This window comes from Actinoplanes sp. NPDC051343, from assembly GCF_044455125.1.
In the GTDB taxonomy this organism is placed as follows: Bacteria; Actinomycetota; Actinomycetes; order Mycobacteriales; family Micromonosporaceae; genus Actinoplanes.
On sequence record NZ_JBITEL010000003.1, the window covers coordinates 660,682 to 715,109 of the forward strand.

General features: G+C 71.0%; 58 protein-coding genes, 2 pseudogenes and 1 riboswitch (1 of these 61 running past the window's edge). Of the genes and pseudogenes, 32 read left to right on the top strand and 28 right to left on the bottom strand.

All coding sequences use genetic code 11. The annotated features are described in order from the left end of the window. The 4 genes from ACIA5C_RS13665 to ACIA5C_RS13680 form a co-directional block, all read right to left on the bottom strand. The coding region (locus ACIA5C_RS13665; RefSeq protein ID WP_396054154.1) for a sigma factor at positions 1-334 on the bottom strand (334 nt) is incomplete at its 3' end. Beyond that, entirely contained in the window at positions 331-660 is a 330-nt protein-coding gene (locus ACIA5C_RS13670; RefSeq protein ID WP_396054157.1) for a YciI family protein, read from the bottom strand. The genes ACIA5C_RS13670 and ACIA5C_RS13665, both read right to left, overlap by 4 nt. Beyond that, positions 657-1,220 carry a dihydrofolate reductase family protein gene (locus tag ACIA5C_RS13675; RefSeq protein ID WP_396054159.1) on the bottom strand — a complete coding sequence of 188 codons (564 nt, stop codon included), beginning with the start codon at positions 1,218-1,220 and terminating at the stop codon, positions 657-659. The genes ACIA5C_RS13670 and ACIA5C_RS13675 overlap by 4 nt, the downstream gene beginning before the upstream one ends. 55 nt (positions 1,221-1,275) lie before the next feature. Next, positions 1,276-1,662, bottom strand: coding sequence for a nuclear transport factor 2 family protein (locus ACIA5C_RS13680; RefSeq protein WP_396054161.1), 387 nt, complete (start codon positions 1,660-1,662; stop codon positions 1,276-1,278). Positions 1,663-1,740: 78 nt separating this feature from the next. Between ACIA5C_RS13680 and ACIA5C_RS13685 the strand changes: the two genes are divergently transcribed. Further along, entirely contained in the window at positions 1,741-2,295 is a 555-nt protein-coding gene (locus ACIA5C_RS13685; RefSeq protein ID WP_396054163.1) for a TetR/AcrR family transcriptional regulator, read from the top strand. A 51-nt stretch (positions 2,296-2,346) separates the two neighbouring features. Here the strand turns inward: ACIA5C_RS13685 and ACIA5C_RS13690 are convergent, their stop codons facing one another. Next, positions 2,347-3,123 carry an SAM-dependent methyltransferase gene (locus ACIA5C_RS13690; protein WP_396054165.1) on the bottom strand — a complete coding sequence of 259 codons (777 nt, stop codon included), beginning with the start codon at positions 3,121-3,123 and terminating at the stop codon, positions 2,347-2,349. 326 nt (positions 3,124-3,449) lie between these two features. On the opposite strand from ACIA5C_RS13690, the gene ACIA5C_RS13695 reads away from it, so the two are divergent. Then, positions 3,450-3,683: a hypothetical protein gene (locus ACIA5C_RS13695; RefSeq protein ID WP_396054167.1), complete on the top strand. Its 234-nt coding sequence runs from the start codon at positions 3,450-3,452 to the stop codon at positions 3,681-3,683. A 79-nt stretch (positions 3,684-3,762) separates the two neighbouring features. On the opposite strand, the gene sigJ is transcribed toward ACIA5C_RS13695, so the two are convergent. After that, complete coding sequence (gene sigJ, locus ACIA5C_RS13700; protein ID WP_396054169.1) at positions 3,763-4,692, bottom strand: RNA polymerase sigma factor SigJ; 930 nt, start codon at positions 4,690-4,692, stop codon at positions 3,763-3,765. Between the two features lie 167 nt (positions 4,693-4,859). Here sigJ and ACIA5C_RS13705 point away from each other — a divergent pair, with 167 nt between their 5' ends. From ACIA5C_RS13705 to ACIA5C_RS13715, 3 genes are all read left to right on the top strand, one after another. Then, positions 4,860-5,345, top strand: coding sequence for a carboxymuconolactone decarboxylase family protein (locus tag ACIA5C_RS13705; RefSeq protein WP_396054171.1), 486 nt, complete (start codon positions 4,860-4,862; stop codon positions 5,343-5,345). A 509-nt stretch (positions 5,346-5,854) separates the two neighbouring features. Further along, positions 5,855-6,286, top strand: a complete 432-nt coding sequence (locus ACIA5C_RS13710; RefSeq protein WP_396054173.1) for a MarR family winged helix-turn-helix transcriptional regulator — start codon at positions 5,855-5,857, stop codon at positions 6,284-6,286. Then, entirely contained in the window at positions 6,283-6,624 is a 342-nt protein-coding gene (locus tag ACIA5C_RS13715; RefSeq protein WP_396054175.1) for an ester cyclase, read from the top strand. The genes ACIA5C_RS13710 and ACIA5C_RS13715 overlap by 4 nt, the downstream gene beginning before the upstream one ends. Before the next feature lie 4 nt (positions 6,625-6,628). Here ACIA5C_RS13715 and ACIA5C_RS13720 read toward each other — a convergent pair whose 3' ends face one another. Beyond that, on the bottom strand, positions 6,629-7,408 hold the full coding sequence (locus ACIA5C_RS13720; RefSeq protein WP_396054177.1) for a methyltransferase: 780 nt from the start codon (positions 7,406-7,408) through the stop codon (positions 6,629-6,631). Between the two features lie 67 nt (positions 7,409-7,475). On the opposite strand from ACIA5C_RS13720, the gene pip reads away from it, so the two are divergent. After that, the gene (pip, locus tag ACIA5C_RS13725; RefSeq protein ID WP_396054179.1) at positions 7,476-8,462 is read left to right on the top strand and encodes a prolyl aminopeptidase; all 987 of its coding nucleotides are present in this window, start codon (positions 7,476-7,478) and stop codon (positions 8,460-8,462) included. Between the two features lie 391 nt (positions 8,463-8,853). Here the strand turns inward: pip and ACIA5C_RS13730 are convergent. Both ACIA5C_RS13730 and ACIA5C_RS13735 read right to left on the bottom strand, forming a co-directional pair. Next, positions 8,854-8,973 (bottom strand): annotated as a pseudogene (locus ACIA5C_RS13730) (hypothetical protein); the annotation flags it as partial. Next, on the bottom strand, positions 8,970-9,560 hold the full coding sequence (locus ACIA5C_RS13735; RefSeq protein ID WP_396054181.1) for a TetR/AcrR family transcriptional regulator: 591 nt from the start codon (positions 9,558-9,560) through the stop codon (positions 8,970-8,972). The gene ACIA5C_RS13735 and the pseudogene ACIA5C_RS13730, both read right to left, overlap by 4 nt. A gap of 22 nt (positions 9,561-9,582) precedes the next feature. Between ACIA5C_RS13735 and ACIA5C_RS13740 the strand changes: the two genes are divergently transcribed. From ACIA5C_RS13740 to ACIA5C_RS13755, 4 genes and pseudogenes are all read left to right on the top strand, one after another. Continuing rightward, the gene (locus ACIA5C_RS13740; RefSeq protein ID WP_396054183.1) at positions 9,583-10,098 is read left to right on the top strand and encodes a DUF2306 domain-containing protein; all 516 of its coding nucleotides are present in this window, start codon (positions 9,583-9,585) and stop codon (positions 10,096-10,098) included. Then, positions 10,022-10,210 (top strand): annotated as a pseudogene (locus tag ACIA5C_RS13745) (serine hydrolase); the annotation flags it as partial. The gene ACIA5C_RS13740 and the pseudogene ACIA5C_RS13745, both read left to right, overlap by 77 nt. A 77-nt stretch (positions 10,211-10,287) precedes the next feature. Next, positions 10,288-10,545: a hypothetical protein gene (locus ACIA5C_RS13750; RefSeq protein WP_396054367.1), complete on the top strand. Its 258-nt coding sequence runs from the start codon at positions 10,288-10,290 to the stop codon at positions 10,543-10,545. 54 nt (positions 10,546-10,599) lie between these two features. Continuing rightward, on the top strand, positions 10,600-11,169 hold the full coding sequence (locus ACIA5C_RS13755) for a GNAT family N-acetyltransferase (protein WP_396054353.1): 570 nt from the start codon (positions 10,600-10,602) through the stop codon (positions 11,167-11,169). Here the strand turns inward: ACIA5C_RS13755 and ACIA5C_RS13760 are convergent. Genes ACIA5C_RS13760 through ACIA5C_RS13770 form a run of 3 tightly spaced genes read right to left on the bottom strand, consistent with a single transcriptional unit; the run spans position 11,153 to position 12,181 of the window. Continuing rightward, entirely contained in the window at positions 11,153-11,401 is a 249-nt protein-coding gene (locus ACIA5C_RS13760; RefSeq protein WP_396054185.1) for a hypothetical protein, read from the bottom strand. The two genes, ACIA5C_RS13755 and ACIA5C_RS13760, sit on opposite strands and share 17 nt — an antisense overlap. Before the next feature lie 34 nt (positions 11,402-11,435). Next, entirely contained in the window at positions 11,436-11,723 is a 288-nt protein-coding gene (locus ACIA5C_RS13765; RefSeq protein WP_396054187.1) for an AAA family ATPase, read from the bottom strand. Continuing rightward, entirely contained in the window at positions 11,708-12,181 is a 474-nt protein-coding gene (locus ACIA5C_RS13770) for an HAD domain-containing protein (protein WP_396054189.1), read from the bottom strand. The genes ACIA5C_RS13765 and ACIA5C_RS13770 overlap by 16 nt, the downstream gene beginning before the upstream one ends. 164 nt (positions 12,182-12,345) lie before the next feature. Between ACIA5C_RS13770 and ACIA5C_RS13775 the strand changes: the two genes are divergently transcribed. After that, positions 12,346-12,531: a hypothetical protein gene (locus tag ACIA5C_RS13775; protein ID WP_396054191.1), complete on the top strand. Its 186-nt coding sequence runs from the start codon at positions 12,346-12,348 to the stop codon at positions 12,529-12,531. Positions 12,532-12,536: 5 nt separating this feature from the next. Here the strand turns inward: ACIA5C_RS13775 and ACIA5C_RS13780 are convergent, their stop codons facing one another. Further along, on the bottom strand, positions 12,537-13,343 hold the full coding sequence (locus ACIA5C_RS13780; RefSeq protein WP_396054193.1) for a hypothetical protein: 807 nt from the start codon (positions 13,341-13,343) through the stop codon (positions 12,537-12,539). A 140-nt stretch (positions 13,344-13,483) separates the two neighbouring features. Between ACIA5C_RS13780 and ACIA5C_RS13785 the strand changes: the two genes are divergently transcribed. Beyond that, on the top strand, positions 13,484-14,263 hold the full coding sequence (locus ACIA5C_RS13785; protein ID WP_396054195.1) for an inositol monophosphatase family protein: 780 nt from the start codon (positions 13,484-13,486) through the stop codon (positions 14,261-14,263). Here the strand turns inward: ACIA5C_RS13785 and cydC are convergent. The 3 genes from cydC to ACIA5C_RS13800 are packed head-to-tail and all read right to left on the bottom strand — an operon-like array spanning position 14,250 to position 20,202. Then, the gene (gene cydC, locus ACIA5C_RS13790) at positions 14,250-17,852 is read right to left on the bottom strand and encodes a thiol reductant ABC exporter subunit CydC (RefSeq protein ID WP_396054197.1); all 3,603 of its coding nucleotides are present in this window, start codon (positions 17,850-17,852) and stop codon (positions 14,250-14,252) included. The two genes, ACIA5C_RS13785 and cydC, sit on opposite strands and share 14 nt — an antisense overlap. Next, positions 17,849-18,829, bottom strand: a complete 981-nt coding sequence (gene cydB, locus ACIA5C_RS13795) for a cytochrome d ubiquinol oxidase subunit II (protein ID WP_396054199.1) — start codon at positions 18,827-18,829, stop codon at positions 17,849-17,851. The genes cydC and cydB overlap by 4 nt, the downstream gene beginning before the upstream one ends. 11 nt (positions 18,830-18,840) lie before the next feature. Further along, complete coding sequence (locus tag ACIA5C_RS13800) at positions 18,841-20,202, bottom strand: cytochrome ubiquinol oxidase subunit I (protein WP_396054201.1); 1,362 nt, start codon at positions 20,200-20,202, stop codon at positions 18,841-18,843. A gap of 76 nt (positions 20,203-20,278) precedes the next feature. On the opposite strand from ACIA5C_RS13800, the gene ACIA5C_RS13805 reads away from it, so the two are divergent. From ACIA5C_RS13805 to ACIA5C_RS13815, 3 genes are all read left to right on the top strand, one after another. Continuing rightward, on the top strand, positions 20,279-20,626 hold the full coding sequence (locus ACIA5C_RS13805) for a BlaI/MecI/CopY family transcriptional regulator (protein WP_396054203.1): 348 nt from the start codon (positions 20,279-20,281) through the stop codon (positions 20,624-20,626). Between the two features lie 46 nt (positions 20,627-20,672). Next, the gene (locus ACIA5C_RS13810; RefSeq protein ID WP_396054355.1) at positions 20,673-21,581 is read left to right on the top strand and encodes a M56 family metallopeptidase; all 909 of its coding nucleotides are present in this window, start codon (positions 20,673-20,675) and stop codon (positions 21,579-21,581) included. Positions 21,582-21,703: 122 nt separating this feature from the next. After that, positions 21,704-21,840: riboswitch (cyclic di-AMP (ydaO/yuaA leader) on the top strand. Positions 21,841-21,855: 15 nt separating this feature from the next. Beyond that, entirely contained in the window at positions 21,856-22,854 is a 999-nt protein-coding gene (locus tag ACIA5C_RS13815; protein ID WP_396054205.1) for an NlpC/P60 family protein, read from the top strand. A gap of 55 nt (positions 22,855-22,909) precedes the next feature. Here the strand turns inward: ACIA5C_RS13815 and ACIA5C_RS13820 are convergent, their stop codons facing one another. Beyond that, the gene (locus ACIA5C_RS13820; protein ID WP_396054207.1) at positions 22,910-24,253 is read right to left on the bottom strand and encodes a M1 family metallopeptidase; all 1,344 of its coding nucleotides are present in this window, start codon (positions 24,251-24,253) and stop codon (positions 22,910-22,912) included. Between the two features lie 18 nt (positions 24,254-24,271). Next, positions 24,272-24,715, bottom strand: coding sequence for a MarR family winged helix-turn-helix transcriptional regulator (locus ACIA5C_RS13825; protein ID WP_396054209.1), 444 nt, complete (start codon positions 24,713-24,715; stop codon positions 24,272-24,274). Between the two features lie 53 nt (positions 24,716-24,768). On the opposite strand from ACIA5C_RS13825, the gene ACIA5C_RS13830 reads away from it, so the two are divergent. The 6 genes from ACIA5C_RS13830 (at position 24,769) to ACIA5C_RS13855 (ending at position 30,862) form a co-directional block, all read left to right on the top strand. Then, positions 24,769-25,845: an epoxide hydrolase family protein gene (locus ACIA5C_RS13830; RefSeq protein WP_396054211.1), complete on the top strand. Its 1,077-nt coding sequence runs from the start codon at positions 24,769-24,771 to the stop codon at positions 25,843-25,845. 128 nt (positions 25,846-25,973) lie between these two features. Further along, entirely contained in the window at positions 25,974-26,453 is a 480-nt protein-coding gene (locus tag ACIA5C_RS13835) for a hypothetical protein (protein ID WP_396054213.1), read from the top strand. A gap of 81 nt (positions 26,454-26,534) precedes the next feature. Beyond that, positions 26,535-27,878 carry a helix-turn-helix transcriptional regulator gene (locus tag ACIA5C_RS13840; RefSeq protein WP_396054215.1) on the top strand — a complete coding sequence of 448 codons (1,344 nt, stop codon included), beginning with the start codon at positions 26,535-26,537 and terminating at the stop codon, positions 27,876-27,878. A gap of 94 nt (positions 27,879-27,972) precedes the next feature. Further along, positions 27,973-29,256: an AAA family ATPase gene (locus ACIA5C_RS13845; RefSeq protein ID WP_396054217.1), complete on the top strand. Its 1,284-nt coding sequence runs from the start codon at positions 27,973-27,975 to the stop codon at positions 29,254-29,256. 32 nt (positions 29,257-29,288) lie between these two features. Next, complete coding sequence (locus ACIA5C_RS13850) at positions 29,289-30,362, top strand: hypothetical protein (RefSeq protein ID WP_396054219.1); 1,074 nt, start codon at positions 29,289-29,291, stop codon at positions 30,360-30,362. 62 nt (positions 30,363-30,424) lie between these two features. Then, positions 30,425-30,862: an RDD family protein gene (locus ACIA5C_RS13855; RefSeq protein ID WP_396054221.1), complete on the top strand. Its 438-nt coding sequence runs from the start codon at positions 30,425-30,427 to the stop codon at positions 30,860-30,862. A gap of 45 nt (positions 30,863-30,907) precedes the next feature. Here ACIA5C_RS13855 and ACIA5C_RS13860 read toward each other — a convergent pair whose 3' ends face one another. Beyond that, on the bottom strand, positions 30,908-31,633 hold the full coding sequence (locus tag ACIA5C_RS13860; RefSeq protein ID WP_396054223.1) for a class I SAM-dependent DNA methyltransferase: 726 nt from the start codon (positions 31,631-31,633) through the stop codon (positions 30,908-30,910). A 152-nt stretch (positions 31,634-31,785) separates the two neighbouring features. Here ACIA5C_RS13860 and ACIA5C_RS13865 point away from each other — a divergent pair, with 152 nt between their 5' ends. From ACIA5C_RS13865 to ACIA5C_RS13875, 3 genes are all read left to right on the top strand, one after another. Next, positions 31,786-32,484, top strand: a complete 699-nt coding sequence (locus ACIA5C_RS13865; protein ID WP_396054225.1) for an ABC transporter ATP-binding protein — start codon at positions 31,786-31,788, stop codon at positions 32,482-32,484. Then, positions 32,481-33,959 carry a hypothetical protein gene (locus ACIA5C_RS13870; RefSeq protein WP_396054227.1) on the top strand — a complete coding sequence of 493 codons (1,479 nt, stop codon included), beginning with the start codon at positions 32,481-32,483 and terminating at the stop codon, positions 33,957-33,959. Before ACIA5C_RS13865 ends, ACIA5C_RS13870 begins: the two co-directional genes overlap by 4 nt. Before the next feature lie 210 nt (positions 33,960-34,169). Continuing rightward, positions 34,170-34,817: a tyrosine-protein phosphatase gene (locus ACIA5C_RS13875; protein WP_396054229.1), complete on the top strand. Its 648-nt coding sequence runs from the start codon at positions 34,170-34,172 to the stop codon at positions 34,815-34,817. Here the strand turns inward: ACIA5C_RS13875 and ACIA5C_RS13880 are convergent. The 5 genes from ACIA5C_RS13880 to ACIA5C_RS13900 all read right to left on the bottom strand — a co-directional run bounded on the left by ACIA5C_RS13880 (position 34,708) and on the right by ACIA5C_RS13900 (position 40,591). Next, entirely contained in the window at positions 34,708-35,823 is a 1,116-nt protein-coding gene (locus tag ACIA5C_RS13880; RefSeq protein ID WP_396054231.1) for a HoxN/HupN/NixA family nickel/cobalt transporter, read from the bottom strand. The genes ACIA5C_RS13875 and ACIA5C_RS13880 overlap by 110 nt on opposite strands. A 390-nt stretch (positions 35,824-36,213) precedes the next feature. Beyond that, positions 36,214-37,494, bottom strand: a complete 1,281-nt coding sequence (locus tag ACIA5C_RS13885) for a GntR family transcriptional regulator (protein ID WP_396054357.1) — start codon at positions 37,492-37,494, stop codon at positions 36,214-36,216. Continuing rightward, complete coding sequence (gene trpA / locus ACIA5C_RS13890; RefSeq protein WP_396054233.1) at positions 37,460-38,239, bottom strand: tryptophan synthase subunit alpha; 780 nt, start codon at positions 38,237-38,239, stop codon at positions 37,460-37,462. Before trpA ends, ACIA5C_RS13885 begins: the two co-directional genes overlap by 35 nt. Continuing rightward, complete coding sequence (trpB, locus tag ACIA5C_RS13895) at positions 38,239-39,390, bottom strand: tryptophan synthase subunit beta (RefSeq protein WP_396054235.1); 1,152 nt, start codon at positions 39,388-39,390, stop codon at positions 38,239-38,241. The genes trpA and trpB overlap by 1 nt, the downstream gene beginning before the upstream one ends. A gap of 79 nt (positions 39,391-39,469) precedes the next feature. After that, entirely contained in the window at positions 39,470-40,591 is a 1,122-nt protein-coding gene (locus ACIA5C_RS13900; RefSeq protein WP_396054237.1) for an outer membrane lipoprotein carrier protein LolA, read from the bottom strand. Between the two features lie 105 nt (positions 40,592-40,696). Here ACIA5C_RS13900 and ACIA5C_RS13905 point away from each other — a divergent pair, with 105 nt between their 5' ends. The 4 genes from ACIA5C_RS13905 (at position 40,697) to ACIA5C_RS13920 (ending at position 44,257) form a co-directional block, all read left to right on the top strand. Beyond that, positions 40,697-41,362, top strand: coding sequence for a response regulator transcription factor (locus tag ACIA5C_RS13905; protein WP_396054239.1), 666 nt, complete (start codon positions 40,697-40,699; stop codon positions 41,360-41,362). Further along, the gene (locus ACIA5C_RS13910; RefSeq protein ID WP_396054241.1) at positions 41,362-42,717 is read left to right on the top strand and encodes a sensor histidine kinase; all 1,356 of its coding nucleotides are present in this window, start codon (positions 41,362-41,364) and stop codon (positions 42,715-42,717) included. The genes ACIA5C_RS13905 and ACIA5C_RS13910 overlap by 1 nt, the downstream gene beginning before the upstream one ends. 43 nt (positions 42,718-42,760) lie before the next feature. Continuing rightward, positions 42,761-43,504, top strand: coding sequence for a YcnI family protein (locus ACIA5C_RS13915; protein ID WP_396054243.1), 744 nt, complete (start codon positions 42,761-42,763; stop codon positions 43,502-43,504). 249 nt (positions 43,505-43,753) lie between these two features. Continuing rightward, complete coding sequence (locus tag ACIA5C_RS13920) at positions 43,754-44,257, top strand: hemerythrin domain-containing protein (protein WP_396054245.1); 504 nt, start codon at positions 43,754-43,756, stop codon at positions 44,255-44,257. A gap of 10 nt (positions 44,258-44,267) precedes the next feature. On the opposite strand, the gene ACIA5C_RS13925 is transcribed toward ACIA5C_RS13920, so the two are convergent. Further along, complete coding sequence (locus tag ACIA5C_RS13925) at positions 44,268-44,537, bottom strand: DUF2277 domain-containing protein (protein WP_396054247.1); 270 nt, start codon at positions 44,535-44,537, stop codon at positions 44,268-44,270. A 57-nt stretch (positions 44,538-44,594) separates the two neighbouring features. On the opposite strand from ACIA5C_RS13925, the gene ACIA5C_RS13930 reads away from it, so the two are divergent. Next, positions 44,595-44,978 (top strand): DUF1992 domain-containing protein, encoded by a 384-nt coding sequence (locus tag ACIA5C_RS13930; RefSeq protein ID WP_396054249.1) that lies wholly within the window; start codon positions 44,595-44,597, stop codon positions 44,976-44,978. Position 44,979: 1 nt separating this feature from the next. Here ACIA5C_RS13930 and ACIA5C_RS13935 read toward each other — a convergent pair whose 3' ends face one another. Both ACIA5C_RS13935 and ACIA5C_RS13940 read right to left on the bottom strand, forming a co-directional pair. After that, positions 44,980-46,641, bottom strand: a complete 1,662-nt coding sequence (locus tag ACIA5C_RS13935) for a DUF6114 domain-containing protein (RefSeq protein ID WP_396054251.1) — start codon at positions 46,639-46,641, stop codon at positions 44,980-44,982. Between the two features lie 106 nt (positions 46,642-46,747). Continuing rightward, the gene (locus ACIA5C_RS13940; RefSeq protein ID WP_396054253.1) at positions 46,748-47,407 is read right to left on the bottom strand and encodes a DUF6230 family protein; all 660 of its coding nucleotides are present in this window, start codon (positions 47,405-47,407) and stop codon (positions 46,748-46,750) included. Between the two features lie 392 nt (positions 47,408-47,799). Between ACIA5C_RS13940 and ACIA5C_RS13945 the strand changes: the two genes are divergently transcribed. The 3 genes from ACIA5C_RS13945 to ACIA5C_RS13955 all read left to right on the top strand — a co-directional run bounded on the left by ACIA5C_RS13945 (position 47,800) and on the right by ACIA5C_RS13955 (position 52,719). Beyond that, positions 47,800-49,896 (top strand): transglycosylase domain-containing protein, encoded by a 2,097-nt coding sequence (locus ACIA5C_RS13945; RefSeq protein ID WP_396054255.1) that lies wholly within the window; start codon positions 47,800-47,802, stop codon positions 49,894-49,896. Positions 49,897-50,041: 145 nt separating this feature from the next. Beyond that, positions 50,042-51,946 carry an ATP-binding protein gene (locus ACIA5C_RS13950; RefSeq protein WP_396054257.1) on the top strand — a complete coding sequence of 635 codons (1,905 nt, stop codon included), beginning with the start codon at positions 50,042-50,044 and terminating at the stop codon, positions 51,944-51,946. Positions 51,947-51,984: 38 nt separating this feature from the next. Beyond that, positions 51,985-52,719 (top strand): SGNH/GDSL hydrolase family protein, encoded by a 735-nt coding sequence (locus ACIA5C_RS13955; RefSeq protein ID WP_396054259.1) that lies wholly within the window; start codon positions 51,985-51,987, stop codon positions 52,717-52,719. A gap of 3 nt (positions 52,720-52,722) precedes the next feature. On the opposite strand, the gene ACIA5C_RS13960 is transcribed toward ACIA5C_RS13955, so the two are convergent. Then, positions 52,723-54,428, bottom strand: partial view of a molybdopterin-dependent oxidoreductase gene (locus ACIA5C_RS13960; RefSeq protein ID WP_396054261.1) — the 3' portion only. Its footprint extends 916 nt past the window's final position; 1,706 of the gene's 2,622 nt are visible here — the last part of the coding sequence; its start codon lies beyond the right edge, outside the window; the stop codon is at positions 52,723-52,725.

Genomic DNA, 54,428 nt, shown 5'->3' on the forward strand with positions numbered 1-54,428 from the left:
CCTCGCCCGCTGGGCCGCTGTCGTGCTCCTCGCCCGCCGGGCCGTCATCGTGTTCCTCGGCCGCCGGGTCGACCGGCGCGCTGAGCCGGGCCGCCTCGGCCTCGCGGGCCGCCCGGGTCGACTCGCGGCGGACCACGTCGGTGGCCTTGTTGCGGGCGGTCGTGATGATCCAGCCGGCCGGGCTCGCGGGGACGCCACGTTCCGGCCAGAGCTTCACCGCGGCCGCGAACGCCTCCTGGACCGCCTCCTCGGCGAGGTCGATGTCGCCGAAGTGGCGGACCAGGACGGCTACCGCCCGGCCGTACTCGGTGCGGAAGATACCTTCGACGCTCACACGACCGGCCGGACCTCGATCGCCAGCGGCGCGAGGATCGCCGACATGCGTGAGGCCCAGCCCAGTGCCGCGTCGAGGTCGGGCGCGTTGATCAGCGTGAAGCCGCCCAGATGTTCCTTGCCCTCGGCGAACGGCCCGTCGGTCAGCACCCCGTCGCGGACCACCGTGGCCGTGCGCGGCGGATGCAGCCCCGCCGCGAAGACCCAGGCGCCCTCCCGCTTCATCTCCTCGTTGAGCTCGCCCAGCTTCTCCATAATCGGGCCGAGCACCTCGGGCGGCGGCGGTTCGGTGTCGGGCTGATAGACGCTGAGCAGGTACTGCCTCATGCCGCGCTCCTCCGACGGTAGAAAGCGATGATCACGCCCTTGCCGGTCACCACGGTCTCCTCGAGGGTGAGGGTGACCTCCAGGTCGCCGAAGAGCGTCATTCCCTGCCCGAGCGTAAGCGGGTGCAGGACCAGGACGTACTGGTCGACCAGCCCGGCCACGGCGAGTGACCGCACGAGCTCACCGCTGCCGAGTACGACGAGGTCCTCCTCGATGCGGCTCAGCTCGGCGAGATCGCTGACCGGGGTCGAGTTGACCCAGGACGGCTTGTCGAGCGAGCGCGAGACCACGTACTTCTGCTTGCGCTCCAGCACGGCGGTGAACGGGTTGTCATCGGTGCGTCCGCCCCACGAGCGTTCCATGATCTCGTACGTCCGGCGGCCGAACAGCATCCCGTTGTCCGCCGCCACCCCCTTGCCCATCGTCTCGGCCAGCGCCGGGTCGGCGTACGGCGTCGCCCAGCCGCCGCGGGTGAACCCGCCCCGGGTGTCGTCCTCGGTGCCCGGCGACTGCATCACTCCGTCGAGCGTGAGGTTCTCCACCACCACGATCTTGCCCATGTGTGTCTCCTCTGTTTTCCTCCTACACGAACGGGCTTCCGCGGATTCGACATCGTCAGGAAAGAACTTCGGCCAGCGCCGCGTGGTTGTGGTAGTCGCGAGTCTCCACGATCAGGCCGTCCCGCACCCGGAGCACCTGAATGTTGGACACGCGGAAGGTCCGGCCGGAGGCCGCGCGCCCGTCGTAGTCGAACTCGGCGATCACCACCTCGGGGTCGGCGGTCTCGTGCACGCGGACCGCGTCGGCCCGCAGCGAGATGCCGGCCTGCCCGTTCATGGCGAAGTGCCGGCGTACCTCCTCGCGACCGCGGAGCCGGACCGGCGACGGCAGCGCGAACGGCATCTCCACCACCGCGTCGGCCGCGTAGAGCTCGTGAAGCCGGCTCCAATCGCCGCTGCTGATGCCGGCCGACAGGTTCTCGAAGACCTCGTGCGGGGTCACGACACACCTCCGTGCAAAAATGGGAGTCAACGCTCCGATTATACGGAGCACGCGCTCCGCTTCGCCAGAGAGGGCACCGTGGAATCACCACCGCTGCGCGCCGATGCCCGCCGCAACCGCGCAAAACTGCTGGAAGCGGCCGAGCAGGTGCTGGCGGAAAAGGGCCCGGGCGCCTCGACCGACGAGATCGCGAAGGCGGCCGGGGTGGGCATCGGCACGCTGTTCCGGCACTTCCCGACCAAGGAGGCGCTGATCGAAGGTGTCTTCACGGCCCGCATGCGCCGCATGACCGACGAGGCCACCCGCCTGGCCGCGACCGACGGCGGCCTGGAGGTCTTCCTGCGGCACGCGGTCGAGCAGGCCGAGGTCAAGAACGCCCTCGCCGGCCTGCTCACCTCGGCCGGCGTCGACCTGGCGGCCACGATCGACGAGGTGCGCGACGACCTGATGACGGCGCTGGGCGCCCTGCTGAGCAACGCGCAGCGGTCCGGCGCGGTGCGCCGAGACCTCCAGGTGCCCGACCTGATCGGCTTGCTCGCGGGCGCGTCGCGGGCCATCGAGTACGCCGGGGCCGACGCGTCCGCCCGCGAACGCATCATCGCCGTGATCGTGGACGGCCTGCGCCCCCGCTAGACGACGAGCCCGCGGTCCGGAGCTATGCCGGCGGCTGCTCCTCGGGGCGCATCAAGGCTTGCGGCCCACCGCGCAGTACACGTCGAGGGGCTCCGGTTCGGTTCCCGGCTGCGGCCGCCACAGCGAGGTCGACACCACGCCCGGCTCGAGCAGCTCCAGGCCTTCGAAATAGCCGCCGATCTCGTCGGGGGTGCGCAGGTTGTACGGGTGGCCGCCCTGCTTGGCGACCCGCTGGCTTTCCACGCTCTGCGCACTGGTGCTCGTGCCGTCGCTCACCGCCAGGTAGCTGCCCGACGGCACGGCGGCGAGCAGCCGCTCGACGATCGACCGGGCCTCGGCGTAGTCGGCGACGTTGCCCAGGATGCCGATCATGGTCAGGGCCACGGGCTTGCTGAAGTCGAGCGTCCGGGCGGCCCCGCGGAGGATCCGCTCCGGATCCTCCACGTTGGAGTCGATGTACGCGGTCTGCCCCTCGGCCGAACTCGTCAGCAGCGCGCGGGCGTGCGCCAGCACGAGCGGATCGTTGTCGACGTAGACGATCCGCGACTCGGGCGCCACTTGCTGCGCGACCTCGTGGGTGTTGTTCGCCGTCGGCAGACCGGTACCGATGTCGAGGAACTGCCGGATGCCCACCTCGCCGGCGAGGTGCGTGACCGCCTGGACGAGAAACTTCCGCTGGGCCTGGGCGACCGCCACGATCCCTGGATTGGCCGAGCGGAGCGCCTCGCCCAACTCCCGGTCGACGGCGAAGTTGTCCTTGCCGTCCAGGAGGTAGTTCCACACCCGCGCGCTACTCGGCCGGCTTACGTCGATGTTGGGATCGGTCATCAGAAATCCCCTTCGATCAGGCTGCCGTCAGACAGTGATCCTAAGCAATGGTCCTGGCCCCTTCGCGTGGCCGGCCGTAGCGCGGCGAATTCGGGGCTGAAGTGCGCGTACCGGCTCTCATTTCGATGATCGGCGGAATATGCTCGGTCTCTGGGCCGAACGGCCTGCTATCTGCCTGGTGCTGGTTCGCCGCGTGACTGGATCGGCAACCGAGCAGTGGGGCCCAAGCTCGGATCGGTCTGCGCGCTACCGTCTGCATATCGCGGAGGCCGCGCTTCAAGATCCGCAGCGAGCAGTCCGGTTCTGAACAGCACGAGGAGACACTGATGACCGACGCCACCAGCGACGCCGATCCCGCCGCCGCCGACCCTGCCGACGCCGCCGATCCTGCCGCTGTCGAAGCGGAATCCGAGGAGGTGCAGCCCTTCGAGAACCGGGCGGCACGCCGGTCCAAGGGCAAGACGGCCGCGAACCACACCGGGAACACCACCGGCCGCGTCCCGGGCCGTTCCGGCACCGTGCAGAGCCCTCGCCAGTACGGCAACCGCCGCAGCGGCTGATCTTCGGAATTCCTGACAGCGGCCGTGCCGACTCGGCTCGGTCGCTATCAGGCGTCCGGTTTGAGCTCACGTCACGGCGTTAGCGCCGCAGCGTAATTTCCCGTTCCATGTGGGACAGCTTTTCGGGGTTGCGGACGGCGTAGAGGCCGGTCACGAGGCCATCGTCAATACGCAGGGCGAAGACGGTGTCGATCTCGCCGTCGAAGCGCAGGACCAGGGCCGGCGAGCCGTTGACCTGCGCCGGATGCAGCGATGCCGCGGTGATGCGGCTCATCCCGGCGGCCAGCACGCGGGCCACGGCGGCGGCTCCCACGACGGGGCGCAGGGCGGCCTGCTTGATCCCCCCGCCGTCGCCCAGGAAGACGACGTCCGGTGCGAGGATGTCGAGCAGGCGTTGCAGGTCACCGGTCTCGGCGGCGTGCTGGAAGGCCTCGAGAGCGTCGCGGTTGCCGACCGCCGAGACGGCCCCGCGGTTGCCGGCGGAGGAGACGGCCCCGCGGTTGCCGACCGCTGAGACGGGCCCGCGCGGCCGGCGGGCGGCGACGTGCGCACGGGCCCGGTGGGCGATCTGGCGGACCGCGGCCGACGTCTTGTCGACGGCCTCCGCGATCTCGTCGTAGTCGAGGTCGAACACCTCGCGCAGCACGAACACTGCCCGCTCCGTCGGCGTGAGCGTCTCCAGCACCAGCATCATCGCTATCGAGACGCTCTCGGCCAACTCGACGTCGTCCGCCACGTCGGGCGCGGTGAGGAGCGGCTCGGGAAGCCAGGAACCGATATAGGACTCCTTGCGGCGGTTCAGCGTGCGCACCCGGTTGAGTGCCTGGCGGGCCGCGATGCGGACCAGGTAGGCGCGCTGGTTGTGGACGGCGTCGAGGTCGACGCCCGCCCACCGCAGCCAGGTCTCCTGCACGACGTCCTCCGCGTCGGCGGCCGAGCCGAGCATTTCGTAGGCGACGGTGAACAGCAGGCTGCGGTGGGCGAGGAACGTCTCGGTGGCGGAATCCATCGGTGGCGCCTCCTCACGGTTCGGTGTACCCCCACTGGACACCGGGGCCCGGCCGTTCTGTGACACCGGCCGGGGGTGGCGCGCGTCACACAGCCGCGCTGTCACATCGATCGGGTGGCCGGCATCTCGTGTTCGTCCCGTCAAGCCAACCCCGTGAGGACGAAGTCATGGAACCCCGTTTCGACCTGTTCGCCAACGAGATCGCCGCGAAGTTCACCAAGCGGTTCGCCAACACCAGCATGGTGATCAGCCAGTCGCCGCTGCCGAAGTCGACGCAGGAACTGGTCAGCCTACGGGCCAGCCAGATCAACGGCTGCGGCTGGTGCATCGACATGCACACCAAGGACGCGGCGGCCGCCGGTGAGACCGCGGTCCGGCTCAACCTGGTCGCCGCCTGGCGCGAGTCCACCGTGTTCACCGAGGCCGAGCAGGCCGCGCTGGCGCTCGCCGAAGAGGGCACCCGGCTCGCCGACGCCCACCGGGGCGTGTCCGACGAGACCTGGGCCGAGGTACGCAAGCACTACGACGACGACGAGATCGCAGCGCTGGTCTGCCTGGTCGCCCTGATCAACGCGGCCAACCGGCTCGCGGTGATCGTGCACCAGAAGGGCGGATCGTACGAGGCCGGCATGTTCGACGCCATGATGAGCTGACCGACGGCCAGGGATGGCGGTCACCAGGGTGGCCGCCTCCTGGATCATCGCAGCTGCGATCTCGACCTGGAGGTAATTGCAGTACTTCCACAGTTCCTTCGCCGCCTGCGAGTACTGGAACAGAATTCGATCGACGTCGAAGGCATCAAGCTCGCCGGCCCGGTAGCGATCGACAGCCTCACCAACGCGGGCGACAAGGTCTCCCAGCTCGGCTCGGTGGTACTCCGCGACCACCGAATGCGCTGCTCGTCGCTTCGACTTGTCTGGCACCGGCACGAGACTGCTCAGAGGCCCGGAAACGGTTGCTCCACCGGATGGGTCACCCGGATCGCCGCAGACTGAGTTCATGGCCGAGAACCTCGGGATGACCCGCGCGTCGCTCTCTACTGGGCGTCCGATGACGAAAAGCCCCGAACTTGACCGTCCGCACCGCGCGGTCGCGGCCAGATGCGGATGCCCATGCCGGCAACATGCTTGACCTTATCAACTATTGAGAATATAAAGAGTCGGTGGATGACGAGACGGCGGAAGACGCGTTCTTCCGCCTGTTCGGAGAAGCCGCCACGCAGCTGAGGCAGGGATTTGCGCGCTCGATCGGAATGGGTGCGCAGCGAGTGCAGATCCTTGTCCGCCTGCACCGCAACGGCGAGACCAGCCACAGTGAACTGCGTCAAGGGCTGGGCGTCGACGGAGCGAGCATCACGCGGTTGGTCAAGGAACTCGAACACGAAGCGCTGGTCCGTCGCCGCGTCGACCCGACCGACAACCGCTACACGCTGGCCTCGCTCACCCCAGCCGGCGCGCGGCTCGCCGCGGAATTGCGGCGGCGGCACCAGGCGTATCAGGAGCGCTTGCTCGAGGGAGTCAGCACGCAAGACCAGGACCGGGTGTTGCAGACGCTTCGGCGGCTGCGCGACAACGTCATCGAGGGAGACACGTGACAGATCAGGCACGCGCAGCGGCGCTGCGCATGTACACGGCTTTCAATGACCACGACCACGCCGCCGCATTGGAGATCCTTACGGACGACTTCTACAGTCATCCGTTAGGAACCACCGGACCACAAAGTATTGTCGAGTCCTGGCAGCGACTCCATGACGCGTTTCCCGAAGCACGCGTGGAAGTTGAGGGCATCGTCGTCGAGGGCGACAACGTCGCGACGCGGCTGAGCGTGCACGGAATCCCGGACCAGGCGCCGATGATGCTGGAGATGTACCGAGTCCGCGATGGCCGGATCGCGGAACTGTGGGCGTTGACCTCAATGCGACGCGACGCCTGAACGGTCAGTTCGGCGCGCGTCCGCTGGTCTGGCCGAACAGGAAACCGTTGAGCAGAACCCGTGGATCGGCCAGTGCGGCTGCCGTCGCTGACATGTCGTCATCGGTGAATCCTTGGGCCGACAGGGCGGCGCGCAACTGCGGCATTCCCGCCCGGAGCAGCCGGCATCCGGGGCCGCCTCCGCGCCAGCTCGTTCCGTACGACCGGAACCGGACCTCGGTGAGGCCGGCCGCCTCGAAGGCCGCCGGTGCCCGGTGCGGCCAGTCGTTGTCATAGCCGTGCGCGGTGAGCGAGCGCACGTGGGCCGTGAAATAGCGAGACAGCACGTCGACCGTCTTCTCGTCCGGCGCGGACATGACGAACGCCCCGGGCGCCACCGCGAAGTCGCCGGTGAGCAGCACTCCGCGCGGAGCCAAGGCGCCGGCCATCTGTCGCAGCGCTGCCGTGCGCCCCGGCAGATGGCCGAGCAGCAAGCGGGCGTGAACCAGGTCGAACCGGCCCAGCGGATCGCCGGTGACGATGTCGTGCTGCCGCACCGTCAGCCGGGGCCGGTCCGGGATGCGCTGCGGCGCGATATCGGTGGCGACCACCTCGCCGGCCCGCTCGGCGAGCCACACCGCGACGCTGCCGGCGCCCGCCCCGACCTCCAGGCAACGCCGGCCGGGCAGATCAACCACCTCGGCGATCGACTCGTGCGTCTGGGCGTCGAGCAACTCGGCCAGAGCATCGTGGTGAGCGGTCGACTGATCGCTGGCGTTGCTGAAGGCGTACCCCGGTCTGGTCATCGCGGTCACAGTGCCATGATCGAGCAAGCCGGGCGGATGAGGAGAGCGCACTGCCTATAGTCGCTGAATGATGGATTGGTATCCGCCCATCGAGCCGTACGACTCCGGGATGCTCGGCGTCGGCCACGGCAACGAAATCTACTGGGAAGTGTGCGGAGATCCGGGCGGCAAACCGGCAGTGTTTCTGCACGGCGGCCCCGGCGGTGGCCTTCTGCCCGACAACCGGCGGTACTTCGACCCGTCCGGCTACCGGGTCGTGCTGTTCGACCAGCGTAACTGCGGTCGCAGCCGGCCCTTCGCGGGCGACCCCGCGGTGTCGCTCGAACACAACACCACCCCGCACCTGGTGGCGGACATCGAGCGTCTGCGCGAGCACTTGGGGATCGAGCGTTGGCTCGTCTTCGGCGGCAGTTGGGGCAGCACGCTCGGCCTGGCCTACGCGCAGGCCCATCCCGAGCGGGTCACCGAACTCGTGCTCCGTGGCGTGTGGCTGGTCCGCCGGGCGGACGAGGAATGGGCGCTGACCCCGGCGGGCGCGGCCCACCTGTTCCCCGCCGAGTGGGCGGCATTCCGTGCCGCGATCCCCGCCGCGGAACAGGACGACCTCGTCGGTGCCTACGGCCGACGCATCAACGACCCCGACCCCGCGGTCCACGGCCCCGCGGCCCGCGCCTGGATGGGCTGGGAGCTCTCGGCCAACTCGCTGCTGCCGATGACGCCGCCCGCCATCGACGACACCAGCCTGCTGGCGTTCGCCCGCATCACCCACCACTACATCAGCAACGGCGGCTTCCTCCCGCCGGACGGCCTCCTGGCGGGCGTCGACCGCATCCGGCACATCCCGGCGGTCATCGTGAACGGCCGCTACGACATCAAGACACCGCCGAAGCAGGCGTGGGACCTGCACCGGGCCTGGCCTGAGGCGACGTTCCACATCGTGGAGGGCGCGGGCCACAGCGGCTCCGAACCCGGCACCCGCAGCCTGCTGATCGAAGCCACCAACCGGTTCCTGACGGCTGATCGCCCGGCGGGGGCTGCCTCGTCCCGGCCGTGAGCCAGCCGGTCAGGGCGATCGCCTCGTCGGCGATCTCGGTGACGGTGCGGCCGTCCGTCGACAGGCGGTGGATCCAGGGTGGTGTCAGGTCGTTCAGTTCTTGTGCGCGCTGCCTGCTGCGCTCCACGTGCCGGTACAGGGCACTGCCGATCTCGCGCTGCGTGAGCCGGCCGCGGGCCGTCTCGTCGGAGGCCGTCAGCAGTACGCCGGTCACGTGCGGTTCGTCGCCCATTGCCGCGGTCAAGGCCTCGGTGAAGCGGACGCTGACCGTGTTGGTGTAGACCATTCTGCGGTAGCCCAGCGAGCGGTAGTTGGCCCACATCGCCGCCAGGTTGCGTTCGGCCAGGTGGTGTTCCCACGGCGGCGGGTAGGCCAGGTCGAGGTTGTCGCCCTCGATCACGCAGTGCTTTACCTTCCGGGCGGTCAGCCGGGCATGGATCTCGGCCGCCACGCTGCTCTTGCCGACGCCGGACCGGCCGCCCAGGAACAGCACCGAGCTGCGGTCGGTCACGGCGCCACGCCCAGGAACGGGGCGCCCGCATAGCCGAGCGCCTCGAGGAACAGCTCTTCCGGGGTGCCCAGGGGCGGCAGCTGCCCGTTGAGTTCCAGGTTGACCATGCCGTGCGCCACCGCCCACAGGTGCAGGGCGATGCGCCCGGGGCCGGCGCCGGTGAAGATGCCGGCCTCGACGCAGCGTGTCACCCCGTCGACCAGGGGCTGGTAGGCCGCCTGCTCGGCCGCCAAACCCTCCGCCGACGGCGCGTAGAACGGCATCATTCGCCCGAACAGCAGCCCGTACAGGTGGGGGCCGGCCAGCGCCGCCTCGCGGTAGGCCACGCCCAGAGCAATCACGTCGGCCAGCGCGTCGCCGCTACGGGGGGCGCGCGCCAGGGCGGACCCGAGACGCCGGAAGCCTTCGCGGTGCATCGCCGCCAGCAGGCCGTGCTTGTCGCCGAACAGCGTGTAGACCGGCATTGTCGACACCCCCGCCGCGGCGGCCAGTTTGCGCAACGAGAGGCCGGCCGGGCCCTGCTCGGTCAGGATTCGCGCTGCCTCGTCGACCAGGCGGGTCGTGAGTTCCTCGTTGACGGATGCCATCGGCAGCGACTATAACAGCGTTATGGCAAATAACATCGTTATCGGGCTGCACGCCGGTGGAGCGACCGTCGCGCTGGTGCTCGGTGCGTACAACCTGGTCCGGCGCCCGAAGGGCGACCGCCGGCACCGGTGGGTGGGCCGGGTCTGGGTGGTCGCCATGTACTGGACCGTGCTCAGCTCGTTCGTCATCAAGGAGCTCAAGCCGGGCCGCTTCAGCTGGATCCACGGGCTCTCGCTCTTCACCTTCGGCACCCTCTCGATCGGGTTGTGGGGCGCCTTCACCCATCGCATCCAGGTGCACCGCAACTTCATGACCGGCTCCTACTTCGGGCTGGTCGGCGCCCTGATCGGGGCCGTCGTCGTGCCGCAGCGGCGCATCCCGCAGTGGTTCCTGCACGACCCGGTCGGCCTGGCGGCCGGTGCGCTGATCTCGTTGGCCGTGGCCGGAGCGATAATCAAATATGGACCCGGCGCGCGTGACGGCGCTGATCGAGAGGCCCGGAGTGGCCGCCCAGCTGTGCGTCCTGCGCGACGGTGAAACCGTCCTCGAGCATTCGGTCCGAGCCGCGCCCGACCAGCCCTTCCTGCTGTTCTCGGCCGGCAAGCCGCGCACCACGATGCTCGTGCACCGGCTCGCCGCGCAGGACGCGCTCGGCCTCGACGACCCGGTCGCCCGGCACTGGCCGGAATTCGGCAGAACGGCAAAGAGACGATCACGATTCGCCAGGTGCCGCAGCACCGGTCCGGGCTTCCGTACGGGCGGAGCCTGCCGCTCGACGCCGTCCTCGCCCCGCACTGGGACCGTTCGGTGCGCGCGCTGGCCGAGGCCCGCCCCCCGCTCACGTTCGGCCACAATGGCTCGAACGCCTGCGTGGGCTGGGCCGACCCGGCCCGGCGGCTGGTCGTCGCCTACCTGACCAACCGCCGGTTCGGCTCACCGGGCGGAGGTCAGCGATGCCGTCCGGGCTTGAAGCGGTCCCGGTGAAAATGACCGGCGCCGGGCCGCGCGGACCGGCACCATGGTCGGGTGCAGAGCCTCATGGAGTTGCGTCCCGCCTACCCCGTCGCCACCGAACGCCTCCTGCTGCGCCCCCTGACCGTGGCCGACGCGGACGCCCTGCTGGCCTACCGCGGCCGTCCGGACGTCTGCCGCTACGTCCCGTTCGAGCCGATGGAACGGCCGCTGATCATGGATCGGCTGGCCGGCCGGTGGTCTCGCACCGTGCTCACCGGAGAAGGCCAGGCCCTGACCCTGGGCGTAGCGCTGGCCGAGACCGGTCAGCTGGTCGGCGACGCGACCTTGTTCTGGCTCAGCAGCGAGCACCGGGCCGGCGAGATCGGTTACGTCTTCAACCCCGACTTCGCCGGCCGCGGCTACGCCACCGAGGCGGCGCAGGCCATGCTGCGCCTCGGCTTCGAGGACCTGGGCCTCCACCGCATGGTGGCCCGCCTGGACGAACGCAACGAGGCTTCGGCCAAGGTCGCTCGTCGCCTCGGCATGCGCGAGGAAGCCCGCCTGGTCGACAACGAAATCTTCAAGGGCGAGTGGTCGACCGAACTGCAGTTCGCCCTGCTGGACCGCGAATGGGCGGCTATTCGACCGCGGTAGTCTCCGGCTCCGCCATCTCCGCCTCGAGCACCGGCGAAGCCGTGAGCAGCTCGATCTCCCAGTGCTCGGCCAGCCCGTCGCCCTCCTCGTCGGCCTCCAGATAACTCCGCACCCGAACTCCCAGCCCGAGCTGGTTGGCGGCCCGCAGATGCTCGGTAACCTCGTCGACGCTGGTCAGGTAGTGGGTGGCGATCAGGTCAGGCTGCACGGTGGTCTCGTCGAGATCAGTCACCGCACCAGGCTAGAAGGCGAGCGTCGGCCAACGGTCACCGGCCCACTCCGCCCACCCCGCCCACCCGTCCGGCGATGCCGGGACGGCATCGCCCGAAGTCGAGCACCACGTTGGTCCCGAGCCGCAGGGCGTCCACGGCGACGACGATGAGCCGCCCTTCGAGGACGTCACGCTTCCCGTCCGCCTCACCGTCGCCGAACAGCGGGGCCATCCACTCGTCCGGGGTCAGCCGCAAGGCCCGCCGGGTGGCCGCGAGTTCCCTCGCCCGGGTGGTCTTGCCGGAGCCGGGGAGCCCGACCATCAGCATCAGGTGAGCGGACATCGGGCCAGCCAGTCGCGGACCGCGTCGAAGTCGGCCCCGGTGAGCCCGGACCGCGGATCGACCCGGTGGGCCAGGGCCGGCGCCGGATGGTGCGCGGCGATCCAGCGCCGGTCGGCGTCGAAGATCTCGTCGTCGAGCCACGCGAACGGGCGGCCGGCCGCCCAGCGGACCAGCGCCGGCGTCTTCCGGTGGACCCCGGTCGGCGGTTCCTCCTCGTCGTCCGACCAGTCGACGACCGGCAGGCAGGGCAGGCCGAGGCGGGGGCTCAGCACCTCGTTGGCGCTGTTCGCCCAGGCCGTCGCCCAGACCAGCGAGCAGTTCAGAGCCCGCAGCCGCGAGCCGTCGGCCGGGTCGAGGCGTTTCAGCAGCGGATTGTCTGACGGGACGGAGGAGCGTACGCGCGGGGCGAACGGCAGGAGCGTTCCGTCGACGTCCAGGAAGAGAAGGGTCTCGCTCAAATGCCGGTGATTGTGCCCCGGAAACGGCGGTCGCGCGGTCCCGGGGGCCGCTGTGGCCGCCCTGTGGGTTGCTATGACTGCGCTGTCAAAGGCGAACTCCGAACCGGGCCGGGCCGATTCGGAAGGTGCCGGGCCGACCATCGGCCCCGAGGGGAGAAACCACCATGACCGCGATCAACCCGATCGGCTCGATGACCAGCACCGCGGCGTACAAGGTCGCCGATGACAGCACGAAAACCGATGACACCAGGAAGGCCGCCCCGCGCGGCCACCACGGGGATCACCACCGGGCCGCGGCGCCCGCCCCGGCGCCGACCTCCACGTCGTCGATCGTCGATGTGACCGTCTGACGGATTCACCCGATCGGGGCGACGGGCTCGTCGCTCCGGTCGGGTTCCGCGAACCGGGCCAGGATCAGGGCACCGGCGACGGCCAGGGCGAATCCGAGGACCGCCGGGGCGGTCCAGCCAGCCCGCGTACGGTCGTGCCAGAGCACAATTCCCGCGACCGCCGGCAGAGTGGTCTCGCCGATGATGACCAGCGCGGACACGGTCGTGACGGCACCCCGCTGGAGCGCCGCCGCGAACGACAGGAACGCGCAGGCCCCGCTCACCGCGGCCGCGTAGGCCGCCGGGTCGCGCACGATGTCGGTGACGGCGAGACTCGGCACCGCGCGTACGGAAAGAGCCGTGAAGCCGAAGCCCAGGCCGGCCACCACGCCCTGGATGATCGGGCCGCTCGGCGGACCGAGCCGGGCGGCGAGCAGCGCGCCGGCGCCGAGCACGACCGCGACCGCGAGCAGCGCGAACCGGGTGGTGAGGCCGGCACCGTCGGTGCCTTCGGCGCCGCTCGACGCGCCGAGGAGGGCGACGCCGGCGCAGACGGCGGCCACGGCGGCCCACTGACGGGCGCCGAGGCGTACGCCGAGGAGCGGCACGCAGACGAGCGCCGTCACCGCGAGGTTGCCCGCCTGGACCGCCTGCACGACGAACAGCGGCAGCCCGCGGAGCGCGACCAGCTGGGCGACGAAGCCGAACAGGTCGAGCACCACGCCGGCCACGAAAGGCCCGCGCCGGCGGCGACGGAAACCGGCGGCCTGGAGGGCATTACCTCCGCCGTAACAGATCGCGGAAAGTATCGCCGCGGCGAAGGCACCCATCATCCGCGCAACCGTACCGGTGGGGGTAAAGGCCCAGGCATACCGTGCCCCCGGGCGTACGGGGAACTGAAGCTCTCGTGGCACTCGGGTGACGTGCTGGTGCAAACCCGCCGGGCGGCCCCGCCGCCCGGCAGGATGAATGCGTGGAGACGGATCTTCAGCTGGCGCAGCGGGCGGCCCTGGTCGGGGCGGCGGTGGCGCTGAAACATTTCGCCGCGCTGGCCGACCTGCCGCAGGAACTCAAGGCCGACGGGTCGATCGTGACGGCGGCCGACCGGGCGGTGGAGGCGGCGATCCGGGAGGTGCTCGGCGCGGCGCGGCCGGCCGACGCGGTGCTCGGCGAGGAACAGGGCGAGAGCGCGGGTGACGGACCGGCCGGCCGGCGTTGGATCATCGACCCGATCGACGGGACGCGGCTGTTCGTGGCCGGCGACGACCGGTGGCTGGTGCTGATCGGGCTCGAGGAAGCCGGTGAGATCGTCGCCGGGGTGGCCGCGCACCCGGCGCAGGGGAGCATCTGGTGGGCTACCCGGGGTGGCGGGGCGTTCGAGGGGCGCGTCGTCGGCGGCCGGGTGGTGGCCGACACGTCGATCCGGGTCGGCGGGTCGTCGTCGCTGGCCGGGTGCCGGGTCGGGATCGTGCCCGAGGATTGGGGGCGTGACCTCGTGGCGCCGCTGGTCGCGGTGACGGCGCCGCAGCCGTGGGGGATCCATCCGGCGCTGATGGTCGCCCGCGGTGAGCTCGATCTGGCCGTGCAGACCGGCGGCCAGATCTGGGACTTCGCGGCGACCTCGCTGATCGTGAACGAGGCGGGCGGCAGTTACAGCGGGTTGTCGGGGGACCCGCGACCGGGGTCGGGTGCATCGGTCTATGCCCGCGACCCGGCGCTGCGAACCGAAGCCCTGCGTCTCATGACAGCCTGAGAAGTTCGGTGTCCTCCAGTCCTTCGGTCCGGTGAGTGAGCACCAGGACGGTACGGCCGTCGCCCGCGTCGAGCAGGTCGGTCATCAGGGCGCGGGCGGTCGGCTCGTCGAGGCCCTCGGTGGGTTCGTCGAGGATCAGCAGGTCAGGATCGGCCAGCAGGGCCCGCGCGGTGGCCAGGCGGCGGGCCTGACCACCCGAGATCGTGCTGCCGCCGGCGCCGAGCCAGGTGTCGAGCCGGTCGGACCATTCGCCGAGGCGTACCCGCTGCAGCGCCCGCCGGAGTTCCGCGTCGGTGGCCGACGGTTTGGCCAGCCGGAGGTTCTCGCGGATCGTGGACGCGAAAATATGGTTGGTGTCGTCGCCGATCAGGACGATGCGGCGACGGACCTCCTCCTCGGGGAGCTCGCGGATGTCCCGGCCGCCGATCGTGACGGTTCCGGCGCTGGGGTCCAGAAACCGCGCCAGCACCATGCCGAGAGTGGACTTGCCGGCACCGGAACGGCCGGTGATCGCGAGTTTGGTGCCGGGTCTCAGGCTGAGGCTCAGTCCCTTGAGGGCCGGGGTCCCACCCCATCCGGCTTCCAGGCCACTGATCTCGATGCCCCCGGTGGATGAGCCCGGGGCGGAATCGGCGAAGATCGCCGAAATTGGTTCGGCCCGCAGGTCGGCGAGCCGTTGCCCGGCGCGGGCGGCCCGCACCCGCGCCACGGCGGCATCCGGCAGCCCCAACGCCGGCTCCCCGAGGATCACCAACCCGAGCAGCACGACCCCCGTCCACTCGGGACCGATCCCCGCATGCCCCAACACCAGGGCCGCCCCGGTCACCGCAAACCCCCAACCGAGATGCGCCAGCGCCTGCGCACCGCCGGCCGATCGCGCGGCTTGCGCCTCGCGCGCGGCCAGCTCTCGGCTGCGCCGATCCGGTACGCCGAGCACCCCCGCCCCCCGCAACTCCTCGATGCCGTCGACGGTCTCCACCATGGCGTCGTGCAGCTTCGCGCGCGCTTCCGTAGTCGCCTGGTCCTGCCGTGTTGCCTGTTTCGCGGCGACGAAGGGAGCCAGGACGCCGGTAACGAGCAGGCCGACCGCGACCGGCAGCGCGGTCGTGGGGGCGACGATCACCGCGGCGGACGCACCCGCGGTGAGCGTGATCCAGGCGGCCCGGGCCGGGAGGCGGCCGCGGAGCAGACCGTCCACCTGGGCGTCGACGTCGCCGACGACCTTGGTGAGCAGGTCGCCGCGGCGGCGCAGCTTCGCGCCGGGGACCCGGGGGATGAGAATTTCGTAGATGGCGGCGCGGCGCTTGCCGAGCCGGGCGAAAGCCACGTCGTGGGAGACGAGGCGTTCCACGTAGCGGAGGAGCGGGCGGGCGACGGCGCTGCCCCGAACCAGGACGACCGCGGCCGACAGCGTCAGGACGGGCGGGAGCGCGGCGGCCCGGATGAGCAGCCAGGCGGCGGCGCCGGTGAGGAGCACGCCGGCGAGGGAAGAGCCGCTGCCGAGCGCGACCGCGGCCCAGGGGCGGCGCCAGCGGGCGGCTTTCCGGGTGTTGGCCTCGTCTTGACCGCCGTCGTGCCGTGGCGTGCCAGACGTGCCTGGCGTGCCAGACGTGCTCGGCGTGCCAGACGTGCTCGGCGTGCCAGACGCGGCGAGTGTGCCGGGCGTGCCGTCGGGGCCTTCGGCCCGGGTGGGTGTGTGGTCGTCAGTCTTGGCACGGCCGCGGGGGCTCGGCCGGGGAGCGGTTGGTGCGCCGGGGCTCGGCGTCGGCTCCCGGCTGTCCTCCGGCGGTTTGATCTCGACGACCCGGTCGGCCGCGGCGATCTCGGCCGGGCGGTGGGCGGCGACCAGGATGGCGCTGCCCTCGGCCGCGGCCCGGCGCAGGCGGGCGATGACGACCTGCTCGGTCTCCGGGTCGAGGTGGGCCGTCGGCTCGTCGAGCAGAAGCGTGGCCGGTCCCCGGTAGAGCGCCGCCGCCAGCGCGAGCCGATGCCGTTGCCCGGCGGAGACGCCGGCGCCGCGCTCGCCCAGGGGTGTTGCCGCAGTGATCGGGGCAGCCGGTCCGGCGATCGCGGTGCCGGCTGTGGACAAGGACGAGAAATTGTCGTACCCGGATGGTTGAGTCGGCCCCGCCCAGCGAAGGGTGGGGAACGAGCGCGGGTCGGGCAGCGAGCGCGGGTCGGGCAGCGGGCGCGGGTCGGGCAGCGGGCGCGGGTCGGGCAACGGGCGCGGGTCGGGCAGCGAGCTCGGTGTGGATGAAGCGCCCGGCATACACGTGGCCTGCGGCTCCCCGGCTCGACCGGCGTGCCGTTCGGGAAGGGCGGCCAGGCCGACACCGCCCAACGCGGCCTCGATGTCGGCCACCGGGGTGCCCTCGGGGAACAGGTCCGCGACCACCCGGGCGTGCGGCAACGACGGGCTCTGCGGCACGTAGACCGGTGCCCCGTCCACCGCGATCGTGCCGGCGTCCAGCGGCTGCAGGCCGGCCAGCGCGCGCAGGGCCGTGGTCTTGCCGGCTCCCGACGGTCCGGTCAGGGCGACGATCTCGCCCGCACCGACGACCAGCTCGGGGAGGGACAGGGCGTCGTGGGCGTCACCCGCATAGCGGACCCGGAGCGCCGCCGCCGCCAGGCCCGGCCGGTCGCCCGCGGGAAACGCCGCCGGCAGGTCGGTGAGTACCTCGTCGACGTCGGCGATCACGGCGGTCGCGTCGGTGGCGGCGTGGTAGCGGGCGGCCATCTCGCGCAGCGGGCGGTAGACCTCGGGCGCCAGCAGGATGATCAGCAGGCCGGGGGCGAGCGGGAGGTGGCCGGCGGCTACGCGGAGGCCGGTCGAGACGGCGATCAGGCCGACCGAGAGGGTGCCGACCAGGTCGAGGGCGGTCGAGGAGAGGAACGCCACGCGGAGTACGCGCAGGGTCGCCGCGCGGTGGCGGTCGGTGAGGTTTTCGATGACGGCGGTCTGGCGGGTGGCCCGGCCGAAGGTGCGGAGGGTGGCGAGTCCGCGTACGACGTCGAGGAAGTGGCCCGCCAGGCGGGCGTCGGCCTGCCAGCGTTGTTCGGCGCGGGCCTGGGTGGCCCAGCCGATCAGGGCGCCCAGCAAGGGAATCAGGGGGAGCGTGGCCAGTGCGATCAGGGCCGAGGCGGGGTCGACGTAGAAGATCGCCAGCAGCACCAGCGGGGGCAGGGCGGCGGCCAGGAGCACGGCCGGGAGGTAGCCGGCGAACCACGGCCGCAGCGCTTCCAGACCGCCGGTGAGCAGGGCGGTCAGGCGGCCGGAGCCGAAGCCGGCCACCCAGGCCGGGCCGCGGCGGGCCACCGCCCGCACCAGGGAACGGCGCAGCTCATCGCTCACCCTTGCGGCCGTACGGTGGGCGACCACCTGCTCGGCCCACGACAGCGCGGCCCGCATGGCGAAGGCGGCGGCCAGCAGGGCGACCGCGGGCGTACGGGTGCCGGTCAGGAAGAGGGTCAGCGTGCCGGCGACGGCGACGGTGGCGAGCGCCTGGCCGATGCCGATCGCGGCCAGCAGGGCGATCCCGGCACGGCTGTGCCGCGCGTGCCGCAGAAGGCGCGGGTCGACGGGTTTCACGACGGGATCCGTTCGCTGGCTACCCGGCGGCGGAAGATCCAGTAGGAGAAGGCCTGGTAGGCGACCACGCCGGGTAGGATGATCAGGCCGGCCACGGTCAGCAGGTGCAGGGTGGAGTGGCTGGCGGCGGCTGCGGTGCTGGTCAGGGACCAGGCCGGGTCGAGGGTGCTGCGCAGCACCACGTGGCCGTGGGCGGTGAAGACGGCCACGACCGAGGCCGCCACCCCCAGGGCGGTCGCGGCGAAGGACCACGCCTCGCGCCCGGCCCGGGCCAGCAGCGCGGCCACGAAGCTCAGGGCGGCGGCGGCCAGGACCGTGCGGGAGCCCGTACCGATGCCGGCGACGACGAGCGTGACCGCGCCGCCGGTGCCCAGCCATGCGGCGAGCTTGCGGGCCCGGCGCCGTAGGGGGCCGCTGGTCCGCAGGCCGAGGAAGGTGGCTCCGAGCAGGGCTGCCGCGAAGAGCGCGGCGGCGGCGCCGATCAGGCCGGGCCAGGAGAGTACGGGGGAGAGGCTGCGGCCGAGCCCGTTGCCGACGACCGAGCCGTCGGGGCGCAGTGCGAGGCCACGGGTGATCACGGCGAGGAGGGCGCCCCAGACCGCGACCACGCCGGCCGATGAGAGGGCGAGGAGGGCGTCGGCCCGGCGGCGCCAGCGCAGGCCGTCGCCCTTGCCGCGGAATTCGAGCGCGACGCCGCGGATCGCCAGCAACAGCAGCACCGCGGCCACCGGCAGGTAGAGGCCGGAGAGCAGGGCGGCGTACCAGCCGGGGAAGGCGGCGAACGTGGCACCGATGGCGGCGACCAGCCAGACCTCGTTGCCGTCCCAGAACGGGCCGATGGTCTGCACGGCGGCGCCGCGCTCGTGGTCGTCGCGGCCGAGCAGCGGGCCGAGCAGGCCGACCCCGAAGTCGAAGCCTTCGAGCACGAAGAACAGCACCCAGGCGAGGACGACGACCGAGAACCAGAAGGTGATCATGTCAGTGCTCCTCAGTAGACGAGAGCGTCCGGTTGGTCGGCGGCGGGTGCCGGCGCTGCGGAAAGCGGCTGCCGGGACAGATGCCGCACGAGGCGGAACCAGACGACCGCGACGATCCCGTAGACGACGGTGAAGCCGGCCAGCGACGCGATGACCTCTGCACTGGTCAGACCCGGAGAGATGCCGTCCGCGACCTTGGAGATGCCGAAGGCGATCCACGGCTGCCGCGCGGTCTCGGTGAAGATCCAGCCGATGGTGTTGCCCGCCGCCGGCAGGATCGGGATCAACGGCAACCAGCGCAACAGCCAGCCGGGAGCCTCCCGGTCGCGGCGGGTCCGCCAGAGGAAGTACGCGGCGACGAGCGCGGCCAGCATGCCGACGCCGATCATCAGCCGGAACGACCAGAACGCGACCGGAATCATCGGGACGTAGTTGCCGGGGCCGTACTGGGCGGCGTACTGGGCCTGCAGTTCGTCGATGCCCTGCACGGTCGCACCCGGCGAGCCCTTGGCCAGGATCGACAGCAGCCCGGGGATGTCGAGCGCGAAGGACGGCAGCGGCTTGCCGGTCGTCACCAGCGAGAACGGCGCACCGGCGGTGGTCGTGTAGAGAGCCTCGGCCGCGGCCATCTTCATCGGCTGCACCTGGGTGATGACCTTGCCGAGGCGGTCACCGGTCAGTGCGGTCGCCGCCCCGCCGGCCAGCATCAGCCACGCGCCGAGCTTGGACAGCGGCCGGAAGCCGGGGTCGGCCGCCCGCCGCCAGACCGCGATCGCCAGCAGCAGCGCGCCGCCGATCATCGCCGCGCCGCTGAGCGTGTGCGGGAAGGCGGCCAGGTTGACCTTGTTGAGCAGCAGTTCGCGGAACGAGGTCAGGTGGGCCCGGCCGGTGACCGGGTCGAGCGAGTACGCGACCGGGTTCTGCATGAAGCTGTTGCCGGCCAGGATGATGAACGCGCTGAGCACCGTGCCGAGCGAGACGATCACGATGGTCGCGGCGTGGGCGAGGCGGGGCAGCCGGTCCCAGCCGAAGTACCAGAGCGCGAGGAACGTGGCCTCGAGGAAGAACGCCAGCATGCCCTCGATCGCCAGGGTGGGGCCGAAGACGTCGCCGTAGAACTTGGCGAACGCGCTCCAGCCCATGCCGAACTGGAACTCCTGCACGAGGCCGGTGACCACGCCGACCGCGAACGTGACGATCAGCAGCTTGCCGACGAATTTCGTGAGATCGCGCCAGACCGGGGTCCGGGTGCGCAGCCAGGTGATCTCGAGGCCGGCGGCGACCGCGGCCAGGCTGATCGACATCGGCACGAAGAAGTAGTGGTAGATCGTGACCACCGCGAACTGCAACCGCGTCAGGTCGAGCACGTCCATTCGTGAGCCCCCTCTACGACGTCTCGTAGTAGATACTACGACGCGTAGTACGACGCCGTGCAGTAGACTCGGTCACATGGCATTGGGCGACCTGGAACGCGACGTCATGGCACAGCTGTGGGCGGCCGCCGGGCCGTTGACCGTGCGTCAGGTGCACGAGCGGCTCAACCAGGACCGCGACCTGGCCTACACGACCGTGATGACCGTCCTCGACCGCCTGGCCAAGAAGGACGTGGTCACCCGCCAGAAGGCGGATCGCGCTTATCTGTACGCCCCGGCGCAGTCCCGCGAAGAGATGACCGCCGCGGTCATGCTCGACGCCCTGACCGCGAGCGGCGACCAGGACGCGGCGCTGGCCTACTTCGTCGGCCAGTTGCCCCCGGAGGCGCTGGCCGCCGCCATCGAGGCCGCCAAGCAGAAGTGATGGCTTGCCATGCGTTCTTGGGCGGTGGGTGGGGCGGTTGGACGGGGTGACCGCGCTGCTGCTCGGTGCTCTCGGGCTGACCCTGTCGCTGCTCGTGCCGGGGCCGCTCGCCCGGTCGCGCTGGCCCGACCGGGCGCCGCGCGCGGCCGTACTCCTGTGGCAGGCGATCACCCTGGCCGCCGTGCTGAGCGCGCTCGGCGTCGTGCTCGCGGTGCCCGAGGAGCTCACCCGGGCGTACGGCTCCCGTAAGCCGGTCGTGGCCGGCGCCCTGTTGATCGCCCTGGCCGTCGCCGCCGTGATCGTCGCCCGGCTGCTGATCTCGCTCTGGGGCGTGACCCGGCGCTCGCGGGCCCGCCGCGAGCGCCACCGCCTGCTGGTCGACCTGCTCGACCGGGCCGAGCGGCGCCACGAGTTCGGCCCGGACCACCTGCGGGTGCTCGAGGGCGCGCTGCCGCTGGCCTACTGCGTGCCCGGGCGCGAGCCGCGGGTCGTGCTCAGCGACGGTGTGCTGCAGGTGCTCGACCGGGCGCAGGTCGACGCGGTGCTCGCCCACGAGCAGACCCATCTGCGGCACCACCACGACGTGGTGATGGAGTCGTTCACCGCCTTCTACCGCGCGGTGCCGCCACCGCTGCGAAGCCGGGTGCCTCTGGACGCCGTACATCTGCTTCTGGAGATGGTGGCCGACGATGCCGCACGGCGCGTCGCGGGCCCCGCGGCCCTGCGGGCCGCGCTGGAAAGGTTGACCGATGCGGTCCCTCTGGCGGAGGACGCCCGGGCCGACCCGTGGGGTGACGCGCGTCGCCGGAGACTGGACCGGCTGTCGGCGCCGCGCCCCGAGTCGCCCGGCCTGAGTCTTGTCGCGGGACTAGCCGCGGCCGCCCTGCTGGTACTACCCACCGTCATCCTGGTCGTGCCCTGGCTCGACCGGGCGCTGGAGGAGTGGCCGTTCTAGTCACTCTGAGTGGCTGTCGGCATGCAAGCAGTTTCCCCGTCGCGTCGGCTTCAGTTAAGGCAATGATCGGGAGTACGGTGGTGCCCGGTCCGGCAGCCCCCCATCGTCCATCCGGCCGATCTGACGGACCACCGCCTAATCGTCGTGCCTTGACGAACCGGGGACCCGAGCAGTTGGGGTGAAGCCGTGCATCTCGCGGCCGGGCGCGCTTCCCGCTCGAACCCGTCAGCTAACCCGATCGGCGGATGAGGGAAGAAAGGACGACGCACGTAACGTGAAACGGAACGGGGCGCGCCGCGCCGTAATGCTGCGCAGCCTGCTCTGCCTCGTCGCCGCGGCCGGCGTAGTTGTCACCGCACCGGCCACCGCGGCACTCGCGACGCCCTCGCCGTCCAGCGTCGAGGCGCAGATCGACACCCAGTGGAATCAGCTAGAGCCGATCATCGAGCTGTACAACGACGTGCACGGCAAATTGATCAAGAACCAGGCTCAGCTGAAGAAGCTCACCAACCAGCTCACCCCGCTCCAGGTACAGGTGGACGTCGCCCTGTCCTCGGTTCGCGGCCTGGCCACTGACGCGTACAAGCAAGGTTCGCCGAGCGCGGTCAGTGCCATGTTGATGAGCGGGTCGACGAACCAGCTGACCGACAAGCTGACCCTTCTGGACCAGCTTGCCCGGCACCAGCAGGCGCAGATCGCCGGCGTCGCCAAGCTGCGCGACCAGTACGCCAAATCCAAGAATGACCTCCAGCTTCTGACCAACTCCATCGCCGCGCGCGATGCCGATCTGGCGCAGAAGAAGAAGGCCATCAATGTGAAGATCGATGCGCTGCAGAAGCTGCGCATCAAGGCGTACGGGGCGTCCGGTGGCGACACCGGACCCCTGCGGATCGGGCCGTGCCCGGTCACCTACACCAACGACGACGGCGGTAAGGCGGCGCGCAAGGCGTGCTCGCTGATCGGCAAGCCGTACGTCTTCGGGTCGGACGGCCCGAGCACGTACGACTGCTCCGGCCTGACCAAAGAGGCGTGGGCGACCGTGGGCGTGACCCTCGACCACTACACGAAAGACCAGTGGAACGAGGGCAAGCCGGTCAGCCGGGGAGATTTGCAGCCAGGTGACCTGGTGTTCTTCTTCCCTGGTTCGTTGCACCACGTGGCCATCTACATCGGTGGTGGTGAAGTGGTGCATGCTCCGCACACGGGTGACCATGTGCGGATGGCGGTGATGGACAACGTCGGTCCGATCGCCGGTTACCGGCGTCCGGGCTGACCGAGGCAGGCAAGTTGCTTCGGGGGACGCCAATGGCGTCCCCCGTTTGCTGTGCCTAGCCGTCGACGCGGTGGGTCGACCAGAACGAGGTGAGGTCGGTCGAGCCGGCCGCGGCCTGGGCGGCGGCCTTGAAGTCGGCGACCGTCGAGACGCCGTACCAGTGCGACGCGGCGTACGACTTGAGCAGGTTCGTCATCGCGGTCGTGCCGATCAGGCGCCGCAGGTCGTGCAGCGTGCACTTGCCGTAGCCGTAGACGACGGTGCTGTAGCGGCTCGAATGCGCGTCCCAGTAGGCCATCGAGTTGGTGAGCCGCTCGGCGCTCGACTGCCACGTGATCCCGCAGCCCGACCCGGTCTTGTTGAAGTACAGGTCGGTGGCGTAGTCGGTGAAGCCCTCGTCCAGCCACGGCGTGTTGTATTCGTCGTCGCCGACGATCCCGTAGAACCACTGGTGGGCCAGTTCGTGGGCGAGCGCGGTCGAACTGACCACGTCGAGCACGAACCCGGGATACTCCATGCCGCCGAACCAGAACCCGTTGTCCAGGACCACGTCGGCCTCGGCGTACGGATAGGCGCCGAACCGCCCGGAATGGGCATCGAGCGCCGACGTCGCCGTGCCGAGCATCGAACTCGCGTTGGCGGCACTGACCGAACTGACCCGGTAGACGTTGACCTTGACGCCGCCCGCGGTGGTGCCGGTCGTCTTCACGAACGGGCCGGCCGCCCAGGCGAACTCGCGCACCTTCGTGCCGACGGCGGTGGTGATCGTACGGCCGCTGGTGCCGGCCCGGTCGGTCGACGAGCCGGTCGCGGGCACCGCCATCGACGTCGGATGGTCCAGCATGACCGTGTAGTCGCTGCTCAGGGCGTAGAACGACTCACCGTTGTCGGTGTACGGGTCGAGATGCCAGCCGGCGCCGTCCCGGATCGCCAGCACAGGCAGCGCGTTACCGATGAAGTAGTAGCTGCCGTCGTGCCCGAACCGGTCGACGCCCGCCGTGACGGTGATCGACAGGTCGAAGCCGATGCTGCCGCTCGCACCCTGGGCCAGCGGAGCGGGCAGGGTGATCTTCATGGCGGTGCAGTTCACGGTAAGCGCCGAGGCCGTACCGCCGGTGACGTTGGTGAGCGCGATCGGGGTGGACGGGCAGGAGCCGTGCGCGTTGTCCCAGAGCCGCAGGTAGACCTCGGTCAGCGGGGTCGCCGAGGCGTTGCTGAAGGTGACGCCCTCGTGCCCGGTCCAGGTGCCACCGGTGGCGTTGCTGGTCAGGCTGATCGTGTAGGCCGGGGTCGCCGGCGTGCGGGTGGTGTCCGTCGCGGCCGCCCGCGCCGGGGTGGCCGGTGCCGCCAGCATCGTGCCGGCGAGGGCGAGCAGGGCCGGTAACGCTCGTCTAATCATTCGACGAGCATGGATGTCTCACTCGTCGCCGGGCAACGGGGGAATCCCTTGTCGGTGATGGTCGAGAAGCTTGCTCAGGAGCGCGCTGAGCTGGCCCCGTTCGGCTTCGTCGAGCGGTTGCAGGAGGACTTCCTGGACCTCCTGAGCGCTGTGTTCCAGCTGGGCCGCCCGCTGCCGGCCGGACGTGGTCACGGTGATGACGTTGCGCCGGCGGTCGGCCGGGTCCAGAGCCCGGGAGACAAAACCTCCGGCTTCGAGCTCATTCAGCGCGGCGACCATGTCGCTCAGGTGGATTCCGGTACGCCGTCCGAGCGCGGCCTGGCTCGCCGGCCCGTCCTCGATCAGTGAGCTGAGCAGCCGGTAGTGGTAGCCGCGCGCTCCGACCTTGGCGAAGCCTTCGCTGACCAGGCGGTGCGCCTGGGCGGCGGTCTGGGTGAGTAGCCAGCTCGGCAGGTGATCCACATCGCCAGAGTAACATTTGCACGCCTAACGTTAGTGATACTAACGTTAGGTGTATGAACGAATTCCGGTACCGCCCCTCCGCGTCCGACCTCGACGACCTCGAGGACCGCCTCGGCCGCACCCGCTGGCCCGACGAACTGCCCGGCGTCGGATGGTCGTACGGCATCCCGGCCGAGCGGGTCCGTGCCCTCGCCGACCGCTGGCCCGGCATCGCGTTCTCCGCCGACGGGTACGTCACCACGATCGACGGGCAGAACGTGTATTTCGAGCACTACCGCGCACCCGACCCGGACGCCCTGCCACTGATCCTCACCCACGGATGGCCCGGGTCGACGGCCGAGTTCCGGCACCTGATCCCGCTGCTCAACCAGCGGTTCCACCTCGTGGTACCGGCGATACCGGGCTTCGGCTTCTCCGGGCCGACCACCGCGACCGGATGGGGGCAGGAGCGGGTCGCGCGGGCCTGGGCCACGCTGATGGACCGGCTCGGCTACCAGCGCTACGGCGCTCACGGCGGTGACTGGGGCTCGGGCATCTCGCGGCTGCTCGGCGCGATCGCGCCCGATCGCGTGGTCGGCGTGCACGTCAACTATCTGCCGACGCGCGGCGCGCCTGACGGGCTCTCCGAGCAGGACCGGGCCCGCCTCGAGCGCACGCTGGCGATGGCCGGCACCCGGCATCCGCACCAGTGGCAGTTCGCGGCCGCCCCGCAGACGATCGCGTACGCGCTGAACGACTCCCCGGCCGGATTACTGGCCTACCTGGGGGAGAAGTTCACGATCTGGGCCGACCCGGCCACGCCGGTGTCCGATGAGGACATCCTCGTCGACGTGATGCTCTACTGGCTCACCGGAACCGCCGGATCGGCCGCCCGGCTCGTCAAGGAGAGCGGCTTCGGCGGCCCGATCGCGCTCCCGTCGCCGCTCGGTGTGGCGGTGCTGCCCCGCGACATCACGCAGTCGATCCGCCCGCTGATCGAGCCCACGCACGACATCCGGCAGTGGACCGAGTTTCCCCGGGGCGGCCACTTCGCGGCCCTCGAGGTGCCCGACCTGCTGGCCGCGGACATCACCAGCTTCTTCGATCTGGTAACAAACTCGAAGGTTTCCTTGGCCGAAAGGGTTAGGTGACCACGGACCTCCCTCCCGCGGGATTTCAGGTTTTGTCGCACTTCGGCGACCGGGCGTTGCCGCGGTTCGGCCGCGCTCGGCAGACTTCCCGCACCGCTGATGATCGGCGGTTCCGGAAGGAGAAGCACGTGACGGTACTGGTTTCGACCGCATCACCGGCGGTGCGGGTGGGCGTCCGCCGGATCCTGGTCCATGGGATGGTGCTGGCAGTGTCCGCGCTGACCGTTCTCGGAATGCTGCTCGCGGCCGGGGCGCGCCCGGCGGCCGCGAACACCCCCTCGGACGCCTCGTACACCTACTACGTCGGTGCGACCCCGGGTTACCGGGGCCTGCCGATCACCGTGGGCTGGACTCATGATCATGCGTGGGTGATCTCCAGCTATGGAGCCGCGCTCGCGGAGGGCGCCGGCCAGATCGCCGACCGGATGTGCGAGGAGATCAGCGGCGAGGAGATTCCGCACTTCGACCCGGTGGCATCGAGCTGCGGCGACCTCGTTCGGGACGTCGTGGCGCAACTGGTGGAGGGACACCCGGCGCTCACCGACCACGGTGTCTGGGCAGCGATCTACGTGTGGGGTGGCCTTCGCACCACGGGTGGATCCTGGTAATCGGCACTGAGTGGAGGCCCGGCCGTGGCCGGGCCTCCACCGGGCGGGCCGGATGGTGGCCGGCCGAAAGAGGAGACGGACATGGCGGAACACCTTCGATCCCGGAACGCTCTCCTGCGGTGGTGGCGTGTCACGCAATCCACGCTCACGCTCGAGGCGATGGCCCGGGCCGCGGGCGTCGGGGTGTCGACGTTGCACAACTGGGAGACCGGGGTCACCGGGAGTCCCGGCACCACCCAGCTGGCAGCGCTGGACGACCGCCTTGGTGCAGGCGGGGCACTGCGCGGTATCTACGCCGCGATCGGTACCCCCGACGCCTTCCGGCCCGAGGTGGCCTGGTGGTTCAACTACCAGGGCGAACCGCGCCCCTGCTGGGCATGGATCCGCATACCCGGGGACCGGCCGGTGAACGCCGAGGTCGACGCCGGGCCGTTCCGCGCCGAGTTCTCGGTGCCACCCGGTGACGGGGTGTTCCTGCAGGCCTATGCCTTCGCCACCAACCCCGCCGTACATGTGGCCATCGAGACCGGTGGCTGGGTCGCCTTCGGCTACGGCGAGCTTCCGGCTGACCTCGGCGCGGAGATTCTCGACGCGGCGAACTTCGCCATCGTCGGCCCACGGGGATCGCTCGACCCGGCATTGATGGCGGCGACGCATCGTTACCTACCCGATAAATTCGGCCGCAAAGCATGGTTCGAGACGCTGCGGCGCCGATTCGGTGACCGCGTTCTGGTCGCCCGGGAAGCCCTGTCTCACGTTCTTCAGAAGCGTCTCGACGACAACGTGGACGTCAGCGCCGCCGTCGCGTCACGCGACGAAGTCGCCCGGCATTGGGGCGGCGAACTCTACAAGCACCTGCGCATCGCTCGTGGACTGAGTCTGAACGACCTGGCCGAGGAGGCCTCGCGGCAGGACCCCTCGCTACCCGCGATCACCCGGACCCACGTCAACCGGCTGGAGGAGGGAGGGATGCCCCGCGTCCCGCAGCTGCTGGAACGCCTGGACAGGGCACTCGACGCGGACGGTCGCACGTGCGCGGTCGAACTCGACCCGGATGCGATGCGGGTCGTCGGGCAGGGGCTGGTTGACCTTCACTTCCCCTCTTACTGGATCGGTCCGGTATGGCTTCAGTTCCTCCGATCCTCTCGGGCTGCCGGCGACCGTGTGGAGCTCATCTGGCGCCCATGGCGCAAATCCGTCACTGTGCGTGATGGCGTTGTCGCCACGACGCGGAGAGCTGAACCGGGCATGGCACCCCTGCGAGTCAAGCTTCCGTCCGGGTGGAACCTGCGGGCCGGGGTCGGTAGCCATCCGCGCGCCGTCGACGTCAACGAGGGCTGGGGGCTTCTTCCGCACCTCACCTTCGAGACGCTCAGCTATTACCTGGGGATTCTCGAACGGGCCATGCGCAGGCCGCGCGCCTGAATCCGGCTGCCGATGAGGCCGATCGCGTGGTCTTCACGGCCGGGCGGGCGCTCCGGCGGACTCCTGTCGTACCGCGCGGGCATAATTTGGTCTCATGAGCGACTCGCCCCTCATCGACAGCCTCGTGGCGGCCGTCGAGGCCCGGCCCGATGATCTGCCGCTGCGACTGCACCTGGCCGAGTTGCTGGTGGGGGCGGGGCGCGGCTCCGAGGCGGTCGGCCATGCCGCGCAGGTGCTGGCCCGCGAGCCGGGCAACGCCGCGGCCCGCCGACTCATGACCGTGGCGCTGGGCGGGCCGGGCGCGGCGGGTGAGGAGCCGCCCGGCGGCGATGTTGCGGTCGGGGGAGCCGACGTCGCGTACGAAAGCTCGGAGAAACCACCCACTCAGGGTGACGGCATCGACTGGGCGGCGATGGAGGAAGATCTCGGCGACATCGTGCCGCCGCGGTTTGCGCGGGCCGACGACGAGGCCGAGCCGGTGCGCGGGCACGGTGACCGGGTGTTTGACGTCGAGCGGGCAAACATCACGCTGAGCGACGTCGGTGGCATGGAAGAGGTCAAGAAGCGGCTGGAGATCGCGTTCCTGGCCCCGCTGCGGAACCCGAAGTTACGCACCCTTTTCGGCAAGAGTCTGCGCGGTGGTCTGCTGCTCTACGGTCCGCCCGGCTGCGGTAAGACGTTCCTGGCCCGGGCGGTGGCGGGCGAGATGGGTGCGGCGTTCCTCTCGCTGTCGATCACCGACGTGCTCAACATGTGGGTCGGCAGCTCCGAGCGCAACCTGCACGATCTTTTCCAGTCGGCGCGGTCGCACGCGCCCTGCGTGCTGTTCCTCGACGAGATCGACGCGCTCGGTCACAAGCGCTCCCAGCTCAACTCGTCGTCGATGCGCACGGTCGTCAACCAGCTGCTCACCGAGCTCGACGGGGTCGACGGCAACAACGACGGCGTGTTCGTGCTGGCCGCGACCAACGCGCCGTGGGACATCGACTCGGCCCTGCGCCGGCCGGGCCGGCTCGATCGCACGGTGCTGGTGCTGCCGCCCGACAAGCCGGCGCGGGCCGCGATCCTGCAATACCACCTGCGGGACCGCCCGGTCGCCGGCATCGACCTGGGCAGGGTCGCCGATGCCACCGAGCACTACTCGGGCGCCGACCTGGCCCACGTCTGCGAGACCGCGGCCGAGTTCGCGATGCGTGACTCGATCGCCACCGGCGAGATCCGCATGATCTCCCAGCAGGACATGCTGGCCGCCGCCCGCGACGTGCGGCCGTCGACTGACGGGTGGTTCGCGACCGCGCGCAACGTGGCGATGTTCGCCAACGAGAGCGGCGAATACGACGATCTGGCGGCTTACCTGAAGAAGAGGAAGATTCGATAGACGCCTTCTACCGCGCCCACCGGCTGGCCGAGGTGGGGCGGTACGCCGAGGCCGAGCGGGTCGTGCGCGACGGGCTCGCGATGGAACCCGCCAGCGGGCAGCTACTGGGTGTGCTGGCCTGGGTGCTGCGGTTGCGCCGCGACTACCCGGCGGCGCTGACCGCCGCCGACGCCGCGATCGCGGCCGACCCGTCGCTGGCCGACGCGCACGCCGAGCGGGCCGAGATCCTGATCGGGCTCCTGCGCGCGTCCGACGCCGTCGCGTCGGCCCGCGAGGCGGCGCGGCTGCAACCGTTCCGCCCGTCCGGGCACCTCGTGCTGGCTCGCGCGTTGTCGTCGGCCAACCGCCGGGAGGAGGCGCGGGCGGCCGCGGCGCACGGGTTGCGGCTCGACCCGTCCTCGGTGGAGGGTCTGCTCACGGTCGCCGAGGTCGAGCGGGAGGCCGGCCGGCGCGACGAGGCGGCCGCGGCGGCGCGGGCGGTGCTCGCGATCGACCCCGCCAACGCGTACGCCCGCTGGCTGATCGCCATGCTCGACGCCGAGCGTCTGCAGGTCCGCCGCTCGATGCGGGTGCTGCGGGACGTGGCCCGCGACAACCCGGCGCGCACCGATGTGCTCGCCATGACCTGGCCGATCCGGGGCATCCTCAGTGGACTGCGGCGCGGCCTGCCGCTCGGCGCGGCCATCACCACCGCGCTGGCGCTGGCGGCGTTGCGCTGGTCGCTGGTCGGTGACTTCGCGCGGCTGCTGTCCCTTGTGGTCGCCGCGGTGATGATCGGTTTCGGGCTGCGAGTGCTCGTTCCGGCCGGGCGCCTGCCCTGGCGGTGCCTGCGCCTGGTGCCGCGGCTCACCCGCCGCGGCACCATCGGCGGCCTGATCACGGCCGGCGTGGCGGTCACGCTGCTTATTGCGTACGCGCTGAGCACCTGGTGGGTTCTCGCGCTGACGGCGTTCCTGCTGAGCGGTCCGATGTGGATTTTCGGTCTGCTCGAGGTGCTCGGAGCGGGCCTCGACGACCCCGGCTACCGGCATGCCCTGCTCGGCCTGGCCGGGGACTTCCGCCAGTGGTGGCGCGAGTTCCGGGCGATCTGGCGTCTTGGAGGCTGAGCCGCGTACTGATTGACTTCTCTGGGTATGACGGCAACCACCATGCACAGGGAGCATAGATAATGACTTATACGCAGGTCTCCGGCGATGTGAAGGTGACCGGCCGCCGGGTCGTGGCCACCATCATCGACGGCATCATCTTCGGCATCCTCAGCTCGATCCTCACCGCGGTCTTCGGCACCCGGTCCAACGCGTCCGGCTTCAACCTCACCAAACTGTCGACCGGCGGCAGCTTCGTGCTGCTCGTCGTCGTCCTGCTCTACTACGTCCTCATGGAGGGCATGCTGGGCCGCACCGTCGGCAAGATGGCCACCGGCATCAAGGTCGTCCGCGAGGACGGCACGACCCCGCCCGGCGCCGGAGCCGCGCTGATCCGCACCCTGCTGCGCATCATCGACGGCCTGTTCGGCTACCTGGTCGGCTTCATCATCGTGCTCGCCTCCGACCGTCGCCGCCGCCTCGGCGACATGGCCGCCCGCACTCAGGTCGTCCGCGCCTGACCCGACCGCTGACGGCGGCCGGCCCACGGGATCGGCCGGCCGCCGTCAGTCCAACCTGTAGACCGCCATCTGACCTGACGACCCGGCCGTGAAGGGCGCGCCCGACCAGTCGGCATACCGAGCCTCGAGCCGGAAGCCGGCCAGCCGGCCCATCAGATCGAGCTCGGACGGCCAGGCATAGCGGTGCGCACTACGGAACAACGTCGCCTCCCGGCCCCGGCCGAAGCGGATGTGGTGCGACACCAGATGCTGGCTGACCACGTCGACGGTATCGACCCCCAGGTAACCGGGCGACGACTCGAAAACCACCCCGGCCTTGCCCGGCGGCAGCGCCCGCAGGTCGGGCACCTCCAGCTCGACGACGAACCGGCCGCCCGGCGCGAGATGCCGGGCCGCGTTGCGGAAGCAGTCGACCTGCTGCTCCTGGGTCAGCAGGTTGGAGATCGAGTTGTAGACGACGTAGACCAGCGCGAACGACCCCGGCACGGTCGTCGTCACCATGTCGCCGACAACGACCGGGATGGGGGCCTTGGACCGTAGTCGCGCGACCATCGGCGGCGAGGAGTCGATGCCGCTGACCGGCACGCCGCGCGCGGCCAGGGGCACGGCTATCCGCCCGGTGCCGACGGCGAACTCCAGCGCCTTCCCGGCACCGGCGAGACCGGCCAGGAAATCCACCGCCGGGCCGACGACGTCGGGCGCGAACATGCCCTCGCCCGGGGTGTCGTAGTCCGCGGCGGCCCGCTCGTCCCACACCTCGTCCGGCAGCATGCCCCACCATCACCGCCCGCAGGACTACCTGTCCACCCAATAACGCGGCCGAAAGTCGCAGTGCGGACGCCTGCGAATCAGCCTGGGGATCGATGAGAAAACCGTGCCCGCTCTCGTAACGTCGGCGCGTGCTGACACCGGGGACAGAGACAGTGCGGCTCGCTGCGCGCGAGCTTTCCAAGACGTACGCCGACAAGCGTGCCGTTGATCGGCTGAGTCTCGACCTCGGGCCCGGGGTCGTGGGGTTGCTCGGCCCCAACGGGGCCGGCAAGTCGTCGCTGATGCGGGTCCTCGCCACGGTCACGCGACCCAGCGCGGGCGTGGTCACGTTCAACGGGCGGGACATCGTCGCCGACCCCGAACCGCTGCGGCGCACCCTCGGCTACCTGCCGCAGGATTTCGGCGTCTACCCGCACCTGAGCGCGCGCGAGTTCCTGACCTACCTGGCCGCGGCCAAGGGCCTGAGCGCCCGCTCGGCCAAGGGCCGCATCACCGAGTTGCTCCAGCTCGTTAACCTGGCCGAGGCCGGGCGCCGCCCGCTCGGCCGGTTCTCGGGCGGCATGCGGCGCCGGGTCGGCATCGCCCAGGCACTGCTCAACGACCCGCGGGTGCTGATCCTCGACGAGCCGACGGCCGGTCTCGACCCTCAGGAACGCACCCGCTTCCGGGACCTGCTGGCCGACCTCGGCCGCGACCGCATCGTCATCCTCTCCACCCACATCGTCTCCGACGTCGAGGCGATCGCCGGCCGGGTCGCCATCGTCGCCGGCGGCCGCCTCCTCTACGACGGGCCGCCCCGCGGCGACCTCGAGCAGCTCTACCTGGCGACCGTCGCCGGGGCCCGGCGATGATCGCGGCTCTGGCGGTCGCCGACTTCCGGGAACGGTCCCGGCGTCCGGCGTACGCCGTGGTCCTGCTCGCCGCGGTCGCCCTCGGAGTGCTCGCGCTGCCCGCCGCCGATTCGCACTGGCAGATCTTCCAACTGGGGGACTACCGGGGTCGCTACTCCTCGGTGTACGCGGGAACCGTGACGGCCTTGGCCGGCGCGGTCTGGCTCTCCCTCGCCGGGTTCTATGTCGTGAAAAGCGCGGTGGCGCTCGACGTCGACACCGGCGTCGGGCAGATCCTGGCCGCCACGCCGCTGCGCCGCGCGCCCTACCTGGCCGGCAAGTTCGCCGGCAACCTGGCCGTCCTCGCCTCGATGACCGCGGCCCTGGCCGGCACTGCCCTGATCATGCAGCTGTGGCGGGGCGAGGACCGGCACGTCGGACCGCTCGCTCTGCTCGCGCCGTTCGTGCTGATCACGCTCCCGGCGCTGGCCCTGACCGCCGCCGCGGCGGTGCTCTTCGAGACCGTGCCCGGCCTGCGCAGCGGCACCGGCAACATCGTCTGGCTGTTCCTGTGGATGACCGGCAGCATCGGCCTGCAGTCGGGCGGCGGCCTCGACGTCTTCGGCATGGGCCACGTGATCACCTCGATGCGCGCCGACGTCGGCGACCGCCGCCCGTTTGACTTCGGCGTCGGCCTGGTCGAGCGCGACACCCCGCTGAAGGTCTTCTCCTGGTCGGGTTCCTACGTGGACGCCGGCTTCCTGGCCCAACGGCTGGTGCTGTTGGCGATCGCGGTCGCCCTGGCCGTGCTCGGCGCCCTCTGGTTCCACCGTTTCGACCCGGCCCGCGCGATGCCCGGCCGCCGCGCCGCCGAGCGCCCCACCGAGCCCACGACTCGCTGGGAACTCCCGGCCCACCGGCCCGCCACCCCGGCCCGCCTCGCTCCGGCCGGGTTCCGCCTGGTCCGCACGTCGCTGGGCGTCCTGCTGGCCGGCGTGTCGAAGTGGTGGTGGGCGGGCGCCCTGACCCTCAACCTGATCGCCGCGGTCGCCCCGGCGATGCTGCTGCTGTGCTGGGTCTGGCCGGTCCTGCTCTGGTCCCGCCTGGGCATCCAGGACATCGACGTGCTGGCCGCCTACCCCCGCCGGCGCACCCGCCTGGTCGCGACCTGGCTGGCCGGCGTCCTGCTGACCGCCCTGGCCGGCGCGGTCCCGCTGATCCGCCAAGTGTCCACCGGCGACACCCGGGACGCGGCGGCGTGGCTGGCCGGCGCCCTGTTCATCCCGGCGCTGGCCTTGCTGCTGGGATCGCTGACCCGCTCGCCCCGGCCGTTCCAGGTCATCTACCTCCTCTGGTGGTACGCCATCCTGAACGGCGGCGACCCGATCAACTTCATGGCCGCGGCAGGCCCGAATCCGGCCCTGGTGGCGGCCGTCGCCCTGACCTTGGTCCTCCTGACGGCGACGTGGCAGGAGCTGAAACACAGCCGCCGCTGACACGGTCCCGTCAGCTCGGAAGGCGCTGCGGAGTCGAACGCGACCATCGGCGGCCGGGCGAGGACAGCTGGCCGGTTCCGCACGGAGCCCACCGACTCGGCGTCGGGCACCTCGCCGCGTCCGGCGGCGGCGAGCAGGTCGGAACGCCGGGTCGACACGGCGTGTCCGGGACCCTTATAAAGGACCATGGTGATCGATTGGCCTAGCTGCGTGAACGTCCGCGACCTCGGCGGCCTGCCGGCCCGGCACGGCCACACCGCGGACGGGGTGCTGATCCGCTCCGACGATCTGTCCCTGCTGACCGGCGTCGGTGTCGCGGCCGTGCGGAAGGGCGGCGTGGTCCGCATCCTCGATCTGCGCAGCTTCAAAGAGGTCGAGGCGCAGCCGGGGCCGTTCGCCGCTGACTCCATGTACTGCCACGTGCCGCTGCTGGAGGACGTCCTGTCCTATGATCCGCCCGCTTGGACGTACGCCCCGATGCTCGACCACAACCGCAACCGGATCGCCCAGGCGTTCCGCGCGCTGGCCTCGGCGCCGGAAGGCGCCGTCGTGGTCCACTGCCGTGCCGGGCGCGACCGCACCGGCGGCCTGATCGCTCTCGTGCTGGAGATCGCCGGGGTGCGGCCGGAGGCGATCGTCGCCGACTATGCGCTGACCGCCGGCGCCGATCCGGCCGCCATGCGCAACACGCTCGATCACCTGTCGGACCGCTACGGCGGCGCGGCCTCCTACCTGGAGAACGCGGGCGTCAGCGCAGCGGAGCTTGCGCGGGTGCGGAGGCGGCTGGTGCCAGGCGGGCGTTCCACTTCTCCTCGATCCGGCCGAAGCGCCAGACCAGCATCGCGGCCAGCCAGGTGAGCACGAACAAACCGACGATCACGAAACCCACGTAATTGAGGTCGAGGCCGCCGATTGCGGCCAGCGGGCCCGTACGGATGTCCAGCTTGTCGGTTACGATCGACACCAGTTCGATCGTGCCGATGATGAGCGCGACCGCGACCGACAGGCCGGTGATGGTCAGGTTGTAGTAGACCTTGCGGACCGGCTTGGCGAAGGCCCAGCCGTACGCGAAGTTCATGAACGCCCCGTCGATCGTGTCGAGCAGGCTCATCCCGGCCGCGAAAAGCACGGGCAGCGTGAGAATCGCGTACCACGGGAGCGCGAAGGCGGCGGCGCCGCCGGCCAGGACCAGCAGCGAGATCTCGGTGGCCGTGTCGAAGCCGAGGCCGAAGAGCAGGCCGATCGGGTACATCTGCCAGGGTTTGGTGACCGCCTTGGTGGTGCGTCCGAGGATCCGGTTCATGAAGCCGCGCTTGTTGAGGTGGTCTTCCAGCTGGGCCTCGTCGAAGTCGCCCTGCCGCATCCGCCGGAAGACCCGCACGATGCCGACGAGCAGCACCAGGTTGATGATCCCGATGATGTAGAGGAAGACGCCGGAGACGCTGACGCCGATCATGCCGGTCACGTTCTGCAGGGTCGACGAGTCGCTCTCGACCTGGCCGGCCAGCGAGCGTACGCCGAGGCCGAGCAGCAGGCACAGGCCGAACACCACGCTGGAGTGGCCGAGCGAGAACCAGAACCCGACCGACAGCGGTTTGCGCCGGTCGCCCATCAGCTTGCGGGTGGTGTTGTCGATGGCCGCGATGTGGTCGGCGTCGAAGGCGTGCCGCATGCCCAGCGTGTACGCGGTGACGCCGAGCCCGATCCCGTAAACGCCCGTGGCCCCGACCTGGTAGTGCGCCGGGACGACCACGAACAGCAGCAGCCCGAAGCCGACCACGTGCAGGAGCAGCACGAACGCGCTCATCCCGCCGAGACTGGTCCAGTCGCGCCGGTCGAGGGCCGGGCGGATGCGTGACGCCATCGAGGCCACCCTTCATCAACCTTGGCTATTGCCAATATCTTGCAACAGCCAAGGCTCGAAGAGAAGTGGTGTGGATCTCAGAGTTCGCCTCGAGCAGGTAGCGCTTCCGGCCGCGCCGGGTTTGGTCGACGGCAGCGTCTTCGATCAGTCGAGGCCGTAGTGCCGGCCGTTGACTGGCGCGCCGTCCCCCGCGCAGCCAAATCTGACTTGACGGCCGGCGGCGATCTTCCCGACGACGTCGCCGGCGGAGAAGCCGGTGGCGGCATGCGCTTCCCAGCGACCAGGGTCGCGGTGTTCGCGGTGGCCGCCGCAGTGCCCAGCAGGGCGACGAGTGAGGAAGAGGTGCGGACGAGCGCGGCCTGCCGGGCTCGGCGCGCGCATAGGGCAAGGTCAGGAGAAAGGCCGGGACCACTGCATGGAGAGACCGGTCGCGGCTCTTTCCGTACGGATCTCCAGCGCCGTCCCCAGAATGGTCGCCCGGTCAAAGACCAGCGCGACGTCATCGAGCCCGTACGTGATCCGGTCCGACACGAACACCGGGGTGCCGACCGGCTGCCCGAGCAGCTCGGCGGTCGGCGCGTCGAGCACCCCGGGCCGCACCGTCTCGGTCGCCCGGTACACAACGACGCCCCGCTCGGCGAGCGCGGCATAGAGCGAAACGCCGCTGAAGTCGGTCTCGGCCAGCTCGTCCCCCCGGATCCACGACAGCTGGTGCACGGCCGGCCTCCCCGCGATCAGCCGCAGCCGCTCCAGCCGCAGAAACCGCCGACCCGCCCCAGCAAGGCCGACCGCGCCATGCCCGCCGACCGCATGCGCGCCCGCCGAACCATGCGCGCCCGCCGAACCATGCGCGCCCGCCGAACCATGCGCGCCCGCCGAACCATGCGCGCCCGCCGAACCATGCGCGCCCGCCGCATGCCCACGGGTCTCGCCGTGCCCGCGAGCCGCGTCGTGCCCGCCTGCCGCACCATGCGCGCCCGCGGCACCATGCGCGCCCGCGGCACCATGCGCGCCCGCGGCACCATGCGCGCCCGCGGCACCATGCGCGCCCGCGGCACCATGCGCGCCCGCCGCATCATGCGCGCCGGCCGCATGCCCACCGGTCTCGCCGTGCCCGCCAGCCGCGTCGTGCCCGCCCGCCGCCCCTCCGGCGCCGCTGGTCGAGTTGGCGCCGGCGGCTGAGCCGACGCTGGTGGCTGAGTTGGCATCGGTGGTCGGATTGGCGCCGCTGGCTGAGTCGGTGCTGGCAATCGAGCCGGCATTGGGCGCTGAGTGGGCGCTGGGCGCTGAGTGGGCGCTGGCGGCTGAGTTGCCGGTGGTGGCTGGGCCGTGGAAGCCGGTCACCCAGGCCGGCGGTCGGCGCAGGGACTGGTCGAGGATCTGGGTGCTCACGGTCTGGCCCTGGGCGCGCAGGTCCTCGGCGAAGCCCCGCAGCGAGTCGAGCCGGTAGGCCGCCCGCGGCTCGGCCACGAACGTGCCTCGGCCCGGCTGCTGGGAGAGCAGCCCGTCGTCCTCCAGTTGCTGCAACGCCTGGCGCAGGGTCACCAGCGTCACGCCGTAGGCCTGGGACAGCTCCCGCTGTGGCGGCAGCGCCGAACCCGGCGACAGCTCGCCGCCGCGGATCTTGCTGGCCAGGTCAGTCGCGATGGCCTGATATTTGGGAGTACGCAGCGGAGACCTCCGAGTCGAGCGCGGACCGCAGGGCCGCCACGTCCGCCCGAAGGTCGTTCGGCGTTGCCCCGTCCAGCACCCTACGCATCAAGGCGGCCCCGACCACAACGCCGTCCGCCACGCGGGCCGCCTCGACCGCCTGCGCGGGCCCCGAGATGCCGAACCCGATCAGCACCGGCCGGTCGGTGATCGCCTTGACCCGCGCGGCGAGGTGCCCGGCCGAGGAAGCGAGCTGCTTCCGTTCGCCAGTGGTTCCCATGACGCTGACCGCGTAGAGAAAACCACCGCCGCGAGTGACGATCTCGGCCAGCCGCTCGTCTGGGGTGACCGGCGCGACCAGCATGACCAGGTCGAGGTCGCACTCCGCCGCCGCCTTCTCGACCGCGCCGGCCTCGTCGACCGGCAGGTCGGGCACGATCAGCCCGCGGAAGCCGGCGTCGGCCAACTGCCGGCAGAAGACCTCGGGCCCGGCTCGGAACACCAGGTTGGCATAGGTCATGGCGATCAGCGGTATCCGCACCTGCGAGCGGACCGAGGCGACATCCCGGAGAATGCCGACCACCGTCGCACCCCGGGCCAACGCCCGATCCGACGCCTGCTGGATCGTCACCCCGTCGAGCACCGGGTCGGAGAACGGCAGCCCGATCTCGATCCCGTCGGCTCCCGCCTCCTGATAAGCCAGGAGGTAGTCGGTCCAGTTTTCGGTGATGCCGCCGGTGAGATAGGGATTGAGCCGTTTCCGCATCACGCCACACCCCCGCGCAGCGTCGCCATGTCTTTGTCGCCGCGCCCCGACAGCGTCAGCACGACCCGCGACCCGGCCGGCAGGTCCGGCGTGCCGGCCGCCCTCAGCACCCAGGCCACCGCGTGGGCCGACTCGAGCGCGCAGATGATGCCCTCGGCCCGGGCCAGCCGCCCGATCGCCTCGACGACCTCGGCGTCGCCGACCGTGCGGTATTCGGCCCGGCCGAGCGAGCTCAGATAGGCGTGTTCCGGCCCGACGCCTGGATAGTCGAGGCCGGCCGCGATCGACTCGGCCTCGGCGATCTGGCCCTCGGCATCCTGCAGGACGAGGGAGCGGGAACCGTGCACGACGCCGGGCGCCCCGTTGGTGATCGCGGCGCCGCCCGCTGCCTCGACCCCGATCAGCCGGGCCGTGGTGTCGACGAAGCCGGCGAACGTGCCGGCCGCGTTGGACCCGCCGCCCACGCAGGCGACCACCACGTCGGGGACCGAGTCGCACTGCTGCCGCGCCTCGTCGCCGATCACGCTCTGCAGCTCGCGGACCATCCAGGGATAGGGGTGGGGGCCGCCGACCGAGCCGAGCAGGAAGTGGGCGTCATCGGTGTCGGCGACCCAGGCCCGCATCGCCTCATTGGTCGCGTCCTTGAGGGTGCGGCTGCCGCTGGTCACCGGGATCACCTCGGCGCCCAGCAACTCCATGCGGAAGACGTTGAGCTGCTGGCGCTCGATGTCGCGGGAGCCCATGTAGACCGTGGCCCGCAGGCCGAGGAGCGCGGCCGCGGTGGCGACCGCGACCCCGTGCTGGCCGGCGCCGGTCTCGGCGATCAGCCGTGTCTTGCCCATGCGGCCGGCGAGCAGCGCCTGCCCGAGCACATTATTGATCTTGTGAGACCCGGTGTGGGCCAGGTCTTCCCGCTTGAGCAGCAGGGTGATGCCGAGCTGGGTCGAGAGGTTGAGCGCCGGAGTGAGCGGTGTCGGCCGGCCGGCGTAGGAGACGAGGAGCCCGTCGAGGTGGGCGCGGAAGAGGGGGTCGGACCAGGCCGACCGGAACGCCTCTTCCACTGCCGCACACGCCGGGATCAGCGACTCCGGGACGTAACGACCACCGAAGTCGCCGAACCGGCCGTGTCGTGGCTCGGTCATGACCGCCATGAGCACCTCCAAAGTTATAGAACTCTCGGTCCGCAGTATTGCACGAGGCGGACCGAGAGTTCTAGAACTGTGGTGCTGTTTACTTGGTTGCTGCCGCCTCGAGCGCCGCCGGCGTGACCGCGCCCACGAAGACCCGGCCGTCGTCGGTGATCAGCGCGCTGAACAGCGAGCCGCTCAGCAGGTGCCCGCTGCCCCAGCTCCCGCTCACCTTCGGCAGGATGTTGAGCGCGGCCTGCATCTGCGCCGAGTCGTCCTTCTTACCGCTGGCGGCGGAAGAAGCCGGCAGCTTCAGCGACACGATCGACGTCCAACCCTTGCCGATCACCGTGGGCGAAGCCGCCAGCGCGGGCTTCTTCTGCTGCTGCTCCTGCAGCGCCTTCGCGTGCTCCTGCTGGAGCTGCTTCGGCGAGGCCTCGGTGACCTTCGTGTTGGGCGGCGGGTTGAACTTGAACTCCTGCGCGTCCGGCGTGGTGAAGCTGATCTGCTGGAACGCCACCCGTACCGCCGGGTTGGTCGCGTTCTTGGCGTACACGTCGACCCGCAGCGGGATGTGCTTCTCGGCGTCGATCGCCAGGCGCACCTGGCCGACCAGCGACGTGGTGTCCTTCGGGCTGAGCACCAGTTCGTACGCATCCCGGCCGGCCACCTTGGCGGCGCCCGTCGTGTCGACCTTCGTGGTCGGCGTGATCGCCGCCAGCGCCTGGTCGGCCGCCTCCTGCGGGGTCAGCGGCATGTTGTTCGGCACCGCCTTCTTGTCCGGCGTGCCGGCCGGCACCGACAGGTGCGTGGCGCTGTGCTCGGCGCTGCGCCACAGCCACACGTCGTTGCCGTTCCGGATCATGTCGGTCTCGCCGTCGGTGCCGACCAGCGCGAGACGGGCCTGACCCTCACCCGCGTACCAGACCCGGGCGGTGTTGCTCCCGCCCAGCAGCCGGGTGAGATCGCCGCTCGGCGCGGCGTTGCCGACCGCGCCGGCGATCGCCGGCAGCCCCAGATCGGCGGTCTCCACGACGGTGCCGGAGAAGCCGTCGACCTTGGCGTTCTGTACGTCTACGAGCAGCTGAGCCGCGCTGCGTGCCGGCAGCGGCGAGTCCGCGCTCGCGACGATCGTGCCGGCCGCGGCGCCACCCCCGATGATGACGACCGCAGCGGCGGAGGGTACCAGCCAGCGAAGCGCCGGCCTCGACCTGAACACGGACACGATGTCCACCTCCCGTTTTCTCTGCCACCACTGTGCAACGGGGGCGCTGTGACCGTGCTGAGAGGTTCCCCTAGGGGCTGGCCCGGTCATGGCAGGGTGTTCGGTGTGCGGTTGCTTGTGGTGGAGGACGAGGCGCGGCTCGCCGCCGCGCTGCAGCGTGGGCTGCAGGCCGAGGGCTTCGCGGTCGACGTGTCCGGTGACGGGCAGGCCGGGCTGGAGATGGCCCGGCACGGCGGCTATGACGCGATGATCCTCGATGTGATGCTGCCCCGGCTCAGCGGCTACCGGGTCGTGCGCCAGCTGCGCGCCGAGCGCAACTGGGTGCCGGTGCTGATGCTGTCGGCCAAGGACGGCGAATACGACCAGGCCGACGGACTCGACTGCGGGGCCGACGACTACCTGACCAAGCCTTTCTCGTACGTCGTCCTGCTGGCCCGTCTCCGGGCCCTGTTGCGCCGGGGCGCTCATGAGCGCCCGGCCGTGCTCACCCACGGCGACGTGGAGCTCGATCCGGCCGAGCGCCGGGTCATGGTGGCGGGCGAGGAGGTCGTGCTCACCGCGCGCGAGTTCGCCCTGCTCGAATACCTGATGCGCCGGGCGGGTCAGGTGGTCAGCAAGATCGAGCTGCTCGATCACGTCTGGGACGCCGCGGTCGAGACCGCGCCGAACGCGGTCGAGGTCTACGTCGGTTATCTGCGGCGCAAGATCGGGCGCGAGCGCCTCGAGACGGTACGCGGCGCCGGTTACCGCCTCGCCGCGGTCCCGGGCTGATGCGCCGTCCGCGCGAGCTCAGCCTGCGGGCCCGGCTCCTGCTCGTCTCGGTCATCGCGCTCACCGTCGGCCTGGCCGCGGGTGGTGTGCTGCTGGTCGCCGTGCTCGACTTCGCCCTGCTGCGGGCCGTCAACTCGGAGGCCCTGGACACGGCGAAGGGCGTGGCCAATCTGGTCGATCAGCACCAGCTGAGCGAGCCGATCCCGATCAACGCGTCGATGCAGGTGCAGATCGTCGACGCGCAGGACAAGGTACTCAAGATCTCGGCCGGCGCCGACCCGCTGGTCTCGATGCTGTCGGTCGAGGAGTTGAAGGGCGTCGAGGACGGCACCGTGCGCCAGGTGCCGGGCAGCCGGATCAACGTCGACGGCACGATCCGCGTCGCGGTCTGGGTGGCCGGTCCGCCGACCCAGCCGCAATACGTTCTGGTCGCCCGCTCGACCGACGACCTCGACCAGGGCGTACGCCTTCTGGCGGTCACCCTGCTGACCGCGTTCCCGCTGCTGGTGGCCCTGCTCGGGGTGGTCCTGTGGCGGGTGCTCGGCGCCGCGCTCAACCCGGTGGTCGCGCTCACCGCCGGGGCCGAGGAGATCACCGGCGGCACCCGGGCGGGGCGTCTGCCGGTGCCGGAGTCCCGCGACGAGATCCACCGGCTCGCGATCACCCTCAACGGCATGCTGCACCGGCTCGACACCGCGCGGGCCCGGCAGCGGGCGTTCGTGGCTGACGCCGCCCACGAGCTGCGCAGCCCGCTGACCAACATGCGCACCGAGATCGAGGTCGCCCAGCATCTGCCCGACTCCACCGACTGGCCGCAGTTGACCGGCGACCTGCTCACCGACGTCGACCGTCTCAGCCGTCTGGTCGACGACCTGCTGCTGCTCGCGCGGGCCGACGACGGGACGGCCCGCACCCCGGCCCGGCGTTTCGAGAAGGTCGACCTGGGCCGGTTCCTGGGCGACCTGGCCGCTCGCTATCCCGACGTCACCCTCCAGCCTCCGGCGGCGCCGATGACAGTGCGCGCCGATCCGGACGGACTCGCCCGCATGATCGGCAACCTGCTCGACAACGCCGTCCGCCACAAGACGGCCAGGGTGCGGCTCTCGGCCGAGCCCGACGGCTCCTACCAGCGCGTCACGGTCACCGACGACGGGCCGGGCATCCCGCCGGTCGACCGGGAGCGGGTCTTCGACCGTTTCACCCGGCTCGACGACGCCCGCGCCCGCGATGCGGGCGGTTCCGGGCTCGGCCTGGCGATCGTGCGGGAACTGGTCCGCCGGCATCGGGGAACGGTCACCCTGAGCGACGCGGGTCCGGGTCTGCGAGTTGACGTACGCCTTCCGGTGTCTTCCTGATTCGACCGGGAACTAATCAACCCGACCGGTCGACCAACCCGGCATGTCCCTGCTTAAGCGAGCCGCCGTAGTGACCGCAGTCGCCGGCCTGGTCCTGGCCGTCGCCGCCCCCGCCGATGCCCACGTGACCGTCAACCCCAACACGGCTACGCCCGGTGGTTACACCAAGGTGACGTTCCGTGTTCCCAACGAGACGGACAACGCCACCACGACCAAGCTCGAGGTGGCCTTCCCGGCCGGTCAGCCGATCGCCTCGGTCTCGGTGAAGCCGGTCACCGGCTGGACCGCCGCCCCGACCAGGTCGAAGCTCGCCACCCCGATCAAGGCGCACGACCACGAGATCACCGAGGCGGTCTCCCGCATCGTCTGGACCGCCGACGCCAACTCCGCGATCAAGCCCGGCCAGTTCCAGGAGTTCGACGTCTCCCTCGGCCCGCTGCCGGCCTCCGGCCAGCTCGTCTTCAAGGCCCTGCAGACCTATTCGGACGGCACCGTGGTCCGCTGGATCGACGAGCCGTCCGCCGACGGCACCGAGCCGGAACATCCGGCCCCGGTCCTCAAGCTCGTCGCGGCCGCCGCTGCCGCGCCGGCCGCGACGCAAGCTCCGGCCGCGGCGCCGGCTTCCAGCGGTACGCGGACGCCCGGCGTGATCGGCCTCATCGCCGGAGTGCTCGCGCTCCTGCTCGCGGCCGGCGCCTTCCTCCGGGCCGGCCGCCGCCCCGCCGCCGAGGCCCCGGCAAAGTCGGGCACCCCGGCCGAGCCGTCGATCCCCGCCGCCCGTGGCTGAGCCGCCGCCCGTGGCTGAGCCGCCGCCCGTGGGTGAGACGGCCGGCCCGTGGATGAGACGGCCGGGTCGTGGATGAGACGGCCGGGTCGTGGCTGAGACGGCCGGGTCGTGGCTGAGACGGCCGCCCACGGCTGTGCCTTCCCGGGCCGGCCGTCTGGTTTGCGCGACGAGTGGTGCGGCGGGCTGCCGCACCACACGTCGGCGTTGCGAGGCTGACGGGGGGCGGCCGGCGGTCGTACGGTGCTCGTCATGGACGACATCACCGCGCTGATCCTCGATGACCACCACCGGTTCCGGGTCGGGTTCGCCCGGCTCGACGATGCCCGGAACCCCGAGGAACTCGAAGCCATCTGGACCCCGCTCGCGCTGCACCTCGACATCCATGCCGACGCCGAGGAGGAGATCCTCTACCCGCACCTGCTGAAGGACGCGGGCGGCGACGACGCCGAGGAGGAGACCGACGACGCGATCCGGGACCACAACAAGATCCGGGACGGCATCGAGGAGGCACGCAAGCACCCGGTCGGCTCGGACGCCTGGTGGAAGGGCGTCTGGACGGCGCGAACGGAGAACAGCGAGCACCTGGCCGAGGAGGAGGACGAGGTGCTGCCCGACTTCCGCAAGCACGCCGACCGTGACCTGCGGTTCGAGCTGGGCGCCAGGTGGCTGCGCTTCTTCGGCGAGCACCCGCAGGGCAAGGGCCTGTCGTTCGCCGACAAGGACCCGCAGAAGTACATCGAGGAGAACAGCTGAGGGAGAACGGCTAAGAGGCGTACCGGCGCTCGGCCCGGGCGCGGGCCTTGGCCGCCTCGACGTCGCGGTTCTTCGGCGCGGCGGTGGTGACCAGGGCGGCCAGCAGGTCGGCGGTGGCCGCCGAGACGGCGGCGACCGCCTGGTCGAAGGCTTCCTGGTTGACCGCCGACGGGCGGGTGCTGCCGGCGATCTTGCGGACGTACTGCAGGGCCGCCGCCTGGACCTCCTCGTCGGTGGCCGGCGGTTCGAAGTTGTGCAGCTGGTGGATGCTGCGGCACATGGCGGTGGTCCCTTCCGTCGGAGGCAGCCACCAAAATACGCTTCTAAACTTGCCGGCATGGTCCAGTGGTACGAGTCGTCCATCGATCGCCAGTTGCGGGAGGCCGCCGAGCGGGGCGAGTTCGACAATCTGCCCGGGACGGGGAAGCCCCTGCGGGACGCCGGCCGCGACTACGAGGAAGACTGGTGGGTCCGGGACTGGCTGGAGCGCGAGGGCGCCGGCTCGGGCGTCATCCCGCCGACCCTGGCGCTGCGCCGCGAGATCGAGGATCTGACCGTGCGGGTCGACCGGCTGCGCACCGAGCGGGAGGTGCGTGACTACGTCGCCGAGCTCAACGAGCGCCTCGGCAAGGCCCGGGTCGGCCGGATGGACGGCCCGCCGGTGGTGCTCCCGCCGCTCGACGCCGACGAGGTGGTGGCGGGCTGGCAGGCAAGGGCCTGACCTACCCCTCGTCGATCTGCAGCGGGAAGCCGGTCAGCGTGTCGCACTGCACGTAGTTCAGCTGGATCTTGACGTCGGTGAACCAGAGGTACGGCAGGGTCAGCGGCGGCGGTGAGTCCGGCGTGAAGACGATCGGGATGAGGCCGAACAGTTTGCCCTCGAACCGCTGGGTGAAGAACTTGACGTGCCCGTCGGTCGTGAGCTCGTTGCTCCTGATCACGGTGTGGCCGCCGTTCGCCTCGTCGATCGTCAGGCTGAAGGGCTTGTTCACCGCCTTGTCCATGCTGAACTTGAGCACCCGGACCGAGGTGCCCGACCCGGTCGGCAGGTTGACCACGCCGTCGTAGGTCGACTCGAACATCTGCAGCGAGTCGGTCTCCAGGAGGCCCGGCTTGTTGGCGATGCGCGGGATCCCGTCGGCCCCGGCGTTGAGCCCGAAGACCCGCGGGCCCAGGCAGGGGATGTCGTCGTCGGACGCGCTGGGCTTCGGCGAGGCCGGCGCCGTGGTGGCGGAACCGCTGGGCGGCGCATCGGTCGAGCCGGTCGACGTCGGGTCGGGGCCGGCGGTCCCGGTCGGGGCCGGCGGGGTGGTCGCGGGCGTGGTGGTGGTGGGTGTCTCCGACGGCACCGGCGACCCGCTCGGAGCGGACGACGGATCGTCGCCGCCCAGGCCGAGCAGATTGCCGAGGCCGCCGACGACGCCCTTCACCCCGTCGGCGATGGGGTTGCCGTCCTTGTCCTTGCTGGGAGCTGTGGTCGGCGTCGCGGTCGCCCCGCCGGCCGGGACCGGCACCTTGCCGGAGCCCGGCTTGTCCGCCGCGGAGCCGGAGGAACCGGAGGAACCGGAGGAACCGGAGGAACCGGAGGCGGCGGAACCCGCCGCGGCCCGGTCGGCCGCGGCGGTCGTATGCGAGGGGGACGCCGACATCGATCGCGAAGGCAGCCCTTTGGGACAGTCGGCAGCGGCGCTGGCGGGCACTCGACTGCCGACTGCCAGCATGGCGGCCGTCAGACCCATGACGAGGAACGCGATCGTCAGGGCCTTGGGGTTGCGGCTGAGCCGGGATCGTCCGGGCTCGCTTTTGGAACCCTCCCGGTCGTCGTCGAGGCCGGGCACGACGTCCCGCTCCGTTGCTGACGGCGGCCGGTCGTCGTGTCCGGCGACCTCGACGTGCTCGATCTGCTCGGTCTGGTCGTCCGCGTCCTCGGCCGGGGACGCGGACTTGATCTCCCCGGTCTCGGCCGCCTCCTGCTCCATCGCGAGCTGGTCGGCGATCGGGACGAAGTCGGGATTGACCGGCCGGATCCGGGGCGGCCCCCAGGCGATCACCAGCGCGCCGCCGATGATGCCGAGCATCATGCCGATGAAGAAGCCGCCGAGGTTGAGCCCGATGAACGAGTAGAGCGCGGTCAGCAGCGCCACGATGCCGTAGAACAGCCGCTGGGCCGGACTGAACAGGCAGAGCAGCGCGCAGACGATCAGCAGCAGCGGCAGCAGATAGGAGAGGAAGCCGGTCGGTCCGAGGTGCAGCGAGAGCCCGGCTATCGACGCGTTCGCCGTATAGAAGAGTTCGCCCCCGGCCAGCACCAGGAAGAGGCACCCCCAGAACGGGCGCTTCCTTCGCCACCCCCGGAATGCTCGCCGGACGTCGCCTGCCGTCACTTCTCCTCCATCAAAAGCCATTGAAATTCGTCGAGTGCGTGAGTATGCACCGCCATCAAAGCGGAGGGGCCCGCGGAGGGTTCCGCGAGCCCCGGGGCGGTGCCGGTCAGTCTCCGAAGCACTCGTGACTGGCAGCGTCCTTGCCGACGTACAGGTGCAGGTGCATGCCGGTGAGCTTGAACGTGCCCGCCGAGGTGTACGTCGCGGTCTGCCGCAGGTGGTCGATGTCGACCGTGTTGGCCTGCTGACCGAAGCCACCGACCTGGCCGTGCGTGTCGTTACCGTCGGCGGTCATCGTGCTCGAGTCGAGGCCGATCTGGATCCCCTTGAACGTCGCGTCGCCCTGCAGGTCGGACATGCCGATCAGCAGGTGGTCGGCCTTGACGTGGTCGGCCGGGTTGGAGCCCTGGCCGGCCTCGATGCGCATGACGACGTCGCCGCCGAACGGGCTCGGGCCCTTGACGGTCTGGCACAGGTTGGAGATGTCGGCGGTGCCGATGCCGGACATCGCGGTCACCTTGTGGCCCGGCACGTCGCCCTTGGTGGTCTGCGACAGCACGTCGGTGTACTGGGTGAACCCGTCACCGTGCAGGTGGTCGGCGGACAGCTTGAAGTCCTGACCGGACACCTGGAAGCTGGCCGCGATGGCGCCCTGCTCGAGCGCGATGACGAGGCCGGCCGCGACGGCGAGCGGCACGCCGATGGAAACGGCGAATCTTCGCCAATTGGTACGTCCGTAAGACGGATCGCTGGGCGATTCCTTCACGGATCCTCCTTGTTCCTCGAAGACGGCTCGCCGCCACGCCGCCATCCGTTCGCATCGACGGGCGACCCCTGTCGAGCAACCGTCAGCAGTGAGGTCCGTCGATGCCGTCGTTTAACGTGCCGGACATGTTTCCGCTAGTGCCCGGGGACTACAAGTGGGGTGGCTACTAGTCAGTAACCCAGCTCACGCGATCACCATCACACAGCGTGATGAGGACTTGAAACGCCCTCGTATATTGGCCGCAGATCTGGACAGAGTGGCCCGCCGCCGATGCTGTGATCGTCACCACACGTATACGGCCAGAGTCATGTTACGGATCGGTAACGAAATCCAGGCACATCTCAGGTACCGGTGTTAGGGCTGAAACCGAGTACCGAGGAAGGACTATCCGGATGACTTCTCCCGCACCCCGGGCACCACGGCGCAGGCGAGGCGGCGCACTGGGCCGGCTGAGCGGAGTTCTGCTGCTCGTGGGCACTCTGGTGGGCGTGGCCGCGGTGCCGGTCGGTGCCGTGCTCACGGCCGGCGCGGACTGGACCAAGAAGCAGCAGGACCAGCTTCCCTCCCAGCTGCTCGCCCCGCCGACGGCCCAGGTCACCCGGATCTACGCCAACGACGGCAAGACCCTGATCACCACGTTCTACGACGAGGACCGGCACGACGTCGCCCTCGGGCAGATCTCCAAGACCATGCAGGACGCGATCGTCGCGGCCGAGGACACCCGCTTCTACGAGCACGGCGGCGTGGACGCCCGGGGCGTGGCCCGCGCGTTCGTCAACGACACCCAGTCCGGCGGTGCCCAGCAGGGTGCGTCGACGCTGACCATGCAGGTGGTGCGCAACGTCCTCAAGGAAGATCCGAACCTGACGCCGCAGGAGCGCATCGACGCCACCGCCGACACCCCGGCCCGCAAGCTGAAGGAGGCGGAGTACGCGATCGAGCTCGAACACCGCCTCACGAAGCAGCAGATTCTGCAGAACTACCTCAACATCGTGTACTTCGGCGGCGGCGCGTACGGGGTCGAGGCCGCCGCCCGGCGGGTCTTCGGCACCACCCCGGCCAAACTCGATCTTGCGCAATCGGCCCTGATCGCCGGCATCGTGCAGAACCCCGACGTCGACAACCCGATCAGCGGCGACAAGACCAAGGCCCGGGCCCGGCAGGAATACGTGCTCGCCGCGATGGCCAAGGCCGGCACGATCACCCCGGCCCAGCAGCAGGCCGCGCTCAAGGAGAAGCTGACCTACTCGGGCGCGACCCAGCCCAACGGCTGCATCGACGCACACGGCGCGACCGACGGCTGGGGCTTCTTCTGCGACTACCTGCAGCGCTGGTGGGACCAGCAGCCCGAGTTCGGCAAGACGGTCGACGCCCGCGAGGACGCGCTGCGCCGCGGCGGCTACACGGTGATCACCACGCTCGACCCGCAGATCCAGAAGGAAGCGGCCAAGGAGTCGCGGGCCGTCTACTCGCTGAAGAACAAGAAGACCCTGCCGATCGCGGTCGTCGAGCCGGGCTCCGGCAAGGTCGCCGCGCTGGCCGTCAACCGCCACTTCAGCAACGGCAACTCGACCTCCGAGACGACCAACCCGCTGGTCAGCGGCGGCGGCAGCGTTTACGGCTACCCGTCCGGCTCGACCTTCAAGATGTTCACCATGCTGACCGCCCTGGAGGCCGGCATGCCGCTGAACAGCGTCTACGACTCGCCGGCCAAGCTGACCACGCCGTGGCCCGACGGCGGCCCCGGCAACTGCGGCGGCATGTACTGCCCGGGCAACGACAACCCGTCATGGATGGACGGGCCCCGCAGCATGTGGAACGGGTTCGGCCGCTCGGTCAACACCTACTTCGTGCACCTCGAGGAGCAGGTCGGCCCGGCCGCGGTGGTGGCCGAGGCCAAGAAGCTGGGCATCGCGTTCAGCGCGCCGGCCGACGCCCAGCTGGCCAGGAACCCGGGCTCGTGGGGCGCGTTCACCCTCGGCGTCATCGACGTGACCCCGCTGGAGCTGGCCTCGGCGTACGCGACCGTGGCGGCCGAGGGCAAATACTGCAAGCCGCTGCCGGTGCAGTCGATCAAGGATGCGACCGGGCGGGCGGTGCCGGTCGCGACCGAGTGCAAGCAGGTGCTCTCGCCCGACGTGGCCCGGGCCGCGACCGACGCCGCGCGGTGCCCGGTCGGTGAGCAGAGCACGTACGGGAAATGCGACGGCGGCACCGCCGCCCAGGTCGCCGGGATCATGGGCGGCCGGCCGGTGGCCGGCAAGACCGGCAGCACCGAGAACAACATGACGGAGACCTTCGTCGGCTTCACCCGCACGTACGCGGCGGCCGGCATCGCCAACGACCCGGTCAACCCGTCCGACCACGTCGGCAGCTCGGTCGAGGGCCTCGTGGTCAACGCGGTCGCGCACACTCTCAACACCGCGGTCGGCAGCGACGACTACCCCGGCTTCACCCCGCCCAGCTCGGCTATCGCCTTCGGTAGCTAACGCATAACTAAGTGCAACCATGACGCTCGGCGGCTGACCTCATGTGGCGGCACGCGGATGCCGACCTTATCCGCATGACCGCCCATGAGCAGCAGCGTCCGGCCGTGCTGCCGGTCGCCTCCGAGACACCGGGCGGCGGCACACGATGAGCGTCAAGCAGCGTGCCATCGGGGGCTTCACCCTGCTCCTGCTCCTCTTTCTGGCGCTGGTCTTCCTGCAGCTCGTGGTGCAGGACCGGCTCCAGGAAGAGCACACCACGCGGGCCGACCGGATCACCCGCGCGCGGGAGGCCAACCGGGCCGCCCTGCAGTTCATGACCGACGCCGAGACCGGCGTGCGCGGCTTCCAGCTCACCGGCGCACGCATGTTCCTCGAGCCCTACGAGAGCGGGCGCGTCGGCGCGTTCGGCGCCCTCGCCCGGCTCGAGCACGAAAACACCGGCGGCCAGGTGCGGCGCCTGGTGGGTGCGGAGCGCCAGGCCGCTTCCCAATGGCTTTACGCGTACGCCATCCCGATCGTGAACGCCGGAACGTCCGACGCCGACGGGGACCGCGCCGAGCGGGGCAAGGAGATGTTCGACCGGATCCGCACCGCCAACTCGGACGTCGACGCCGCCGTCGCCACCGAGCAGGAGACCACGGCCGCGGCCGACCGTCAGCAGGAGCGCGCGGCTCAGCTGCTGTTCGCCGCCCTCGCCGTCCTGATCCTCGCCACCGGGCTGGGCGTGGCCGTGCTCCACCAGCGGCAGCTGCTGCGTCCGATCGAGCACCTGCGGCGTACGCTGCGGCGCCTCACCGCGGGTGACCTGTCGGCCCGTGCCGAGGTGGGGGGTCCGGCCGAGATGCGGGCCCTGATCGGCACGGTGAACGGGCTGGCCGAGCAGACCGAGCGGCTGATCGGCGCCGAGCAGGCCCGGGCCGCCCGGGGCGAGCTGCGCCACGCGCTCGCGGCCGAGCTGCGCAGCGACCGCGACTGGCCGGAGATCGCCGAGCGGATCGCCGGGCAGCTGGCCCGCGCCTTCGGCGCCGACCAGGTCCACACCCGGGCCGTCGTGCAGCGGGGCAGCAGCCTCGAGGTGACCCGGCCGGACGGCACCGACCCGCTCGACGCCGCACTTGTCCGGCGCATCCAGTCGGGCGAGCCCGGCGAGGTGGCCGTGCTGCACGAGCTGCCGGGCGCGATCGCGATCCCGCTGGCCGGCGACACCGACTGCGGGCCCGGGCTGATCTGCCTGGTCCGCCCGTCCGACCCGGTCTGGTCGCCGGACGAGCGGCGCCTGCTGGCGGCCGCCGCCCGCGAGATCGAGCACGCCCTGACCCAGGAGCGGCTGCGGCTGCGCCAGCTGCGGCTCATCAACGAGCTGCGGATCCTCGACGAGCAGAAGGACGTCTTCGTCTCGACCGTCACGCACGAGCTGCGCACACCGCTGACCAGCATCCTCGGGTACACCGAGATGCTGGCCGAGGACGAGCTCACCCCGGCCCAGCTGCACCACGTCGACGTCATCCGGCGCAACGCCAACCGGCTCCGGGCCACCGTCGCCGACCTGCTGCTGCTCGGCCGCGCCAACGACCGTACGGGCACCGAGTCGCTGCCGGTCGACGTGGCCGCCCTGGCCGGCGGCCTGCACGCCGACCTCGGTCCGGCCGCCCGGGCCAAGGACCTGTCCTCGACCCTCGATGCCGAGCCGGCCTGGGTGCGGGGCGACGCCGCCCACCTGGAGCGGGCGCTGCGCAGCCTGATGGAGAACGCGATCAAGTTCACCCCGGCCGGGGGTCGCGTGGGCTGCACGATCGCGGCGCTCGGCGACAACGTGGTGGTGACCGTGAGCGACACCGGCATCGGCATCCCGGCCGATGACGTACCGGGGCTGTTCACCCCGTTCCACCGGGCGGCCAACGCGATGCACCTGGCGGTGCAGGGCAACGGGCTGGGCCTGGCGATCGTGCGGACCATCGTGACCGAGCACGGCGGCTCGGTGACGGCCCGCTCCGAGCTCGATCGTGGGAGCAGCTTCACAGTGACGCTTCCGGCCGTCCTGGCGCGGTAACGCTGCAACGCACAGGTTCCGCGGTTAGGGTCGTCCCGATGGATCTGAAGAGCGTGCGGCGTGCGGCCGCCGGGCTGCTCCTCGCGGCGCTGGCGGGCTGCGGCACGCTGCCGTCGGCGGCGGCCGCTCCGGCTCCCGCCGGGGCGCACGCGCGATCCGCCAAACCGGTCGTGGTCACCCTGGGTGACTCGGTTCCGGCGGGCACGGCGTGCGACTGCGATCCGTTCCCGACCACCTACGCCCGCTCGGTCAACGCGGTCTCGGACAACCTGGCCGTCCCCGGCTACACCTCGACCGACCTCCTGACTCAGATCCCCGGCGTACGCTCCCGCCTGGCCGACGCCGACGAGGTCGTCCTGATGATCGGCGCCAACGATCTGGCCGCGGCCTTCGACTCGGACAGCTCACTGTCCGACGCAGCCACCACCATGCAGCAGAACGTGACCGCCTCGATCAAGGCGATCGACGCCATCCGCACCACGACGGTGCTGGTCCTCGGCTATTGGAACGTGGTGCAGGACGGCCAGGTCGCCGCCGGCTCCTACGGTCCGGACGGGGTGAAGCGCTCGGTCACCGCGACGCAGTACGCCAACCAGGGCCTGCGCGAGGCCGCGGCGGAAACCCACGCGAAGTACATCTCGACCGACCCGGCCTTCCACGGCGCGGACGGCTCCCAGGACCCGACCGACCTGCTGGCCGCCGACGGCGACCATCCCAACGCGGCCGGCCACGCCGCGATCGCCGCCCTGCTCCCGCCCCTCGCCACCGATTAGCGATCACGAGCGGCGGGCGGCCTCCAGGCCGAGCCAGATGCGGTCGCGGGTGAAGGGCAGGTCGGTGAAGCGGACGCCGGTCGCATCGCGGAGGGCGTTGGCCAGGGCGGGGGCGACCGGGTTGAACGGACTCTCGCTCATCGACTTGGCGCCGAGCGGGCCGATCGCGTCGTGCGTGTCGGCGAAATGGACCTCGGTGCGGGGGACGTCGGCGAACGTCGGCAGGTGATATTGGCGGAAGCCGGTCGTGGTCACGTGGCCCTCGGCGTCGATGTCCACGTGCTCGCAGAGGGCGGCTCCCAGGGCCTGGGCGACGCCGCCCTCGACCTGGCCCCGGCACTGCAGCGGGTTCAGCACCGTGCCGGCGTCGGCCGCGTGGACGCTGCGGAGGATGCGGATCTCGCCCGTACGCGGGTCGACCGCGATGCGGAACCACTGGGCGTTGAAGCCCACCGAGCGTGGCGTGCCGTCGAAGTGGCCCTCGCAGGTCAGCCGCCCACCGGCGCGCCGGGCCACCGACCGCAGGGAGTCCGGGTCGCCCAGGTCGCCGCCGCGTTCGGCGATCTGCCGGCGGAGCGCCACCGCCGCGTCGAGGACGGCGCGGCCGGCGACCACCACGCCGGTCGAGCCGAACGCGCCGGTGTCGTGGGCGACCACGTCGGTGTCGGACTGCCGGATGAGGATGCGGTCGGGGGTCGTGCCCAGCGTGCCGGCGGCGATCTGGGCGTGCACGGTCGTGCTGCCGTTGCCGAACTCGGCCGTGCCGACCCCGATCTCGAAGCAGCCGTCCGCGCACAGGGTGGCCGTCGCGTCGGCGTAGTGGCCGCCCGGTGGGCCGGCCGCGATCATCGCGATGGCCAGGCCCTCGCCGACCTGCCAGCCGTCCGGCGCCTCGGACGCCGACGCGGCGGCCTCCCGGAGGCGGGCCAGACATTGGTCGAGACCGTAACTGCCGATGGTCAGGTCGTCGGCGTGGTCGCCCGGGGCGGTCAGCGGCTCGCCGGGCCGGACGATGTTGCGTTCGCGCAGCACGACCGGGTCGAGGCCGAGCGCGCGGGCGAGTTCGTCGAGCACCGACTCGACGGCGAAGGTGACCTGGCCCAGGCCGTACCCGCGGAACGCGCCCGCCGGGACCGTGTTGGTGTAGACCGACCACGCGTCGGTCCGCTTGTTGGGGCAGCGGTAGACGGCCAGCGACTCGTGGACACCGTGGTACATCACGGACGGGCCGTGGTTGCCGTACGCCCCGGTCTCCGCCACCACCCGCAAGCGCAACGCGGTCAGCCTGCCGTCGGACCGCGCACCCGCCTTGAGGGTGACCGTGAACGGGTGCCGGGTGGTCGCCGAGGTGAACTGCTCGGCCCGGGTGTATTCGAGTGCAACCGGACGCCCGGTGCGGAGCACGGCCAGCGCGACCAGGTCCTCGACCAGCATCTCCTGCTTGCCGCCGAAGCCTCCGCCGACCCGGCCGGTCATCACCCGCACCCGGTCCAGGGGCATCCCGTAGAGGGCAGCCAGGGCCCGCCGGGTCAGGAACGGCGTCTGGGTGCTGGCGCGGATCACCAGGCGGCCGCCGGGGTCGAGCCAGCCCACGGCACCGTGGGTCTCCAGGCTGGCGTGCTGCACGCGTACGGTCCGGAAGGTCTCCTCGACGACCGCGTCCGCCTCGGCGAAGCCGGCCTCGACGTCGCCGAGTGACGCGTGCAGCT

Coding starts and splice junctions, on each gene's coding strand:
- ACIA5C_RS13670 (WP_396054157.1), bottom strand. CDS start 660: ATGAGGCAGTACCTGCTCAGCGTCTATCAGCCCGACACCGAACCGCCG.
- ACIA5C_RS13675 (WP_396054159.1), bottom strand. CDS start 1,220: ATGGGCAAGATCGTGGTGGTGGAGAACCTCACGCTCGACGGAGTGATG.
- ACIA5C_RS13690 (WP_396054165.1), bottom strand. CDS start 3,123: ATGACCGATCCCAACATCGACGTAAGCCGGCCGAGTAGCGCGCGGGTG.
- ACIA5C_RS13695 (WP_396054167.1), top strand. CDS start 3,450: ATGACCGACGCCACCAGCGACGCCGATCCCGCCGCCGCCGACCCTGCC.
- sigJ (WP_396054169.1), bottom strand. CDS start 4,692: ATGGATTCCGCCACCGAGACGTTCCTCGCCCACCGCAGCCTGCTGTTC.
- ACIA5C_RS13705 (WP_396054171.1), top strand. CDS start 4,860: ATGGAACCCCGTTTCGACCTGTTCGCCAACGAGATCGCCGCGAAGTTC.
- ACIA5C_RS13720 (WP_396054177.1), bottom strand. CDS start 7,408: ATGACCAGACCGGGGTACGCCTTCAGCAACGCCAGCGATCAGTCGACC.
- pip (WP_396054179.1), top strand. CDS start 7,476: ATGATGGATTGGTATCCGCCCATCGAGCCGTACGACTCCGGGATGCTC.
- ACIA5C_RS13735 (WP_396054181.1), bottom strand. CDS start 9,560: ATGGCATCCGTCAACGAGGAACTCACGACCCGCCTGGTCGACGAGGCA.
- ACIA5C_RS13740 (WP_396054183.1), top strand. CDS start 9,583: ATGGCAAATAACATCGTTATCGGGCTGCACGCCGGTGGAGCGACCGTC.
- ACIA5C_RS13755 (WP_396054353.1), top strand. CDS start 10,600: ATGGAGTTGCGTCCCGCCTACCCCGTCGCCACCGAACGCCTCCTGCTG.
- ACIA5C_RS13765 (WP_396054187.1), bottom strand. CDS start 11,723: ATGTCCGCTCACCTGATGCTGATGGTCGGGCTCCCCGGCTCCGGCAAG.
- ACIA5C_RS13775 (WP_396054191.1), top strand. CDS start 12,346: ATGACCGCGATCAACCCGATCGGCTCGATGACCAGCACCGCGGCGTAC.
- ACIA5C_RS13780 (WP_396054193.1), bottom strand. CDS start 13,343: ATGATGGGTGCCTTCGCCGCGGCGATACTTTCCGCGATCTGTTACGGC.
- cydB (WP_396054199.1), bottom strand. CDS start 18,829: ATGATCACCTTCTGGTTCTCGGTCGTCGTCCTCGCCTGGGTGCTGTTC.
- ACIA5C_RS13800 (WP_396054201.1), bottom strand. CDS start 20,202: ATGGACGTGCTCGACCTGACGCGGTTGCAGTTCGCGGTGGTCACGATC.
- ACIA5C_RS13805 (WP_396054203.1), top strand. CDS start 20,279: ATGGCATTGGGCGACCTGGAACGCGACGTCATGGCACAGCTGTGGGCG.
- ACIA5C_RS13820 (WP_396054207.1), bottom strand. CDS start 24,253: ATGATTAGACGAGCGTTACCGGCCCTGCTCGCCCTCGCCGGCACGATG.
- ACIA5C_RS13830 (WP_396054211.1), top strand. CDS start 24,769: ATGAACGAATTCCGGTACCGCCCCTCCGCGTCCGACCTCGACGACCTC.
- ACIA5C_RS13840 (WP_396054215.1), top strand. CDS start 26,535: ATGGCGGAACACCTTCGATCCCGGAACGCTCTCCTGCGGTGGTGGCGT.
- ACIA5C_RS13845 (WP_396054217.1), top strand. CDS start 27,973: ATGAGCGACTCGCCCCTCATCGACAGCCTCGTGGCGGCCGTCGAGGCC.
- ACIA5C_RS13855 (WP_396054221.1), top strand. CDS start 30,425: ATGACTTATACGCAGGTCTCCGGCGATGTGAAGGTGACCGGCCGCCGG.
- ACIA5C_RS13860 (WP_396054223.1), bottom strand. CDS start 31,633: ATGCTGCCGGACGAGGTGTGGGACGAGCGGGCCGCCGCGGACTACGAC.
- ACIA5C_RS13870 (WP_396054227.1), top strand. CDS start 32,481: ATGATCGCGGCTCTGGCGGTCGCCGACTTCCGGGAACGGTCCCGGCGT.
- ACIA5C_RS13880 (WP_396054231.1), bottom strand. CDS start 35,823: ATGGCGTCACGCATCCGCCCGGCCCTCGACCGGCGCGACTGGACCAGT.
- trpA (WP_396054233.1), bottom strand. CDS start 38,239: ATGCGGAAACGGCTCAATCCCTATCTCACCGGCGGCATCACCGAAAAC.
- trpB (WP_396054235.1), bottom strand. CDS start 39,390: ATGGCGGTCATGACCGAGCCACGACACGGCCGGTTCGGCGACTTCGGT.
- ACIA5C_RS13910 (WP_396054241.1), top strand. CDS start 41,362: ATGCGCCGTCCGCGCGAGCTCAGCCTGCGGGCCCGGCTCCTGCTCGTC.
- ACIA5C_RS13915 (WP_396054243.1), top strand. CDS start 42,761: ATGTCCCTGCTTAAGCGAGCCGCCGTAGTGACCGCAGTCGCCGGCCTG.
- ACIA5C_RS13920 (WP_396054245.1), top strand. CDS start 43,754: ATGGACGACATCACCGCGCTGATCCTCGATGACCACCACCGGTTCCGG.
- ACIA5C_RS13925 (WP_396054247.1), bottom strand. CDS start 44,537: ATGTGCCGCAGCATCCACCAGCTGCACAACTTCGAACCGCCGGCCACC.
- ACIA5C_RS13930 (WP_396054249.1), top strand. CDS start 44,595: ATGGTCCAGTGGTACGAGTCGTCCATCGATCGCCAGTTGCGGGAGGCC.
- ACIA5C_RS13945 (WP_396054255.1), top strand. CDS start 47,800: ATGACTTCTCCCGCACCCCGGGCACCACGGCGCAGGCGAGGCGGCGCA.
- ACIA5C_RS13950 (WP_396054257.1), top strand. CDS start 50,042: ATGAGCGTCAAGCAGCGTGCCATCGGGGGCTTCACCCTGCTCCTGCTC.
- ACIA5C_RS13955 (WP_396054259.1), top strand. CDS start 51,985: ATGGATCTGAAGAGCGTGCGGCGTGCGGCCGCCGGGCTGCTCCTCGCG.